A 54,427-nucleotide genomic window follows, 5' to 3' on the forward strand; every position below is an offset into this window, starting at 1 on the left:
CGCACCGGGCCCTGCCAGGCATGCGCCAGCGCAGCGGTGCCGGACGCTAGCGCCGCTGCAGCGGCAACGCCCTGCAGCCCGCGCGCCAGATCCAGCCACAGCAGCGTGGGCGCAAGGCAGACGACGGCAGTGGCGATGCTGAAGCCCGCCGTACCCAGCAGGAACAGCCGCCGCCGACCATAGCGGTCGGCCAGGCCACCGGCAGCGAGCAACAGGCTGCCGAAGGTGAGCATGAACGCATTGGTCACCCAGGCCAGCGCGGTGGGCGACGACGCCGCGGAACGGGCCAGCGCCGGCACCGCGACGGCACCGGCCGAGAAGGACAACGGCAGCGCCAGCGCGGCCAGGCAGACGGCAAGCAGCGCCCAGCGCTGCTGCGTGTGGGAAGGTACGGGAAGCATCGAAACCGGGGCCATGCGGGCCTCCATCCATCAGGGGCATTGATGATGGACAGGCCGCTATTCCTGAAAAACAGGCTCGATGGACGTTGATTACGGCCCATCGTTCCGTAATCATGCCCCGCATGGATTCCATCTCTACCCTGCTGGCCTTCGTCCGTACCGCCGAAGCAGGCAGCATCGTCGGCGCCGCTCGCGTCCTCGGCCTCTCCGCGTCGGCCGTGGGCAAGCGCATCGCCCGCCTTGAACAGGAACTCGGCACGCGCCTGTTCCAGCGCACCACCCGCCGCGTGCACCTCACCGACGAAGGCGAACTGCTGCTGCAGCGCTGCCGGCGTGCACTGGACGAGCTTTCCGAAGCGCAGGCGGATCTGGCGCAGCGCCAGCACGCCCCGAGTGGACTGCTGCGCATCGGCCTGCCCACCATCGGCTACCGCTTCCTGTTGCCGGTACTGCCGGGGTTCCAGCAGCGCTACCCTCAGGTGCAGCTGGAACTGGACTTCAACGACCGCATCGTCGATGTGGTCAGCGAAGGCCTCGACGCGGTGATACGCAGCGGTGAACTGGCCGATTCCAGCCTGACCGCACGGCGGCTGGGCGGCTTCCGTTTCATCCTCAGTGCGGCGCCGGGCTATCTGCAGGCCCATGGCACGCCCGGTGATGTGAGCGAGCTGCGCCTGCATACCGCGCTGCGCTTCCGTTACCCCACCACCGGAAAGCTGCACCCGTGGCAGCTGCCGGGCATCGAAGGTGATGCTGGAGCGCGCCTTCCCACCGCGATGACCTGCAACAACATGGAAGCCGTGCTGGCCGCTGCGATCGGTTGCATGGGCCTGGCCTGGATGCCTGACTTCCTCGCAGCCGACGCGCTGGCCGATGGCCGCCTGCAACGGGTACTGCCTGCACTGCCCACGCACCAGGGGCAGTTCTCGTTGCTATGGCCCGGTGGGCGCCATCCCAGTGCACGCCTGCGGGTGTTCATCGACTATGCCGTTGCGCATCTGTTCCGCGGCCACCCGGAAAAGGGGACGGAGGGGATTAAGTCGTTTCAGGCACAGTAGGGCTAATTACGACTTAATCCCCTCCGTCCCCTTTTTCGCTCAGCGGCTGAAGCGGCGCGCGCCTGCCACGCAGATCACCGCGACCACGGTCACCAGCACCATGCTGAGGCTGACCGACTCGTGCAGCAGCAGCGCAGCCAGGGCCAGGCCGAAGAACGGTTGCAACAGCTGCAGCTGGCCAACTGCGGCAATCCCGCCCTGGGCCAGCCCGCGATACCAGAACAGGAAACCGATCAGCATGCTGAACACAGCGACATAGCCCAGCGCCCACCACGCGGATGCCCCGACCGCCGCGAATGACGCCGGCCGCATCAGCACCGCCAACGGCAACATCACTGGCAGCGCCAACAGCAGCGCCCAGCTGATCACCTGCCAACCGCCGAGATGGCGGGCAAGTCGACCACCTTCGGCATAGCCCAGCCCACACACCACGATCGCCGCCAGCATCAGCAGGTCAGCCTGAAGCGAGGCCTCGATGCCGTTGCGTACCGCATAGCCGACCACGCAGGCACTGCCCAGCAGCGAGAACAACCAGAACGCCGGGCGCGGCCGATCGCCACCGCGCAGTACACCGAACACAGCAGTACTCAGCGGCAGCAGGCCGAGGAACACGATGGTGTGTGCCGATGAAGCGTGGCGAAGGGCCAGCGCGGTCAGCAGTGGAAAGCCGACCACCACGCCGAGACTGACCACGGCCAGGCCCGCCAGATCGGTGCGCTGCGGACGCGGCTGGCGCAGCAGCAACAACAGGCTGACGCCCAGCACGGCGGCAATGGTGGCACGCGCAGCGGTGACGAATCCGGCGTCCAGCTGCAGCACTGCCAGGCGGGTAGCCGGCAACGAGCCCGCGAAAATCACCACGCCGATGAAGCCATTGATCCAACCACTCGCCGACCGTTCCACGCCTGTACTCCTGAAGGTGCCGGACGATGCCCGGCTGGACCTGTATGGAAGCATCCAGCGCGGAACGACCCCAGCTACAATCCAGTACAGTCGCAAGTAACTGTACTGCCCACACTTCCACTACGGTTCCGCCATGCCACGTTCGCTCACCCGCATCGAATCGGTCATCCAGACCGTCCGCACCCGCATCGGTGCGCGAGTGGATGGCCCCGGCTCCCGCCTGCCCTCGGTACGTGCGCAGGCGGCGGCGATGGGGGTTTCGGTCTCCACCGTGGTCGAGGCCTACGAGCGCCTGGCCGCCGAAGGCCTGATCAGCGCTCGCGCAGGTTCGGGCTTCTACGTCAGTGGCCCGGCGGCACCGCTGGCGCTGGCCGAGATGGAGCCGCGGCTGGACCGCGCGGTGGATCCGCTGTGGGTATCACGGCAATCGCTGGAAACACCGGCCGGTCACCTCAAACCGGGCTGTGGCTGGATGCCCAGCGATTGGCTGTACCACGACGGCATGCGTCGTGGCCTGCGCCGGCTGGCGCGCGCCGATGCATCACAACTGGTCGACTACGCCGGGCCGCTCGGCCTGCCTGCGCTGCGCCAGTTGCTGCAACGGCGTTCGGCCGCAGTGGGCATCGATGCGCCGATGGAACAGATCCTGCTGACCGAATCGGGCACGCATTCGGTCGAGCTGATCTGCCGTTTCCTGCTCAAGCCCGGCGACTGCGTGCTGGTCGATGACCCCAGCTACTTCAACTACCACGCGTTGCTGAAGGCACACCAGGTGCAGGCCATCGGTGTGCCGTACACGCACAGCGGCCCGGACCTGGAAGCGTTCGCGCAGGCACTGCAGGCGCATTCGCCGCGGCTGTACATCACCAATTCCGGCCTGCACAACCCGACCGGCGCCATATTGTCGGCCAGCACTGCCCATCGCCTGCTGGGCCTGGCCGAACGCAGCGAACTGATCATCGTTGAGGATGACATCTTCGCCGACTTTGAACTGCAGCCTGCACCGCGACTGGCCGCGCTCGATGGACTGTCGCGGGTGATCCACGTCGGCAGCTTCTCCAAAACACTGTCGGCTGCATCGCGCTGCGGCTACATCGCTGCCCGCCACGAATGGATCGAGGCGCTGACCGACCTGAAGCTGGCCACCAGCTTCGGTGGCGGTCACCTGGCGATGCAGTTGATGCACATCGCGCTGACCGACAGCGGCTACCGCCGCCACATGCAGTCGGTGCGTTCGCGGCTGGCCGATGCGCGCCGGCACACGCTGCGGAAGCTGCAGGCGCTGGGCATCACGCCGTGGCTGCAGCCGGAAGCCGGGCTCTTCCTGTGGTGCCAGCTGCCCGATGGCCGCGATGCCGCCGCACTGGCCCGGCAATGCCTGCGCGAGGGCATCGTGCTGGCACCGGGCAACGCGTTCAGTCAGTCGCAGCGCGCGGCCGACTATGTACGTTTCAACGTTTCGCAGTGCCAGGACCCGAGGATCTGGCAGGTACTGGCGCGGGAACTGCGCTGAGCTGGTTGCGAACCGGCCAGCGCAGGCGGCAGTATCCTGCCTCCAAGGCGCTTGCACGGCGCGCTACAGTGGTATGTCCCCGCCGCAGGAATCCGCGCATGTCCACGTTCTCCGATCCGCAGGCGGTGGCCCGCTATGCCGAAGCGCCGCTGCGCCAGGTGCCCGGCTTCTTCGCGTTGCAGCAGATGAGCCGCCTGCTGCTGGCCGAACGTGTCCCTGCGCAGGGCCGCGTGCTGGTGCTGGGTGCCGGTGGCGGGCTGGAACTGAAGGCCTTCGCCGAGGCGCAACCGGGCTGGCAGTTGCTGGGCGTGGACCCGGCCGCGCCGATGCTGGCCCTGGCCGAGCAGACACTGGGCACATTGAACGCACGCGTTGAGCTGCTGGAAGGCTACATCGACGATGCCCCGGATGTGCGCTTCGATGGTGCCAGCTGCCTGCTGACCCTGCACTTCCTCGACGCCACGCAACGCCTGCATACGTTGCGTGAACTACACAAGCGACTGCGCCAGGGTGCCCCTCTGGTTGTCGCCCACCACAGCGTGCCGCAGGATCCGGTCGGCAAGCTGCGCTGGTTGCAGCGCTACGCGGCGTTCGCCGAAGCCTCGGGGGTTGCCCACGCCGAGGCGCAGCGCGCGATCGAAGCAATTGCGGAGCGGCTGCCGCTGCTGGCGCCCGAGCAGGAAGTCGCGCTGCTGCAGGAGGCCGGCTTCAACGACGTGGAGCTGTTCTATGCCGGCTTCAGCTTCAAGGGCTGGGTGGCGTACGCCGGATGATGTCTACGGCACCACGGTAATGCCGATGCGCTGCATCAACAGCGCCACCTGCTGCACATCCAGCGTGGCGCCGCGCAGATTGGTGCTGGGCAGGTCCAGCTCGCCCAGCTCCGAGTTGGTCAGGTTGCAGTCGGTGAAGTTGGCGCTGTTCCAGTCGATACCCTCGAACTGGCCCCCGGACAGATCCGATCCTGCGAAACTGGCACCGCTCACGTTGGCGCCGTCCCAGCGGTTCTCCCACAGTTCGCACTTCTCCAGCGTCACCCGCGAGAAGTTCGCGTAGCGCAGGTTCGACTTCTTGATGAAGGCGCTGCAGAACCAGCTGCGCGTGGTGATCTGGTTCATGAAGCTGGCGTTGCTGAAGTCCGCGCCCTGCGCACGGCACTCGCTGATCTCCAGGCCCAGCGCCTTGATGAAACTGAAGTGGCACATGCTGATGTCGCAACTACGGAAGCTGGCTTCCTTCAATGTGGCGCCGTTGAAACGGCAACCGGCGCGGTTTTCAGCGTCATAGAAGCTGCAGTTGATGAACTCGGTGGCGGTGAGGTCAGCGCCGGAAAAGTCGCATTCGTGGAACTGCTGGTCGACCACTTTCTGGCCGGTGTACTGGTCCACGCCGATGCGCAGCTTTCGGTGAACGGTGGGGGACATCGGGGATTCCATGCCATGTGCCCCGCCATGATGCCGGGCCACGAAGGTGATCCATAGACCCGGACGCGGGCAGGTTCACCGGCAGTCCAGCCGTTCTGTGTCCACCCGGCCGAATGCACGTTGTTGCACGTTAATGCACGAACATGCAGACTTGCAGCATGAGCTCCGATCCCAGCCCCCTCCCCGCCCAGCGCACCCAGCTGATCCTCGACGAACTGCGCCAACAGGGCCGTGTGGTGGCCGCTGAACTGGCGCACCGCTATGCGGTTTCCGAGGATTCGATCCGGCGCGATCTGCGCGAGCTGGCCGCCCAAGGCCTGTGCCAGCGTGTCTACGGGGGCGCCGTGCTGCCGCCGCCAAAGGAACGCCCGCTACGCGAGCGACTGACCCGCGACCGTGGCGACAAGGCCGAACTGGCCACCCGCGTCTGCGCGCTGCTGCAGCCCGGCCAGGTCGTACTGCTCGATGCCGGCTCGACCAACCTGGCCATCGCCCAGCAGCTGCCGGCCGCCCTCGGTCTGACGGTGATCACCAACGCGCCGCAGATCGCCACCGCTGCCAGCATGCTCGAAGGCACTTCGGTGCAGCTGATCGGCGGCCGCCTCGCCAGCGGCGGCGGTGCAGTCGGTGCCGAAGCACTGGCCCAGGTGCAGCGCCTGCGCGCCGACGTGTACCTGCCCGGCCCCTGCGCGGTGGATGGCGACACCGGCGTGTGGGCGATGGATGCGGAAGAAGCCACGCTCAAGCGCGCGATGGTGGCCTGCAGCAGCCGCGTCATCGTCGCTGCCACCACAGAAAAACTCGGTGCCCGCGGCAACTGGCAGATCGCCAGCCTGGACGAGATCGACGACCTGGTGCTGACCACCACCGCACCGCCCGCACTGGCCGCGCGCTTCCGCGCCGCCGGTATCGCGGTACACCCCACCCCGCCCTGACCGTACCGCTCATGTCCCTCGCCAACCGCGCGCGTGCCGAACAGCACGCGACCCGCGCTGCATTCTTCATTCCCGGTTTCGCCACGGCGTTGTGGGCAACACTGGTGCCGTTCGCCAAGGCGCGCACCGACATCAACGACGCTACGCTGGGCCTGGTGCTGCTCTGCCTCGGTGCCGGTTCGCTGCTGGCCATGCCGCTGTCCGGTGTACTGGCCGCACGCCTGGGCTGCCGGCGGGTGATGGTGGCCAGCAGCCTGCTGATCTGCCTGACCGTACCCGGCCTGGCGCTGGCCGGTTCGGCCTGGACGCTGGGGCTGGTGCTGTTCGTGTTCGGCGCCGCCGTGGGCGCGATGGACTGCACGATGAACGTGCAGGCCGTCATCGTTGAGCGCGAATCACGACGCGTGATGATGTCCGGCTTCCATGCCTTCTTCAGCATCGGTGGTTTCCTCGGCGCGGCAACCATGACCGTGCTGCTGTCCGCACAGCTGCCGCCACTGGCATCGGTGCTGATCGGCGTGGGCGCCATGCTGCTGGTGATGCTGTTGTCGGCGGCCTACTGGCACAGCGAGCGCATGCCGCACGACACACCGATGCTGGCCATTCCGCACGGCATCGTGCTGTTCATCGGCGTGCTGGCGTTCGTCGCTTTCCTCGGCGAAGGCGCGATGCTGGACTGGAGCGCGGTCTTCCTCAGCGATGTGCGTCGCGTCGATGCCAGCATTGCCGGTATCGGCTATGTGACCTTCACCCTGACCATGACCGTCGCACGCCTGTTCGGCGATGCGCTGGTAGCGTGTGTGGGCCGTGAGCGCGCGATCGTATTTGGCGCCCTGCTCGCCGCCGCGGGCGTGCTGGTGTTGACCCTGGTCACGCCGTGGCAGGCGTCGCTGATCGGCTATGTGCTGGTCGGCCTCGGCTGCGCCAACATCGCACCGGCGCTGTTCTCACTGGCCGGCCACCAGACCCGCATGCCCGGCGCGCTGGCGATCACTGCAGTATCCACGCTGGGCTTTGCCGGCATCCTCGCCGGGCCTGCCTTGATCGGCTTCGCCGCCAATCATTTCGGCCTGATCGCTGCGTTCATCGGCGTGGCCGTGGCCTTGTTGCTGGTGGCTGTGTCCACACGTTGGCTACGGGTCTAACCAGCTGCATCAGCGCCGCCGCACCTTCATCCGCAACCGGCGATAGCCGATCACCGTGGCCGTCGCGCACAACGCCGTGCCAGCAGCGCTCAGCAGCAGCAACACAGCCAGCCGGGCACCTTCCTGGCGCAACATCGCCGGTAGGTCCCAGCTGTGCAGGAAGTAGAACAGCCAGCGCCCCACCCGTTCCCGATGCCCCATCGTCAGCAACGGGTCGCCGGTGGCCAGATCGAGATAGACACGCGTCGCCTCGGCATCGTCGAAGTCCACCACTGCCACCGGGAAGCGGCGCACCGCCGCACCATTCATGGCCTCCGGTGCACGCGGATAGAAGTACGCATCCGGCGCTTGCTGGACTGCGAAACCCTGCATCGGCACGTCGGACATCGCCCCTGCCTTCTGCTGCAGCCACTCTGCGGGCAACACGCGCGCAACCTGCAACCGCCCTTCAACCTGGGACACGATGCGGGTATCGCCTTGTCCATCCAGCAGCACCGCAAACAGTTCACCACCGATGCGCCGCCACTGGATCTCCACCGGCTTGAACCGCGTAGCGTCGGCCACCGCCAGTAGCGCCGCTGGTGCACCCAATGCGCCATCCACCGCCACCGCACCACCGCGATAGCGTCCGCTGTCGATCGCCTCGCGCGTGCTGCTGAAGACCCCCAATGGATTCATCGACATCAGCCCGCTGAAGATCCAGGTAAAAACGAAGGCGGCCGCCACCAGTCCGATCAGATGGTGCCAGCGCATCCACGGCTCGACATACGGTGTCTTCGCACCCGAGCGATAGTGCCCACGGAAACGCCAGCGCCATACCCCCACCACGATCCCGCTGACCGCCGCCACCGTGCACAGCGCGGACAGCACGATCACCACCCACGTCCACACCGGATCCACCGACTGCATGCGCAGGAAATACAGCCAGTGCAGCCAGGCCCCCACATAGTTCCAGCGCTGCTGCACATGCGGTGCGTCCAGCACCACTTCACCGGTGCGCGAGGACACATACAGGTCACCGGGCTGTGCGCCCCCCACCTCCACCCGGTACAGCGGCCGGTGCGCGTCCAGCGCGCGCGAATGCGTCCAGCGATCCTCGTCCACCCGCATCGCACCAACGAAGGCCGGACCGCCGGCGAACTGTGCCGCCGATGCTTCGGCGCGCTGTGCCGACACCGGCAGCAGGGCCTGGCCAGTGACGGCTGACCACGCCCCCACGTTGCTTCCCGCGCGCACCACATACGCCGGCTCGCCGCGCAGCGTGGTCAGTGCCACGGCCTCCGGCTCGGCCTGCACGGCGGCAGGCAGCACCGACAGCCCGTGCAGATCGTGGGCCTCCGGCAGCACCGGCAATGCCGCCAGACGTTCACCGGGCGTCAGCTTCGGGTAGCCGATGAACAACATCACCAACCCGCTGACGAACCACAACAGCATCAGCAGGCATCCGCCGATGCCCAGCCAGCGGTGCACCAGGTAGGTCCAGCGCTTGGCGGTGGATCGCAGCGACATGGTGCGCGTCCTCAGAAGCGATGATCGACGGTGAACTCGACGCGGCGATCCGCGCCCAGCAGCCACTGTGTACTGGTGTAGTACGCCGTGGCGTAGTACGCCTTGTCGAACAAGTTGAACAGGCGAGCGGTCAGCCGCGTGCGCGGTGCTGCCTGCCAGGTCAGCGCCAGATCGGTGGTGCTGTAGCCGGGCAATTCCAGCGTATTGGCATTGTCGGCGTAGCGCTTGCCGACATAGCGAACGCCACCCGCCGCGCTCCAGTCCGGCGCGAACCGCCAGCTCAACCACACATTGGCCAGGCGTTCGGCCACGTTCGGCGGCACGTTGCCATCGCGCGACACCAGCATCGGCGGCGAACCGGCCGTCTCCAGGAAGTCCTCGAACTCGGCCTTCAGCACCGTGGCGTTGGCATCCAACGTCCAGTGCGGCGCGAAGTTCCAGTTCAACGACGCCTCGATACCGCGTGAGGTCTGCGCGCCCACCTGCACCCGGCGATCTGGCACCAGCGGATCGCGGCTGAGCAGCCCGGTCTTGCGGATGCGATACGCCGCCAGCGTCCACTCGCCGCCATCGAACGCCTGCTTCAGGCCCACTTCGATCTGCCTGCCCTTGGCCAGATCGAAGGCACCGTTGGCCGGGCTGATCATCAGCAGTCCACTGACAGGGTCCGCCGCCTGCGAGTACTGCGCATATAGGCTCAGCGTCGGCTGCAGCGCGAACACCGTGCCTGCACGCCAGCCGGTGCTGCTGTAGGTCTTCGAGAACGCGTTCTGGCCGCTGATCAGATCGGTACGGTCGATGCGCGCGCGGTCGTGGCGCAGCCCTCCCAGCACCGACCAGCGCTCGCTCAGCGCCAAGCGGTCTTCCACGAACAACGCGTACTGTTCGGCACGGTTGCGGTAGCGCGGCAGGTTCGGCGCATCGCTGACGAACTGGCCCGGCACCGGATCGAACGGATCGACCGGGCCCGAACTGCCAGCATAGGTGTTGTTGGTGTGCTTGAAGTGGGCGCGGTTGGCATCCAGGCCCACCGCGAAGCTGTTCTGCAGGCCACCCGCCGTTCCCTGCACACGCAGCGTCGAGGTCAGCCCGGTCTGGTCCTGGTTGTGGGTGATCTCGGTGTTGCCCGATCGATCGATCAAGCCGGTGGCGCGGTTGTAAACATAGGCCTCGGCATTGCGCCAATCGCGTTGGCTGTCGATCTGGTAGAGGCGCGTGCGCCATTCCACGTTCGCGGTCGGCGTCCACAGCGCATCGAGCTGGGTCCAGCGGTCACGGTAGCGGATCTCGCTGTCATCCACGTTGTAGTTGCGGTGGCGCAGCGCCTCCAGCTGGCGGCCCTCGACCAGCGGCGTGCCGAAGTAACGCATCGGCTGCTGGTAGCCCTGCGCATGGGTGAGGGTCAGCTGCAGGTCGGTGCGCGGCTGCCACAGCAGCGCGCCGGAGAACGTCGCATCGTTGTTGCGGCCACGGTCCACCCAACCGCCGCTGTAGTTGCCACTCACATCCAGCCGGTAGGCCAGCTCGGGCGTCAGCGCGCCACCGCTGCCGAAGCCCAGGCGCGCGGTGTCCTCGCTGCCCACGGTCACGCTGATCTCGTTTTCGATGGCACCGCGCGAGGGCTTCTTCGGCACGATGTTGATCACGCCGCCGATCGCGCCATCACCGTGGATCACCGAGGCCGGCCCGCGCAGCACTTCGATGCGCTCGATCGACCAGGTATCGAACGGGAACGTGATGCCCACGCCGCCGTACTGGCGCAGCCCGTCGTACAGGCGCATCACCGAGGCGCCATCGGTGAAGCCGCGGCTGGACAGCGCGCTCAGGCCGTTGCCGGGGTGCGGCATCGCACTGATCGCGCCTGCCCGGCTGATTGCATCGTTGAGGTTGCTGTCGCCACGCTGTTCCAGCTGTTCGCGCGAAATCACCGTCAGGCTGGCCGGTGTCTGCAGCACGCTCAGGCCCAGTGCGGATCCGGCGTTGGCGGTGGACGAGAGTTCGCCGCTGCGGGTATCGACCACCCGCACGGTATCCAGCGTGGTCGGTGGTGCCGCATCAGCGGCAAGCAGGGGCGCGGCGTGCAGGAGCAACGCGCACAGGACAGGCAGCGTCGCCCGGCGCAGGTGCGCGGAGTTGGAGTTCGTTTTCATTTGTTCACGGCATGCAAGGCCACCCCGCAATGGCAGGGCAGCAATCAGAAAGGGACAAACACGCGCGTGCGGGCACCGGCCGTGGCCGGCAACCTCATGGAAGGCAGATCAGTGCAACGCGCGTGCGGCTCAGGCGGCCATGAAGGCCGGCGGCCCACGCGCTCCCAATGTGCCGCTGATCCGTTGCGGCAGCGCCCGCACCGCACCGCGCAGCGCGCGGCACACCGGTGCCATCGGCGTCAACAGCAACAATGCCGCCACCAACAGGGTGATCAGCCGTGCAGCGATCAGGCAGTAATCGCAGTCCACACCCATCTCATGATCGGCGTGTGGATCGGCAGGTGGCTTCTTTGCGGCCTCGCCGTGCGGCATCGCCATCGCGTGGTGGTCGTGATGGCCTTCCATCGCGTGCTGCGCATGCTCTGCGTGCATCGCGTGGTCCATCGCCGCCACGGGCACTGCAGCAGCCACGTGACCGTGCGCCAGCCAGCGGCTCACCAGCGGAGCGAGCAGCACCAGCAGCATGGCGAGCCATGCCAGGGCCTGGAACCGGCGGTGGAGGACAGAACGGCGCACGTGGCCATTCTACGGGGCCGCAGCCAACCTTGGACCACGTTCAGGGTTGCTTCGCAGGTGGTGCGACGTTATGACGCAGCCTCGCTCACGTGGCGCACTGATCACCCCGGAGGGGACGGAAGGGCGCCCAGCCTGGCCGGCCCCTTCCGCCCCCGATCGGCAACGCTAGAACCGCGCCGGCTGCTGCACCGCGCGCTCCAGGAACATGACCCCCGCCTGCAGGCTGTTGCGGGCGTTCTCCAACCAGCGCTCCGGGTCGGCCACCGCGAATCGCTCCTGTGCATCCACGTCCCCCGCATCCGCCAGATCGGCCAGCTGCAGATGGATGTGGTTCTCCACCAGGCTCACCAGCATGGCGAGCTCGGCCGACAATCCGGCGATGCGTTCGGTGAAGTCAGCGTCGTTGCTGTTCAGAGACATGTCCCCTGTTCCTATGCGTTGCGGTGTTGATGGATGGCTTCGAAACGCTCGGCACAGGCAGGCCCACAGAAAAGCCTGGCCGGATCGTTGTCGAAGTCTTCGCTGCAGTCCGGGTTCTGGCATTCCCCAATGGGCGTGAGAGGGGCAACGCTGCTGGCCCGCGTTGCGTGCTGGGCCAATGCGCGTTGCAGGTGGCGCGCTTCCAGTTCCTGCGCTTCGCCGATGGTGTCCGTCATGCCAGTCGTATTTTATCGAGGGGTGGTCGCACCGATTGAGAACGTCGCAACGACCGTCAATGACGCGGATTCCGCGGCGGATCGGTGTTCGTGGTTGCAGTGGATTTCAGGCATGCAGGCTCCTTGTGCACGGGCGCCCGAAGGCGCGATGGAGAGAAACAAAGGGCCGTCGCTGACGGCGATCGCATCATGCGAAAACCGGTTCTCGCCAACTGCGACGCGTCGGCGCGACCACAGCGATCTGCAAACGCCATCGCAGATCCAACGAGTACCGGGCGATCCGATCGCGATCAGGGATGCAAGGTGCCGGAAGGTGTTGCAAATGAAGCCCCATTCCGACACCATGACCGTCACCACCTCCCATCACATCCTGACCACACTGCGTCGGTCGGCCGCTGCGTGGCCTGCGCACGCCAGGTACTGCACAGCACGTTGGCCGCCATCAGCCGCCGTGGACCGATCCACGTTCCCAGGGGCTCCGTCGAATGCACACACCGCATCCCACGCAGGACATCGTTCCCGCGTTCCTGCAGGCCATGCACGCGCACGGCATCGTGCCGGACGCGCGCGGCCGCGACGCGCTCAACGCCGATGGCACGCTGGTGCGCTTCCATGTGGAAGGCGACCGTCGTGGCACGCGCAATGGTTGGGCGGTGTTGTTTGGCGACAACGTGCCGGCCGGCGAGTTCGGCAGCTGGCGGACCGGCATCCGCCATGCCTGGTGCGCGAAATCGCCGACCACGTTGAGCGCCGCCGAGCAGCGTGCCATCCGGCAACGCCAGGAGGCGGCCCGCAGCGCGCGCGAACGGGATCAGCGCGAGCGCGAGGACGCCGCCGCCAAGGTGGCCAACGTGCTGTGGAACCGAGCCATTCCCGCGGATGCCCACCACCCCTATCTCGTACGCAAGGGCATCCACGCACATGGCCTGCGTGTGGCGCCATGGCCGGTGCGCAACAGCGATGGCCTGGTCTTCCGCCACATCGACAATGCCCTGCTGGTACCGGTGATGAACAGTGCGGGCCGGATTGTCTCGTTGCAGGCGATCTTTCCACGCATGGATCCGGCACTCGGACGCGACAAGGACTTCCTTTCCGGCGGCCGCAAGCAGGGCTGCTTCCATGTCATCGGCAAGCCGGTTCCCGGCCAGCCGATCGCCATTGCAGAAGGTTACGCCACGGCCGAATCCATCCACCAGGCCACCGGCTGGTGCGCGGTAGTGGCTTGGGATGCCGGCAACCTCGGCCCGGTCGGCCAGGCCTGGCGCGGCGCCATGCCGGACGCGTCGTTCGTGCTATGTGCCGACAACGATCAGTGGACGCGGCAGCCGCTGGACAACCCTGGCGTCACCCTGGCCACGCAGACTGCCGCAGACATCGATGCCCGCGTGGCCTGGCCCGAGTTCGCCGCGCTTCATGGCGACGATGACCGTCCAACCGACTTCAACGACCTTCATCTGCGTGAAGGGCTGGACGCCGTGCGTACCCAGCTGTTGCCCCCCGTGCCGCCCGCAGCAGGCGACGACGTGGCGCAGGACGATGCACCGTCATCGGGCAGCGCGCGCTACCAGGTGCCAGGCAACCTGTCCGCATTCGATGCCTTCACCCCGTTTCCCGACACCAGCGCGCGCGGGCGGCCGTTGCCAACGGCCCGCAACCTGGCCGAGCTGTGCCGCCGCACCGGTGTGACCGTGCGCTACAACGTCATCCGCAAGGATCTGGAGATTCTGGTCCCTGGGCTGCAGACGACCGTGGACAACGCCAAGGAAGTCGCGGCTGGCGAAGTGATGGATTGCATGCACCGCGCCGGCATGGCCACCGCCAGCTTCGAGACCAACCTGTGCCAGGTGGCCGAAGCCAATCCCTACAACCCGGTCGCCAGCTGGATCACCTCACGGCCGTGGGATGGTCAGCGCCGCCTGCAGGCGTTCTTCGACACCGTGCAGGAAGCCCAGCCCACGCGCATGGCCGACGGACGCGTGCTGAAGGAGGTTCTGATGCGGCGCTGGCTGATCTCCGGCGTGGCGGCCGCCTTTGAACCCGATGGCGTGGTCGCGCGCGGCGTGCTGACGTTCGTCTCGAAACAGAACCTGGGCAAGACGCGCTGGGCACGGCAGCTGGCGCCGGCGGAGCTGCAACTGATCGCCGATGGCGTGGTGCTCGATCCGGCCAACAAGGACAGCGTCAAGCAGGTCATCTCCAAATGGATCGTCGAGCTGGGCGAAGTCGATGCCACCTTCCGCCGTACTGATATCGCGGCGCTGAAATCATTCATCTCGCGCAGCCATGACGAGATCCGCCGCCCCTACGCGCGCACCGAATCCCGCTACGCGCGGCGCACCATCCTGTTTGCCAGTGTCAACGACGAACGCTTCCTGCGCGATGCCACCGGCAATACCCGCTGGTGGACCGTGCACGCCGTGGCATTGGGCGAACCGGCGCGGATCGACATGCAGCAGGTGTGGGCAGAGGCCCATGCGTTGTACAGCAGCGGCGAGACCTGGCACTTGAGTGCCGAGGAACTGGATGCACTGAATGCCACCAACAGCGAACACGAACCCATCTCGCCCATCGCCGAACTGATCGATCGCCATTTCGACTGGTCGCTCCCTGCCGAACACTGGAGCGCGCATTACCGCGCCACCGAAATCGTCATCGCGGTGGGCATCGACAAGCCCAACCGTCGCGAGGTGAACGAGGCCGCCGCCTACGTGGTGAAGCGGCATGGCGTACGCACCCGCGTGGTGGGCAAGGAGCGGGCCAAGGTCTGGCTGATGCCACAGCGCCGACGCAGTCTCGCCGAGCACGCGGCAGGGCCGTTCTAGATGCCACGCCTGCATGATGGTCGCGACGTTGACAGCAGCAGCGACGACTGGCGTCTGCACTGCGAAGCACGTCTCGTGTTGCAACTGGACGGCTACCGCCGCATGGGCAGCGACGGGCGCTGGACGGCGGTCAGTTCGCGCCGGCACCGCCAGCAGTATCTCGAGGGTGTCCTGGCCGCACGCGGCCCGGTTGAGCGTGAGCGCCTGGCAGCAGCGGCATTGCGGCTGTGGACCGCCAGCCCGCCCGTCCAACTGCACCATGACGTAAGTAGATGAAAGGTGTTGACTAGGGGCATCTACAGAGGCAAGATGGCTGTATCGGCCCGCCACCTTTCAGGAGCGCTTCCGCCATGCCTCATCCCCGACTGCATGCCTTCGAAGGTGAGCAGCTGACCGTGCAGCAGATCCACCAGCGGGTACCGGTGCTGTCCGAGCGGACCATCCGCGACCACCTCGCTGCCGGCCGACGTACCCGCACCGCCATGCTGTGCTTTGACCCGATCGCCGCGGCGGCCCGGGGCGGTCGCATCACCCAGCGCATCCTCCGCGCCCGCAGCCTCGCCGGTCGCGATTCCTGATCCTCCGGCACCTGCCGCATTTCTCCAGGAGTAGATTCCGCATGATTCCCGCCTCCCTCGACAGCGGTCATCGCATGATTGCCGACACACTGGCCGCGTTCCGTGCCGGCCCTGCACTGGGCAGCATCGCCCTGCGGCCGGCGCCGCGCGCACGTGTGCCGCTCTACATCGGCATCGCCGGCAGCAAGCGCTCGGGCAAGGACACACTCGCCAATGGACTGGCGTCGGCGTTGTCACTGCCACGCGACAGCTTCGCGGCCCCACTGCGGCAGTTCGTCGCCTCCCTCCTCGGTCTTTCCCTGCACGAACTGGACAGGCGCAAGGAGGATGCCATCGACTGGCTGGCCGAACTCACCCCGCGCCACCTGATGCAGACCGGCGGTACCGAATGGGGGCGTGACCGCGTCCATCCCGAGCTGTGGGTACGCTCGCTGTTCGCACGCCTGCCCGAGGGCGGGCTGGTACCCGACGTCCGCTTCGCCAATGAGGCCCGCGCGATCCGGCGTCGTGGTGGTGTCGTGATCCGCGTCAACCGCCCGGGCCATTGCAGCAGCGACCCTCATGCCAGCGAGCAGCCGCTGCCACATGAACTGGTCGACATCGAAGTCGACAACGACGGCACCCCGGCCGATCTGGTCCGCAGATCCCTGGACCAGCTGCTTTCACGCGGTGTGATCTGATCCGGAATCAGGACCCGCTACCCGCCCCATCCGCTGAACCCACCGCAGGCCCCGACCCATCATCGACGAGAATGATGTAAGGTCATCCCCCATCACCGACGACACCTGTCGTCACTCTGCATCCCCAACCCATTTCGCAAAGAGGAAACGCCATGGAGGTCGAACAGTTCACGTCGACGCGCCTGAAGGCCATCGAGTTGTTCAAGTCCCAGCCCAAGGGCAGCAAGGACAACGTGAGCCTGGATGCGATCTTCATCTCGCTGTGCACGCTGGCCACTGCCCGGACAGGCGCTGGCAGCGCCCAGCAGGCGCGTACCGTGGCCCGCCCCGGCAACCAGCAGCCGCCCGCACCGTGGTTCGTCGAAACCCTCGCTGCCTTGAAGGGCAAGGGCGAGTCGATCACCGTGGCGCGTTTCCTGATGTTCGCCAACCGCTTCCCGGTCAAGCGTATGGACCAGGTCAACGCAGCACGCTGGCTGCGCGACGCCGGTTACATCCCCCGCAAGACCGGCGGCAACCTGGTATTCGATCTTTGATCCAGCGCCTCCTGCAGTCCTGAAGCCCCGGCATCGTCCGGGGCTTTTTCGTTTCAGGCCCGTACACGGCGCATGAGGCTGTGTGGCGGGTGGCCGTCCTCACCCTGTACCTGCCCGATCCCCTTGATCTGCCTCTGTTCCTGCCAGATGAGGACAACGAGTACGGATGTACAGGAGAACATCAGCGGTCGGTGCAAGCGGATGCGGCGCACTGCAAGCAGGCGAGTCGTGCTCCTCACCCTTCCTCGCGCACGACTGAACGTCTTCAGCGCGCAGATATAAAAGTAGATGAAAGGTGTTGACTGGACGAGCGGGATGGCAACAGTGGAGATCAATGCCACTGAAGACATCCTCCATGAACGCCCTGCCCGACAGCATCCAGACCCTGGCCGAGGTCATCGGCGAATCCGCAGCCCTCACGCTGGTGCGTGCGTGGCCGCCGACCACCTCCAGCACCACCGGCCGTCACCGCGTCATCGTCTACGTCCCCTCCACCCTGCCCGACCAGCACCGGCTGATCGACATCCTTGGCCACGACGTCGCCCAGCGGCTGGTCGCGCACTTCGGCGGCGAACTGTTGTTCCTGGCGTCCTGCTTCGCTGCCGGCGCGCACGAACGCCGTGAGCAGATCGCCCGCGCGGTCGCCAGCGGCATGCCGCGCGAGCATGTCGCGCGTGAGTTCGGCGTCTCACAGACAACCATCAAGCGCGCCCTGCGCGGCGCGCGTTCCGCGCCGCCACCGGCCGTCCACCCGGCCCTGCTCAAGGGATACGCACGCGCATGAACGAGAGCGAGCTGCTGGCCGGCGTGCCAGATTGGGCCAAGTACCTGGGCGGGACCTCGGGCGTGCTGATTGCAGTGTCGTTGTGGCTGCGCCAGTGGCTGTCGTCGGCCAAGGTCGACCGCACCGCCGATGAAGCCACCAACAACACCCTGCGCACCCTGCAGGAACAACTCGCGGCCGAACGTACTCGCGCCGATGGACTGATGCACGAACGCGAGGCAATGGCCCAGGAAATCGGGCAGCTGCGCGGTGAAGTCAGCGCCCTGCGTGCACAGATCGCCCAGCAGAGCGTACAGATAGACGCCCTGCTGGCCCTGGTGCGCAAGCAACCGGGAGCGGCCGCATGACCGTCGCCGCCGCCAGTGCCCTCGGTGGCACCAACGTCGCTGCGTTCCTGGACATGCTGGCCGTGTCCGAAGGCACCGACATTCCGGGCCAGCGCTCACGTGGCCGCGGCTACGACGTCATCGTCGGCGGCCAGCTGTTCAGCGACTACCGCGACCATCCCCGCGTGCTGGTGTCGCTGCCGCGCTACGGCATCAAATCCAGCGCCGCCGGCCGCTACCAGTTCCTGCGCAGCACCTGGGACGACCTGCGCGCACGCCTGGGCCTGCCTGACTTCGGGCCAGTCTCGCAGGACCGTGCGGCGGTCGCCCTGCTGAAACAGTGCGGTGCCTACGAGCTGATCCGGTTGGGACGCTTCGATGCCGCTGTCACCGCGGCACGGCGCATCTGGGCGTCGCTGCCAGGCGCCGGCTACGGCCAGAAGGAGCACGCACTGGAAACGCTACGCGCGGCGTACCGTGCCGCCGGCGGAGCCCTGCAGTGACGCCCGGGGCACTGAGGTTGGGCATCGGACTGCTGGTCCTTGCCGGTAGTCACGCGAGCTGCGCCTGGCTGGGATGGACCTTGCGCGACCGCAGCGCGGACCTTGCCGTTGCCACCACCCGGGCAGCGCAGCAGGCGGCCCGCGCCGATGCAGCCCAGCGCGCGCACCAGCAGGCCCTCGCCAACAGCGCCGCAGGCGCGCAGGCCGAATCACAGCGCCTGGCCCACCAGGTCCGGCGCACCGAACAGTTCAACATCCTGCAACGGGACATCGAGACCCATGCCAAGACTCCTGGTCGTGATCGCGGCGACGCTGACGCTGAGTTCGTGCGCATCTGGCGCGAGGCCAACGCCGGCCACGCCCTGCCGCGCTGATCTCAGCATCGCACCCGCCCAGCTGCTGCCCCCTTCCCGCCTGCCGGACCTGCACGCGGGCAGCGATGACGCGCTGCTGCGCAATCACGTTGCCGTCGCACAGCAGTACCACGCGCTGGCCGAACAGCTGAGTGCGCTGCTGTGCAGCCTCGGCAACCAGCGCGGCATCACCATCAATGGCGGCGCGCCGGCAGCACCTGCCGACTGCGGCAGCAGCGCCACTTCCGCGCACTGAGCCTGCCGGATACGGCCACGCCTGCAATGCCACCCCACTGCGGTGATGGCAACACTGGCTGCAGACCGCGCGCGCCGCACAGGCCACGTCCTTCTTCCCTTCCTTGCATGAGCTGACATGGCGAACGATCCCTTCCCTCCCACGCTCGATCCGCTGATTGCCGCGATCGAAGCCGCAATCCGCGCACGCTTTCCGGGGTTTGCAAGCGTCGAGTTCCATCGCGACGCCAACGCTGAGGGGATGCCCCTGCCGGCCTGCCTGCTGGCGATGACCCGCTGTGACCGCAGCAGGGACAACAATGATGGCACTGGCCTTCTGCAGGCCACGCTGCGCTTCGAAGCACGCATTGTGCTGCCGGCAACCGATGCAACCACAGCGCTGCAGCTGCGCAACGCGGCCCTCGCCCTCGCGACCTGGTTGCACCAGCTCGGCCGCTTTCCCGGTGTTGCCAGCGGCGCGATCGATGTGATCGCAGCATTGCCCGAAGTCCCAGCGGCGGCACAGCCGGGCCTGCACACCTGGATCGTCGAGTGGTCGCTGCCGGTCGCGTTGGGCGACAACCCGTGGGATGACGCCGGTGGCGCGGTGCCGCAGGCGTCCTACAGCTTCGCGCCGGAGATCGGCCGTGCCCATGAGTCCCGCTACCAGCCGTTGCCGGAGCGCGCACGATGAGCGCCGAACACGCGCGGTTGATCGGCAACCTGCTGATGATCGGTGTGGTACGCGAGCTGGACGAGGCGAACGGGCGTGTTCGCGTCGATGCCGACGGCATGCTCACCGACTGGATTCCCTGGCTGGAACGCCGCGCGGGCCCGGGCGTACGCAGCTGGTGCGCCCCCGAACCCGGCGAGCAGGTCGTACTGGCCTGCCCCTATGGCGATCCCGGCCAGGCGCTGGTACTCGGCAGCCTGTACCAGGACCGCTTTCCGCCGCCGGCCGACTCGCGCCTGCGGCAACGCACCGAGTTCGCCGACGGCAGCACCGTCGAGTACGACCAGGAAACCACCACGCTCAACGTCCATGTCGGCAGCGGCAAGGTCATCGTCACCTGCGCGAATGCACAGGTGATCGCCAGCGAATCGATCGTGCTCGATACGCCCTCGATCAAGGCGACCGGCGATCTGGATGTCAGCGGCGCGATCAGCGCTGGCAAGGACATCAGCACACCGGGCGAGATCAAGGCTGGCGCCATCGGCCTGAAGGCACACAAGCACACCGCACAGGGCCCAACCGCCCCGACCACGCCGGCCCAGGCTTGAGCGGCCACGCCTGCAATGCCCTGAAAACCAGTACTCCACGACGATAGAGGCCATGCGAGGAATCGACGCCAACACCGGCAAATCACTGGATGGGCTCGCCCATCTTCACCAGTCCGTGCGTGACATTCTCACCACGCCCCTTGGCTCCCGCGTACTGCGCCGCGAATACGGTTCACGCGTGTTTGAACTGATCGATGCGCCGACCAACCGCTCGCTGCGCATGGACCTGATCGCGGCCACCGTCGACGCGCTCGCGCGATGGGAACCGCGTCTCCACGTCGAGAACGTCGACGTTTCCCTCCCCGCCCCCGGCGTGATGATCCTGGCAGTGACCGGGATCCACCTGCCGGACGGCGAGGCCATCACCATCGAAGGAATCGAGGTTCGCTAACCGTGGCATCCGGCTCGTTCACCAGTGTCAATCTGTCCCAGCTGCCCGCCCCGGCGGTCATCGAAGTGCTCGATTTCGAAGCCATGTTCGATGAATCGCTGACCGCGCTGCAGGCCCTGGACCCCACCTTCGACGCGCTGCTGCCGTCGGACCCGGCCTTCAAGATCCTGGAGGTCTGCACCTACCTGCGCCTGCTCGATCGCCAGCGCGTCAACGACGCCGCGCGTGGCGTGATGCTGGCCTATGCGGTCGGCAGCGATCTGGATCACCTCGCTGCGATCTTCGGCATCGCCCGCCAGGTACTGGACCCGGGCAAGCCGCAGCAGGGCATCGCGCCCCGCTACGAGAATGACGAGGACTTCCGCCGCCGCATCCAGCTGGGGCCGGAAGGATTCAGCGTGGCCGGGCCGGAAGGTGCCTATGTATTCCATGCGCTGAGCGCCGACCCGCGGGTGCTGGATGCGAGTGCCACCAGCCCCGCACCGGGCGAGGTGGTGGTGTCGGTGCTGTCGCGCGAGGCGGATGGAACCGCGACCCAGGGCCTGCTCGACGTCGTAGAAGCAAAACTGAGTGCGGATGACGTGCGACCGTTGACCGATCATGTCCTGGTGCGCACCGCGGCAATCGTCAACTACTCGGTCAGCGCCGCGCTGTTTACCTTTGCCGGTCCAGACTCGCAGGTGGTGCTTGCCGAAGCACGTACCCGCCTGGACCGTTACATCAGCGAGTCGCACCGGCTCGGCCGCGACGTTACCCGTTCGGGGCTTTTCGCCGCACTGCACGCCGAAGGTGTTCAACGTGTGGAAATCACCAGCCCGGCGACAGACATCGTGGTCGATCGCACCCAGGCCACGCACTGCAGCAACATCACGCTGACCCATGGCGGCAATGATGAGTGACGACACCACCCGCCTGATCAGCGCGCGCCTCCGCGGCGCCATTGATGGGCAGAACCGCACCTTCCGCCACCCGGGCGGTGCACTGGCAACGGAGCTGTCGGTCTACCGCACCGATTGGCAGGGTCGGCAGCGCCTTTTCAACCAACCACGCCGCAATCTTCAGCGCCAATCGCAGGATTTCCGCGCCACAAGCTGGTTGGGCTTTTACAGGAAGCCTGCCAGCCTGGTGGGTGGCGAGTCCGCGCCCGATGGAACCCGCACGGCATTCTCGTTCGCAGCCTCCGACGCCATCGGTGGCCCCAACCAGAACTTCACCGGCCTGGTGGACGACGATGGCTCCGCGTACTCCGACGGAGCGCCTTCGACCATCAGTGTCTGGTTGCGCGCCAGTCAGCCCTGCGCTGTCGATTTCGGCCTGCGTACACTCGGCGCAGGCCGGACGCGCCTGGCTGTAGGCACGGAATGGCAGCGCCACGCCTTCACCTACACGCCAAGCCCCAGCGACCCCGGTCGCGGGCTGGGCATCGTGTTTGATCGTTTGGCGGCCCCGAACTCCGGGCTCGCGCCAGACGCCCGCATCCACGTGTGGGGTGCCCAGGCAGAAGCCGGTAGTCGTGCAACAGGTTACATCGCCACCACCGCCTCCATCCCCGTCATCACCGACTACGTCCATACCGGCGCAGTGGTCACGCTCGGCACCGCGCCGATGCCGGGGATGGTGATAGATGGCGAGGCCAGGGTAAATGTCCCGGTCGCCGCCAACCTGCTGCCGCCCAATGCTACCCACGCCGAACGTGGCCTGGCAGGCTCCATCGTCGCTCGATCATTGCCGGTGGATATCACCGCACTGTGGGATGCCGACCGCTGTCCGGCTGCACTGCTGCCCTGGCTGGCCTGGGCGCTGTCGGTCGACGAATGGAAAGCCTACTGGCCCGAAGCTGTGAAGCGCGCCCGGGTGCGTACGGCCATCGCCATCCAGCGACGCAAGGGTACCGCCGGCAGCGTGCGTGACGTGGTGGCCGCCTTCGGTGGCTCGGTGCTGATCCGCGAGTGGTGGCAGCTGCAGCCCAAGGGCGCACCGCACACCTTCGAAGCGGTGATGACCATCGCCAACCAGGATGGCCAGTCCGCCACGGCGATGTTCGTCGAGGACGTCATCGGCGAAATCACCCGGACCAAGCCGGTGCGCTCGCATTTCACCTTTACCCAGGGCATGCAGGCCGACGCCGCCATCGGTGCACTTGCAGCCGCCCACGCCACGGCCTTCCGCCGCCTTCAACTGATCGGAGAGTAACCCCCGCATGCGCTTGAAAATCACCGATGCCGGCTTCGCCAAGCTGGTCAATCCGCCGAATACCGGCACCAACGCCGTCCTGATCACCCAGATCGGCCTGACCTCGACCGCCTTCGTGCCTTCGGCGGGGCTCACCCTGCTGCCAGGCGAGATCAAGCGTGTGGCCAGCTTCGGCGGCCAGGCAGTGGGCGATGACACCGTGCACGTCACGATCCGCGACGACAGCGCAACAGCCTACACGCTGCGCGGGTTCGGCCTGTACCTGGCTGACGGCACTCTGTTCGCCAGCTACGGCCAGGCCGATCCGATCATGGAGAAGTCGGCCGCATCGATGCTGCTGCTTGCCACCGACACCCGATTCACCGAGGTGGACACCACGCTGATCCAGTTCGGTGACGCCGGCTTCATCTATCCGCCTGCAACCACCGAGGTCGTGGGTGTGGTCGAGCTCGCCACCACAACCGAGGCGGAAGACGCAGCAGACACCCAGCGCGCAGTGACACCACGCGGCCTGCGTGCGTTCACCGACAAGCGCTTCGGCGGCCCTGCCCCTACTGCACTGGCGAAGACGCTGCTGGCTGCGTCCAGCACCGCAGCAGCCCGCACGGCTCTGGAACTGAAGAGCGCCGCGCTGAAGGACACCGGCCATGGCAATGGCCTGGACGCTGACACCCTGGATGGCAAGCACGCCTCTGCATTTGCGCTGGCCGGTGATTTCGCCACGGTGGGCCACAAGCATGTGATCGCCGACGTGACCGGGCTGCAGTCAGCGCTGGATGGCAAGGCGTCCAAGGCAGGTAATACCTTCACCGACCAGCAGTTCATCAGTGGACCCTATCCATTGCTGGGCTTTGGTGTTTCCGGTTCCGAGCAGTCCTTCATCGGTGGCTGGGGCAACTCCAGCCTGTGGCGTGTGTGGAGCTCAGACCGCAGTGCCAGCAGCGAAATCACCATCAAGCATGGGGACGCTCCTCGCTGGAACGGCTCGACGATGTGGCATGCGGGGAACTTCGTGCCCGATGCAAAGATGGACAAAACTGGTGGAATCTTCAGCGGCCATGTTGCGGTAAACGGCAACTCACTTCGCTCCTACGGCTGGAACAATGTTGCCAACGATGGTGTCTTGGTCCTGGGTGATACCAGCTCATACATCTTCAAGAATGGGCCCAATTTCACCTTCTCCAACTCCGCTGGTGGCTATGGCGCGACGCTGAACGCAGGCGGCACGATCTGGACCAGCGGAAACTTCGATCCTGCCGCCAAGGTCAACAAGGCCGGAGACGTCATGAGTGGCACGCTGAACATGTACGTGGGACAGGGCAGCACCCAGGTCGTGCACCAGCGATTTGGTTGGGCCAACAACGTGACCCGTTGGGCAACTGCGATGGAAGCTGACGCGACGTTGTCGCTCTACTCCTACGATTTCAATGGTGGATCGCCGACTCAGCGTGCGAATTTCAGCAATATCCAGTACAGGGAGAACACCTTCGTAGGGGGCATTAATTCCACTGGCGCAAGCGCAGCGTTTGTCATCAAGGATCGCGGGAACGCAAACCGAGAATTCCATATCTACAACACGGATAACGTACTCCGGATATGGTCTTCCACCGCCCAAGGCGTTGATCGACTAACGTTGACCAGTGCCGGTGCTCTGGCAACGAGTGGTGGCTACGACTTCGGATCTTCCCGCAAGCTGAAGAACATCGAGGGGGCGCTGCCCTACGGCCTGGCCGCTGTCGAGCAGATGGAACTGGCGGCCGGCCACTACAAGCCCGAGTACAACGACGACGGGCGTCGCCGCCTGTTCTTCGTCGCCGAGCAGTTGGCCGAAGTGGTCCCGGAAGCTGTCGACCTGGAAGGTGTCGAGTTCCAGGGCGAGCGCGTGGCATCGGTCAAGCTCGACCAGCTGCTGCCGGTCATGGCCAAGGCCATCCAGGAACTGGCCGCCGAAGTGCGCGCGCTGAAAGCGGAGCGCTGACATGCCCAGTGGATACCGCTCCGCAGGCGCCGATTTCGACGATCTGTTCGATCCCTACGTGGAAGGCCCCATCGCACAGGATTGCGGTCGGCGTGTAGGCGGCACCGACCTCAGTCGTCGCTATGCCCACATCCAGTACGGCAGCAAGCGTGCTGACGTAGGCCATCGCATCAATGGCATGGACGTGTCCAACCTGTGGGCGGCTCGCGGCAGCGCCACCTACAGGCTGCCGTTCCATGGCAAGGGCTACTCGGCAAGCAACGGTGCCAAGACCAACTCCACCGGCTCCGTGTCGGCAACCGTCTCAATCCTGATATACGCCGACGGTACCTATGCCATCCGCACTGGCGTTGCCGGTGGCGGCAATGGAGGCAGCTCAGTAGCAGCGTCGGGCCGGTGGCTTCCGGCAGGTGCAAGCGTTTCCGAGTACGAAGTGCAGATCACCGGCTCCTCGCCTGCTAAAGCCTCTTTCAGCACGAGTGCTCCCTCGTTCGTGCAGGCATCGGCGGCTCCGTCGGCAGGCGTGTCGATCAGCGTCCCTGCCAGGTCCGCCAGCTACGAATCGGACAGCGTCAGCATTTCCGTCGCGCTGCGCCGTGCCGGCGGGAACGCACAGGTTTCCACCTTCAGCGCCAGCGTCAGCGCCTCCGGCTGGGTCTGATCAATCAGCGGACCACCGCTGCAATTATCGCGATAACCACATTTTCCGAAGATATACCCGTCGCCTGCATCTGCAGGCACACCACCACACCGAGGAACCTCTCCGAATGACCGAATTTCTCCACGGCGTACAGGTCGTCAACATCGACACCGGTGCGCGCTCGATCGCTGTTGCATCCACCAGCGTGATCGGCATCGTCGGCACCGCACCGCTGGCTGATACCGAAGCGTTCCCCATCAACACTCCCGTCCTGGTGACCTCACCGTCGCAGGCCGCCAAGCTGTCGGCCAAGGCCGGCGCCGAAGCCGGCACCCTGCCAGGCGCACTCGATGCGATCTTCGATCAGTCCAGTGCTGTCGTCGTCGTCATCCGCGTCGAGAACGGCGCCAACGAAAGTGCCACCCTGGCCAACGTGCTCGGCGGCGTGGACGCACAGACCGGTGACTACAAGGGCGTGCATGCCCTGCTGGCGGCCAAGTCCATCGTTGGCGTCAAGCCGCGCATCCTGGTCGCACCGGGCTTCACCCATGTGCACCCCACCGATCCGGCCAAGCCGGACGCCGTACTGGCTAACCCGGTTGTGGCCGAACTGCTCGGCATCGCCGACAAACTGCGCGCGGTGATCATCAAGGACGGCCCGAACAGCACCGACGACGCTGCCAAGAGCACCACCGCCCTGACCGGTTCCAAGCGCGTCTACGTGGTCGACCCGGCGCTGCTGGTGCAGTCCGGTGAGGCCATCGTCACCCGCTACGCCTCCGGTGCCGTGGCCGGCGCCATCGCCCGCAGCGACAACGAACGCGGCTGGTGGGCGTCGCCGTCGAACCTGGAACTCAACGGCGTGGTCGGTACCGCGCGTGCCATCGACTTCGGACTGTCCGACGCGACCAGCCGCGCCAACCTGCTCAACCAGTCGAACGTGGCCACGGTCATCCGCGAAGGAGGCTTCCGCCTTTGGGGCAACCGCACCACCAGCATCGACCAGAAGTGGCAGTTCCTGTGCGTGGTCCGCACTGCCGACATCATTGCCGACAGTCTCGAGGCTGCCCATCTGTGGGCCGTCGATCGCGGCATCAGCAAGACCTACGTCGATGACGTGCGCGAGGGTGTCAACGCCTTCCTGCGCGGCCTGAAGACCCAGGGCGCGATCCTCGGCGGCAACTGCTGGATCGACCCGGAACTGAACGCAGCGGACAGCGTGGCACAGGGCCGTTTCTACTGGGACTTCGACTTCACCCCGACCTACCCGGGTGAGCAGCTGACCTTCCGCATGCACATGAACAACAACTACGTCTCGGAGATCTTCTAAGCATGGCGCGCAAGATCCGCAAAAACTTCAACTTCTACGTCGACGGCAAGGGCTATGCCGGCAGCGTGATGTCCTTCACCGCACCGAAGCTGTCGCTGAAGACCGAGGACTTCCAGGCCGGCGGCATGCTCGCCCCGACCGAGATCGTGCTCGGCCATGAAAAGCTGACCGCCGAGGTCGAGTTCGCCTCCGACGACGCGGAGATCATGAGCAAGTTCCACGTCGTTGAAAGCAAGGAATACGGCTTCACCGCCCGCGAGGCGCTGGAAGGCGATGACGGCGAAGTGACCCAGGTCGTGCACAACATGCGCGGCAAGCTGAAGCTGCTGGACCGTGGTGAAACCAAGGTCGGCGAGAAGGGCACGATCAAGGTCAGCCTGGCGCTGAGCTACTACAAGCTGACCCATGGCGCCCAGGTCGTGCAGGAGATCGACGTGGTCAACATGATCGCCCGCCAAGGTGGCGTCGACGTCCTGGCCGGCATCCGCGGCGCGCTGGGCATCTGAGCCCACGCCGCACCGAAGAACCCGGGGGCGCCTCGCGCCCCCGCATCCATCGCACTGCATCGAATTCCAGGAACGCCTCCATGTCCAGCAAGACCAAGACCCCCACCGACACCGTCATCGAGCGCGATGGCTTTGCCGAGATCACCCTCACCCGCCCGCGCCAGGTCAACGGCATGGAGACCGCCGTGCTGCGCATGCGTGAACCGACCGTGGAAGACATGGAGCGCTACCAGGACGACAAGGGCAGCGACGCCCAGCGTGAGGTGCGGATGATCGCCAACCTGTGCGAGATCTCGCCGGACGACGTGCGCAAGATGCCGCTGCGCGACTACGCCCGACTGCAGGCAGGCGTGGCACTTTTTACCACCTGACCCTGCCGCAGATCAGGCAGGGAGTGCTTGCCCTGGCCGGACATACCGGCTGGGGCCTGCGCGAGATCATGACGCTGCGGGTGTCGAAGTTCATCTGGTGGATTCAGGGGTTGCCGGTACATGGCCAATAACGTTCAAACGACAACGATCACGATCGGCGGCTCGGTGTCCAAATCGCTGAAGGACGCATTGTCCTTCGCCAACGATGGCATCAAGCGCATCGGCACCGAGTTGACACTGCTGGACCGCAGGCTTGCCCGTCTGAGCACGACGAGCAAGGAATACGCTCGCATGCGTACACAGGTCGACGCGCTGCGTGCCTCGCAGGAGGCACTGGAGAGCATCGAGGCAAAGCGTACCGCCAATCTGGAGAAGCGCGAGAAGCTCGGCTCGGCATTCGGCGAGGCACGTGGTGCGCTTGGCACGGCCGTTACCGCGCTGGCCAAGCCGGTAGAGAACGCCTCCGGCTTCGCTCGCCAGAACCAGCAGATCGGCGTGGCGGCCAACCTCAGCCGGGCCCAGGTGAGCGCACTGGGGCAGGCCATCCTGGAACAGTCGCGTGCAACCAACCAAGGCGCCGACACGCTGCAGCGCTCGATCAGGCTGATGATCGACGCCGGCATGGATGCGCAATCAGCCCAGGCCAGCCTGGGCGCGATCGGGCGGACCACCACCGTCACCGGCGCCAGCATCGATGATGTGGCCCAGGCCGCGGCCGCCCTGCAGCAGTCGTTCAATATCGATCCCTCGCGCATGCAGAGCGCGCTGGATGTGCTGGTCGTCAACAGCCGGCAGGGCGGCCTGGGCCTGAAGGACATGGCCGAAGTGCTGCCCACCCTGGGTTCGTCGTTCGAAGCGATGAAGCTGCAGGGCACCTCGGCGGCCGCCACCCTCGGCGCCGCCCTGCAGGCCACGCTGGATTCGGCCGGCGGCGCCGACAAGGCCGCCAGCAACATGAAGAACTTCATGTCGTCCGTCCTGTCGCCGGAGCTGCAGAACAAGGCGAAGAAGAGCCTCAACCTGGATCTGCGCAAGATCATCGGTGACGCACAGACCGACGGTGGCAATCCCTTCGATGCGGCCATGCAGGGAATCATCCAGGCCACCGCAGGCGACCAGAAGAAGATCGGCACCCTGTTCAGCGATGCACAGGCGAAGAACTTCGTCCAGCCGATGATCGAGAACTGGGATACCTACATCCGCGTCCGCGACAAGGCCTTGAATGGATCGGCGGGTACCACCGATGCGGCGTATGCCGATGCGATGCAGACCGATCCGCAGAAAATCGAAGGCGCCAAGATCGCTGTGGACAACCTGTCCAAGGCCTTCGGTGCGGCGCTGCTGCCGGCGGTGGGCGAGGCTGCGGTCAAACTGACCGAACTGTTGAACGGGGTCACCTCGTTCGTGCAGGAAAACCCGAAGCTGATCGCCAACGCCACGCAGATCGTGGTCGGCATGCTGGGCATGCGCACGGCGGTGCTCGGCGCACGCTACGCCTGGACGTTCCTGCAGGGCCCGATCCTGGGCGTACAGAAGGCCTTCCAGCTGTTCCGGGGTGGCAGCCTGCTGGCACAGATGGGGCGCTTCGGGCCGATGGCCATGCGCCTGGCGTCGGGCTTCCGTGTGGTTGCCACTGCGGTGGCGGCCATCGGTGGCGGGCCGATCACGATCGCCATCGCAGCGATCACCGCAGGCGCCATCCTGGTGCGCAAGTACTGGGAGCCGATCAAGGCATTCCTGGGCGGCGTCTGGGACGGCCTGAGCGGTGCAGGCACCGCGGCGATGGGTGAACTGATGCGCGCGGTTGAACCACTGCGCCCCGCCTGGGAAGTCATGAGCGGGCTGATCGGCCAGGCGTGGGACTGGCTGTCGAAGATGCTTGCACCTGCACAGTACACCGGCAACGAACTGTCACGCGTTGCCCAGATCGGCAGCTTCCTCGGTACCGTTCTGATGGAAGGCCTGAGAATGAACATCCAGCTCATCAGCGGCTTGGTGCAGTACGTCGTCTGGATGGGCAACGTGTACACGACCGTCGCGAGCGGGATCGGCAGCGTAATGAGCATGATGTGGACCGCGATCAAGTCCGGTGCCGAATCCCTGTTCAACTGGCTCGTTCCGAAGCTGGATTTCCTCATGCCCTACGTCGAGAAGCTGATGGGGTTCGTCGAAGGAGGCATTGGCAAGGTCAGTGCGCTGGTCGGCAAGGGCCTGGACTTCGGGAAGGAGGTGCTTGCCGGTGGTGCGGAAGCGATCGGCAACGGCATGGTGGGTTACACCAACATGCGGGCGGGCGGCCGAGGTGGCCTGGATGACGCCGTGGGCCTGGTCGGCGACGTCGCCACGTTGGACGCGCCGGGGGCGCGCAAGCGATGGGGAGGCATCAGCGAGGCCGCTCGGGGTCGTACCGCACCCGACATGCCATCGCCCTCCCCGCGCGGTGTCACCACCGTGCAGCAACAACAGACCAACAACATCACCATCCACCAGCAACCCGGTGAATCCAGCGAATCGGTGGCACGTCGCACGGCCGACGAACTGCAGCGCCGCAACGCGGTTGCTGCCCGTGGCGGCCTGGCAGACAGGAACTAAGCATGAAGCGCGAGTTCGTAACCGCATCCATCGACAAGCTGTTGTCCAGTTTCCAGAGCAACGACTCCGGCAACGCCCCGGTGCTGCTGATGCTGGGCGGCTTCAAGTTCAGCCTCAACACCGCCGTGTTCCAGGAGATCCAGCAGAGCAACGAATATGGCTGGGCAGCCCAGGAGCGCATCGGGCAGATGGCCGCCCTGCAGTACACCGGCCCTGGCAAGGCCAGCATGACGCTGCCCGGCATCATCCACTATCAGTTCCGGGGTGCCGGCAATGAGCTCTCGCAGCTGCGCAAGCTGGCGGCACAGGGCAAGCCCCAGCGGCTGCTGACCGGCAAGGGCGGAAACCTGGGCCTGTGGGTCATCGACAAGATCGATGCCACCGCCTCCGGATTCACCGTCGATGCGGGAATCCAGCGGCAAGAATTCACCCTCTCCCTGCGGAAGCACAGCGATGGCACGAACGTATAACACCCGCGACGGCGACGTCGTTGACCGCATCGCGTATGCGCACTATGGCGAACAATCACCGGCCATCCTGCGCGCGGTGTTCGACGCCAACCCGGGGCTTGCCGCACGCGGCGCGGTACTACCCGCGGGCATGGCGATCACCCTGCCGGATGTGCAGCGCCCAGCAAGCGAGCGCAAGGGGGTGGCCCTGTGGGACTGAACATCACACCTACCTTCCGCGTGGTGGCCAACAACCAGGACATCACCGACATCATCAGATCGCGCTTCAAGTCGCTGCGGATCACCGACGAGACCGACAACAACTCGGACATGCTGGAACTGCAACTGGCCGACCATGATCCTTCCGATCCGATCCAGCTGCCGCCGGCAGGCGCGGAGCTGGAAGCCTTCATCGGCTACGACGGTGAAGTGCGGCGCATGGGCCTGTACATCTGCGACGAAGTGGAGATTTCCGGCTACCCGGGCAGCATGACCCTGCGCGCGCGCGCCGCGCCGTTCGAGGCCAGCAAGGGTGGCAAGAATGAGCTGCAGACACAGAAGACGCGCACCTGGAAGAAGGGCACGACGATCGGTGGCATGGTGCAGCGCATGGCCGCCGAGCACGGACTGAGCGCCGCCGTGAGTGGATCGCTTGCGTCCATCGTGCTTCCGCTGACGGTGCAGTCGCAGGAATCGGACATGAACCTGCTGCTGCGCATGGCCAAGCAGCACGATGCCATCGCCAAGCCGGGCGGCGGCCGCCTGATGTTCGTCAAACGGGGCGACTCCACCAGTGCCAGCGGTGAGCGCATTCCCGACGTCACCCTGACCCCCGCCGATGGCAGCAGCTACAAAGTGAGCATCGTCTCACGCGAGAAAACCGGCACCACCATTGCCTACTACCGCGATGTACGTGGTGCCACGCGCCAGGAGGTGAAGTTGGGCAGCGGTGAACCGATCGTGCGCCTGCGCATGGCCTACGCCGACCGCGAAGCCGCCGAAGCCGCAGCGCGCGCCAAGCATCAGGAACAAGCCCGGCAGACGCGTACGCTCAGCTACACCCTGCCCGGCCGCGAGACGCTGATGGCCGAAGCCACGGTGGTGATGCAGGGCTTCCGCGATGGCGTGGATGGGCAGTGGCTGGTCAAGCGCGCCGAGCACAACATCAGCCACGATGGCTACGTGACCAGCATCGAGTGCGAACAACCCAACAGTGCCGATGCAGTGAAGGCGGCCCGCAGTGCCGCAGCCACCGAAGGCGAGCAGGTCGGCAGCGAGGTGTAGATCCACGCCATGCGTGGATGCGCTTCGCGCATCAACTCACGTACTGCGCCTGCCCATTGCCGAACGACCAGTTCTCCTTCTTCACTTCCACCAGGTTGATGAACACATCCTCGCGGCGAATGCCCACCGCCGCGTGCAGGCCATCGGCGATGCCGGCGTACAGCGCCTTCTTCTGCTCCAGCGTGCGCCCTTCGTTCCAGGTGATCTGGATGCAGATGAAGTCGTCGGTGCGGTCCACGCCCAGGTAGCCGGGATCGTAGATCAGCGTGCCCGGCGCGTGCTCCTGGAAGATCTGGAAGCGATCGTTCTCCGGCACGCCCACCGCGCGCAGGGCCTGGTAGATGGTTTCGCCGACGCGCTGCAGGTAGTCGGCGGATTTACCTTTGCGAACATCGATGCGGGCGAGCGGCATGGTGGCACTCCAGCGTGGATGGGTACGGCGACAGGCTGAGACTACGCCTGCCCGGGGCGGCGGAACAGCGCATGGATGGAACCCTCTGCCCGCATCGGTGAAGTGCGTCCCAGAGCGCGCCGCGCGGTTGCGGGAGATGGTGGATCGCGCCGTCAACGATGGCGCTGCACGGTGCCTGCTGCAGGAAAGCCGCACTGATGTCCAGGCAACAAAAAAGCCCCCATTGCTGGAGGCTTCTTTCGTTCTGCAACATGGTGGGCGGTACAGGGATCGAACCTGTGACCCTTGCCGTGTGAAGGCAATGCTCTACCGCTGAGCTAACCGCCCGGTGTTGCTGAGCCGCTCATTATAGGGGATTTTCAGGGGCCGTCAACCGTTTTTCACATTCGTGTTCACGGGTGTTTTCGAGGGCCGCAGTCGAGCATGGCTCGACTCTACAGAAGGGCGGGGTCACGGGTGTTTCGGGGCATGCAGCCGGGCATGGCCCAGCGCCACCTCACATCGTATGCGTCGGCTTGTCCGAGCTGGTCAGGCCGGCCAGCAGCGTCTCGATCTTGTGGCGCACGCCCTCGCCTTCGGCACCGTCGGCCAGCTGCACGCCGATGCCAGCGGTGCGGTTGCCCTGCGCGCCGGCCGGGGTCACCCAGATCACCTTGCCGGCCACCGGCAGGCGCTCGCTGGAATCAGGCAGGGTCAGCAGCAGGAACACCTCGTCGCCCAGGAAGTAGCGCTTGGGCGTGGGCACGAAGATGCCGCCATTCTTCACGAACGGCATGTACGCGCTGTACAGCGCGGCTTTGTCCTTCACAGCCAGGGACAGGATGCCCTGGCGGGCGTTGCTGGCACTCATCGATTTCCCCTTGCGGCAGGCCGCTCGTTCACCTTGTTCCAGGCCAGCAGCAACTCGACCACCGCAAGGTCTGCACGCACCGTGGTGCGCAGCAGGTCGCGGGTGCGGTTAGCCGCATCGAACCAGGCTGCAAGCTTGTGCAATCGCTCCGGCGTGGTCAAGGCATCGGTGCTGGCCTGGGCCAGCGCCAGGTCGGCGGCAAAGCGCAGGCGCAGCGCCGCGTTGTCATCACCGCACCACTTCTGCGCCAGCTCCACCGCGCCGGTCTTGCCGGCGGCCAGCTGCTCCAGTTCGCGGCCCACCTCACGGCGCAGGCTCAGGCCGTCTTCGCGCAGCCAGTTGTCGGCCTGGCCGGGATGGCCGCGCGCGGCGTCCAGGGCTTCGCGCGCGGATGCTTCGCTGTGCCCTTGGTGCTGCAGCCACGCCAGCGCTTCCTCACGCGGCGGCAGCTTGAATTCCAGGCGCTGGCAGCGACTGCGGATGGTCTGCGGCAGGCGCGCCGGGTCGCTGCTTATCAGCCACAGGTAGCGACCGGGCTGCGGCTCTTCCAGTGTTTTCAGCAGCGCGTTGGCCGCCGAACGGTTGATGGCATCGGCCGGGTCGACGATCACCACCTGCGCCACGCCGTACTGCGGGGTCAACGCCAGTTTGTTGGTGATCTCGCGCACCTGCTCGATGACGATCTCGGTGCGCAGCTTGTCGCCACTCTTGTTCGGAATGAAGCTGACCAGCTGCAGGTCCGGATGGGTGCCGGCGGCGATCAGCTGGCGCGTGCGCGTGGCATGCGCGGCATCGCCGCGCGCCAGCACATGGTCGGCAAGGGCCAACGCCACCTCGCGCTTACCCAGTCCGGCCGGGCCACAGATCAGCAGGCCATGGCCGAGCCGATCAGCATCGAGCGCGGCGACCGTCTGTTCGAACGCGCGCTGCTGCCACGGCGAGAACGTGCTCATGCGCCCTCCCCGTCCTGCAGCCAGCGCTCGACGCATGCGACCACATCGGCCGCCACGCGTTCCTGCACCTGTCCGGCATCGATCAACGCAAAGCGCTGCGGATCCTGCTGCGCACGACTGCGGAACACCTCGCGCACGCGCTGGAAGAAGTCGTCCTGCTCGCTTTCGATGCGGTCAGGCCACAGGTCGCGACCATTGGCACGCGCGCGGCCCACAGCAACCTCCACATCCAGCAGCAGGGTCAGGCCCGGCAGCAGGCCCACGGCGCGACGCTCCAGGTCGGCAATCCACTGCGGGTCGAGGCCACGGCCACCGCCCTGGTAGGCGTAGCTGGAATCGGTGAAGCGATCACTCAGCACATAGGCGCCGCGCTGCAGGGCCGGCTGGATCACCTGGCGCACATGCTGCGCGCGTGCAGCGAACACCAGCAGCAACTCGGCTTCGGCGCTGAGCGGCTCGGCGGCGATTTCGGCATCGGGTTTCAGCACCAGGCCGCGGATGCGCTCGGCCAACGGTGTACCACCCGGCTCGCGGGTCAGCACCACTTCGTGGCCGTGGCTGCGCAGGCAATCGCGGATGGCGTTGATGGCGGTGGTCTTGCCCGCGCCCTCGCCACCTTCCAGGCTGACGAAACGGGGATGGCGAAGCAGCGCGGGACTCATTGCGCCGGGGTCTCCTTGGTGCGTTGCTGGCGCAGCTGCTGCAGGTAGCGGGCCACTGCGGCGTTGTGCTGGTCCAGGCTGGGCGAGAACACATGCGCGCCACTGCCATCGCCGACCGCGACGAAGTACAGCGCGTCGCCCGCAGCCGGCTGTGCGGCCGCCATCAGCGCGTCGCGGCTGGGCATGGCGATCGGGGTCGGGGTCAGGCCCGCACGCGTATAGGTGTTGTAGGGCGTATCGGTGGTCAGGTCGCGGCGGCGGATGTTGCCGTCATACGCCGCGCCGATGCCGTAGATCACGGTCGGGTCGGTCTGCAGGCGCATGCCGATCTTCAGGCGGCGCATGAACACCCCGGCAATCTGCGGGCGCTCGCTGGCCAGCGCGGTTTCCTTTTCGATGATCGACGCCATCGTCAGCAGCTCGTAGGGCGTATTGATCGGCAGGTCCGGCGCACGACTTTCCCACGCCTCGTCCAGTGCCTTCTCCATCGCACCGTGGGCGCGCTTGAGCACGTCCAGGTCACTGTCGCCGCGCTGGTAGACATAGGTCTCCGGCAGGAAACGACCTTCCGGATGCTGGCCACCGAAGCCGAGGCGCTGCATCAACGCGGCGTCATCGAGGTTGTCGGTGGTGTGCAGCAGCGGCTCGGCGCGCTTGAGCGCGGCACGCAACTGGCGGATGTTCCAGCCTTCAATGATCGTGACGCGGTGCTGCAGCACCTTGCCGGCGCGCATGCGCAGCAGCAGATCACGCGGGGTCAGGTCGTTGCTGAGCGCGTACTCACCCACCTTCAGTTTGCCGGCCGCATCGAGCTGGCGCGCCAGCAGCTGCCACTGCGCGTCCTGGCCCTCGTCCACGCCGGCGTCGCGCAGCTTGCGCAGCACCGTGTTCATGCCGTCGCCACTGGCGATGACCACGCTTTCGGCGGACGGGGTGATCGGAGCGTCGGCGAACCGGGTCTGCTGGTAGAAGAACCACGCGCCCGCGCCGGCCACGACGGCGGCCAGCACCACCACCAGCGTTACCACGAACAGACACCCGCGCTTGGCTCCCGCCATGGACTACCTCTGAACTCGATTCCGTCGTGCAGGATACCGTGCCGGTGGTGTGGGGTCATGACCGGGGTGGCGCCTGCGTGCCGACCAACGGTCGGCACCCACCCAAACAATGGCTCCCACTGGTACCGGTAGTGCCGGCCGCTGGCCGGCGATCGCGCGGATCATGGGTGCATGAGGTTGCCGGCCAGCGGCCGGAACTACCCCTGCTGGCCGAGCGCGCGCAGCAGGCCGCGGGCCTTGGCGCGGGTCTCGTCCAGTTCCTTGTCCGGGTCCGAGTCGACCACGATGCCGGCGCCGGTGCGGAAGCTCACCTCGTGGCCGTCCACTTCGGCGGTGCGGATCAGGATGTTCAGGTCCAGGTCGCCATCGCGGTTCAGCCAACCGAAGGCGCCGGTGTAGGCACCGCGCGGCACCTGCTCCAGTTCGCTGATGATCTGCATACAGCGCACCTTCGGGCAGCCGGTGATGGTGCCGCCGGGGAAGGTGGCGGCGATCACTTCACCCGGGGTCACGTCTGGACGCAGATGGCCACTGACATTGCTGACGATGTGGTGCACGTGGGCGTAACTTTCCACGGTCATCAGTTCATCGACCACCACGGTACCAGGCAGGCAGATGCGGCCCAGGTCGTTGCGCTCCAGGTCGATCAGCATCACGTGCTCGGCACGCTCCTTCGGGTGGCCGACCAGCTCCTGGATGCGCGCGGCATCGTCATCGCCTTCGAAGCGCGGGCGGGTGCCGGCAATCGGCCGGGTCTGCGCATGGCCGGCGTGCACCGACACCAGCCGTTCCGGCGAGGAACTGACCACGTGGCGGCCGTGCGCGGTGAACAGGCCGGCGAACGGGGCCGGGTTGGCGCGGCGCAGCTGCGCGTACAGCGCCTGGGGACTGACCGGCGCGGCGAACTGTGCGCTCCAGCGCCGCGACAGGTTCACCTGGAACACGTCGCCGGCGCGCAGGTACTCGATCACCCGGCGCACGCCGTCGGTGAAGCGCTGCGGCGCGTCCTCGCCGACCGACTGCGGCGGCAACCAGCCCTGCCCTGCTTCGGGCAGCACGGCCGAGGCCAGTGCCACCAACGCATCCAGCAGCGCATGCTCACCGGCTTCGGCGATGACGAAGCTGGCGTCGTTGTGGTGATCGTGCAGCACCGCCGCCGGGCAGCGCAGCGCCAGCGCGGTCGGGCGACCGTCATCGCGCGCACGCGACGGCAGCACGGTTTCGATCTGGCTGGCCACTTCGTAATCCAGCATCAACGCCCAACCGCCGCGGAACGGCAGGCTGTGGCTGCCGTCATGCGGCAGGCGTTCGCGCTGCCAGGCACGGTCCAGCACCTGCAGGAAGCTGCCGGCCTGCACCACGTCGCGCTGGTCACGCACCCGGCCATCGGCATCCAGCCGCAGGCAATCGCCCTGCGCGGCCAGCAGCAGGCTCCAGCGGCCCTGGGCGGTGCCCGAGGCAGTGGATTCCATCAGCAGCGGGAAGCGCGCCGGGTCGTGCTGCTGCAGGGCCAGCAGGTCGATCGGGTGCGGCAGCGGGTGGATCAGCGGGGCGTGGGTCATGGCGGCCAGTTCGGGGTTCAGATGCACGGAAGCCGCCTTGCGGCGGCTTCTTCGTATGTAAAGTCGAGCATGGCTCGACTCTACAACGTCGGTCAGACGCGCTTGAAGATCAGCGTGCCGTTGGTGCCGCCGAAGCCGAAACCATTCGACATCACCACGTCGACCTTGGCCCGGCGTGCTTCGTTGGGCACGTAGTCCAGGTCGCAGCCTTCGCCCGGCTGCTGCAGGTTGATGGTCGGCGGGATGACGTTGTCCTGCAGCGCCATCACCGAGAAGATCGCTTCCACGCCGCCGGCAGCACCCAGCAGGTGGCCGGTCATCGACTTGGTGGAGCTGACCATCATCTTGTAGGCGTGGTCGCCGAAGGCGGTCTTCATCGCCATGGTTTCGCCCAGGTCACCCAGCGGCGTGGAGGTGCCATGCGCGTTGAGGTAACCGACCTGTTCCGGGGTCACGCCGGCGTCCTTCATGGCCATGACCATGCAGCGCGCGGCGCCTTCGCCGTTCTCGCTCGGGGCGGTCATGTGGTACGCGTCGGAGCTGGCGCCGAAGCCGGCCAGTTCGCAGTAGATCTTCGCGCCACGTGCCTTGGCGTGCTCGTACTCTTCCAGGATCAGGATGCCGGCGCCGTCGCCCAGCACGAAGCCGTCGCGGTCCTTGTCCCACGGGCGCGAGGCCTGTTCCGGAGCGTCATTGCGGGTGCTCATGGCCTTCATCGCGCAGAAGCCGCCCACTGCGGTCGGCGAGGAGCCGCGCTCGGCACCACCGACCACCATCACGTCGGCATCGCCGTACTGGATCATGCGCATCGCGGTACCGATCGAATGGTTCGAGGTCGCGCACGCCGACACCGCCGAGAACGACGGGCCCTTCAGGCCGGTGATGATGCTCAGCTGGCCCGGCAGCATGTTGATGATGGTCTTGGGCACGTAGAAGGGCGAGATCTTCTTGCCCTCGTGGAACTCGATGGTCTGCTCTTCAATGCCGAGCAGGCCGCCGATGCCGGCGCCAACGATGGCGCCCATGCGATCGGCATTGGCTTCGGTGATCTCCAGGCCCGAATCATGCAGGGCCATGAACGAGGCACCGAGGCCGTAATGGATGAACGGGTCCATCTTCTTGGCATCCTTGCCGCTGACCCGGAATTTGCCGAACAGTTCGTTGTCGGCGGTGATGTCGAATCCCTTGACTTCACCTGCAATCTTGGTGGTGAACCGATCCAGATAGGCATCAGAAACGTTGGTCAGCGGACCGATGCCCGAACGGCCATGGGTGATGCCTTCCCAGCTGCTGGCCAGATCATTGCCCAACGGCGAGACGATACCCAGGCCGGTTACGACGACGCGACGCTTCATTGCTGTTTCTCCTGACCCGGATGGTTTCTACGGGTAACTCGGTTTGCTTCGATGTGATGCTCAAACACACGGGGCCGCAACAGCGGCCCCATGGGGTGCGGTGCGCGGCGAGCGTGAGCCCGCGCGCGCACTGCCGTCTGACATCAGGCCTTGACGTGGGCCTTGACGTAGTCGATGGCGGCCTGGACGGTGCTGATCTTCTCGGCTTCTTCGTCCGGGATCTCGCACTCGAATTCTTCTTCCAGGGCCATCACCAGCTCGACGGTGTCCAGCGAGTCAGCGCCCAGGTCATCGACGAACGATGCGCTGGTGGTGACTTCTTCTTCCTTGACGCCAAGCTGTTCGACGACGATTTTCTTGACGCGTTCTTCGATGGTGCTCATGGGATCTCGCTCCAGATGGAGTTGTGGTTCAAAAGTGGTCGCCATCAAAGGCGATGGCCGTGGGATAGTGTAGTGGAAACCAGCGCGGCCTTGCATCGCAGCAAAAACCTCAGCAGATCAACCACTTGCGGCGCAATCCCTGCGCCCCTTGCTTACGGCATGTACATGCCACCGTTCACATGGAGGGTTTCGCCGGTGATGTAACCGGCAGCCGGGCCGGCCAGGAAGGCCACCGCATGGGCGATGTCCTCCGGCGAACCCAGGCGTTCGAGAGCGATGTCGTTGATCAGCGCGGTACGCGCTTCCTCCGGCAACGCCTTGGTCATGTCGGTGTCGATGAAGCCGGGAGCGACCACATTGACGGTGACACCGCGCGAACCGATTTCCTTGGCCAGCGACTTGCTGAAGCCGATGATGCCGGCCTTGGCCGCCGCGTAGTTGGCCTGGCCGGCGTTGCCGGTCACGCCCACCACCGATGCGATGTTGATGATGCGGCCCTTGCGTGCCTTCATCATGCCGCGCATGACCGCCTTGCTGGTGCGGAACACGCTGGTCAGGTTGGTGTCGATGATCGACGCCCAGTCCTCGTCCTTCATGCGCATCAGCAGGTTGTCGCGGGTGATGCCGGCATTGTTGACCAGGATCGAGATCGGGCCGAATTCCTTGGCGATGCCGTCCAGCACGCTGTCCAGCGCGGCAGCGTCGGTCACGTTCAAGGCACGGCCATGACCACCGTGGGCAGCCAGGCGCTCACCGATCGCGGCAGCGCCGGACTCTGTGGTGGCGGTACCGATGACGGTGGCGCCCTGGGCGGCCAGCAGATCGGCGATGGCGGCACCAATGCCGCGGCTGGCACCGGTGACCAGTGCGATTTCACCCTGCAGGGGCTTGCTCATGATGTTTTCCTCAGGCTGGGACGGCCGCCGCGCCCATGCCGCTTGCAGCGGCGACCGGCACGGTCGGCAGGAACAGGGGCAATCAGGCCGACCACGCCTCGTGGGCGCCTTCGAAGTCGCCCGGAGTGGCCAGCGAGCGGCCGTCAATGGCCTTGTCGATGCGCTTGACCAGGCCAGTCAGCACCTTGCCGGGGCCGCATTCGGCGATCCGGGTGACGCCGCGGCCAGCCAGCGCCTGCACGCACCCGGTCCACTGCACCGGCTGGTACAACTGCTGCACCAGCGCGGTGCGGATCGCGTCGATACCGTCATGGACCTTGGCATCGACGTTCTGCACCACCGGCAGCTGCGGTGCCTGCCAGGACAGGCCGGCCATCACTTCGGCCAGGCGGTTGGCGGCTTCACGCATCAGCGGCGTATGCGACGGCACGCTGACCGCCAGCTTGACCGCCTTGCGCACGCCCTTCTCGGCCAGCAGCGCCAGCGCACGGTCGACCGCATCGGCGTCGCCGCCGATCACGATCTGGCCGGGTGAATTGAAGTTGGCCGGCACTACCACCTGGCTGCCCGCAGCTTCGGCACAGACGTCCAGCACCAGCTGGTCCTCGGCGCCGAGCACGGCGGCCATGGCACCGACGCCCGCCGGCGCGGCTTCCTGCATCAGCTGGCCGCGCAGGCGCACCAGGTGCGCACCGTCGTGCAGGCTCAGCGCGCCAGCGGCGACAAGCGCGCTGTACTCGCCCAGGCTGTGACCGGCCAGCACCGACGGGCGCGGACCGCCCACGGCATTCCAGACGCGCCACACGCCGATGCTTGCGGCCAGCAGGGCCGGCTGGGTGTATTCGGTACGGTTGAGCATTTCCTCCGGGCCGCCCTGGGACAGCGCCCACAGGTCGACGCCGGCACCATCGGATGCCTCGGTGAAGGCTTCACGCACCTGCGGGTGCAGTTCGGCCAGCTCGGCCAGCATGCCCACAGACTGCGAGCCCTGGCCGGGGAAGACAAAAGCGAGGGTGGATACGGTCACGCGGTCATCCGCTTGTTGCAATCGAAGCGGGCCATGATAAGGGGGAACATGCCGTGTCGTCTGTACGTGCGCGTATGCACGCGTATGGTCAATGGGGGTCGCAGGGCGCTGGAGATCCGGGGGCAGATCCCTTTTCGATGGGAAAAGGGATCTGACTCCAGCCGATGATCAGCAGAACAGCTGCAGGACGTCCAGATCACCGTCGGCGAGGAAATCCACGCACAGGCCGACCAGCATCAGCACGCCGGCGGTACTGGCGCCATGGGCGATGAAGATCGAATGCGCCAGCGCGCGCGCTGAACGGCCCAGCTTCATGCAGACCCGGGCCAGATTGCGAAGGCGGCCACTGACCGCATGCACATGCTCGCGCACCGGTGCCTGAACATCGCCCATCGCCTCGGCCATCATCGCCTGCAGGTGCTCGGGGCGGTCGGCGTAGTACTTGGCGACGCCGTAGCCGAACATCAGCCAGTCGCGGGCCTGCGCTTCAGCCAGGTCCATCACTTCCAGCGGATCTTCCTCGAAGTCGATGAAGCCTACTTTCTGGCCGTCCCAGGTGAGATTGCGCGGCAGCGGCTGGCCGAAATAGGCGCCACGCGCATGCGCTTCGGCGATGGCCAGCATCGCTGCCATCACCAACCGGTCGCGACCGGCCTCGTCGGCTTCGCGCAGGCAGGTATTGAACGAACTGCCGTTGTCGCCGATCACCAGCGCGGCATGACCGGTACCCAGCACATCGGGCACGTTCACCCCCTGCGCCTGCAGTTCAGCCAGGCGACGGGCTTCGGTTTCGCGTGCAGCGTCACCGCCGCGATGCGGTGGCGGGCGCAGGGCATCGAGATGGAAACGGCGGGCAACAAAATTGAGCAGGCCCAGGGCCAGCGCCCGGCTTCCCTTGCCGTACTGCTTCAGCCAGGCACGTTGCCCTTCGATGACGATGGGCTCAACCATGACAGGTCCTCCTTAAACGCGTTACGGCCCCAGAGGGGCCGTAACGACAGACTTCACGTTGTCGTAACTTGCACTATCAATAGCGCAGCAGGGCCGAACCCCAGGTGAAGCCGCCGCCGAAGGCTTCCAGCAACAGCAGCTGGCCGCGCTCGACCTTGCCCGATCGCACTGCAGCGTCCAGCGCCAGCGGCACCGAGCCGGACGAGGTGTTGCCGTGCTGATCAACCGTGACCACGACCTGTTCCATCGACATGTCCAGGCGCTTGGCCGTGGCTTCGATGATGCGTAGGTTGGCCTGGTGCGGAATCAGCCAATCCAGGTCGGACTTGTCCAGGCCGTTCGCAGCCAAGGTCTCGTCCACGACCGAGTCCAGCGCCTTGACGGCGTACTTGAACACATCGTTGCCCTTCATGTTGATAGTGCCACCACCGTTGGCGCCGCCCTTGAAACCGGTCGAGACACCCACCGGGTTCCACAACAGCTCCTTCTTGCTGCCATCGGAATGCAGGTGGGTGCTGAGGATGCCGGTCTCTTCGTCGGCCTTGAGCACGACGGCGCCGGCACCATCACCGAACAGCACGCAGGTGGTGCGATCGTTCCAGTCAACCATGCGGGTCAGCGTTTCGGCGCCGATCACCAGCACGTACCGGCAGTCGCCGGAACGGATGAATTTGTCGGCCACGCCCAGCGCGAACACGAAACCCGAACAGGCCGCGTTGACGTCGAAGGCGGGGCATCCGGCCACACCGAGCTTGGCCTGGATCAGGCACGCGGTGGACGGGAAAATAAGGTCAGGGGTGGTCGTACCGACCACGATCATGTCGAGCTGCGAAGCGTCGATGCCGGCCGCTTCAAGTGCGCGCAGCGCGGCGTTGTAGCCGAGATCGCTGGTGGTTTCGCCTTCGGCCGCGATGTGCCGTTCACGAATGCCGGTGCGCGACTGGATCCACTCATCCGAGGTTTCGACCATTTTTTCCAGGTCGGCGTTGGTCAGGACTTTTTCCGGCAAATAGCTACCGGTGCCCGCGATCCTCGAATAGATCCGCTTGCTCATCATGTTTCCTGTTGCGCAGGCCGCCGATCACCGGCAAGCCCGGGAAAGAAGGCAAAGGCCGCTGCCCTGAGGCAGCGGCCTTCCCGGCACATCAATCTTCTTCGACGGCCGAGGTCTTGGTCTGGATGACCTTCTTGCCGCGGTAGAAACCATCGGCAGTGATGTGGTGACGCAGATGCACTTCGCCGGTGGTCGGGTCGGTCGACAGCTGCTTGGCGCTCAGGGCGTCATGCGCACGGCGCATACCGCGGCGGGACGGGGTGACACGGGATTTCTGGACAGCCATGGGATTGCTCCAAACTCGGTTCGTTTTTGCTTCGTCGTATCGTCGCGCAGGACGCCAGCGCCCAGCACACTTTCGCTTTCGCCGCAGCCGCCGACGACAATCCGGCTGCTATTGTTTCTTCAAGGCCGCCAACGCCGCAAACGGGTTGGCCTTCTTTGTTTCTTCTTCGCTCGGTGCCCAGTCCTTGTCGACTGCTTCACCGTCGGGCGACAGCGGTACCACCGGCACCGCCAGCACCAACTCGTCTTCGACCAGGTCCAGGGGACGCAGCTGGCCATCTTCCGGCACCAGCAACGCCTCGTATTCCTCCGGCAGGGACGATTCCTCGTCCTCGTCGCGGATCAGGCCAAGCCTCTGGGTCACCTTCACCGGCAACAGGAATCGCTGCATGCTGCGCTGACAGGTCAGCGGCAACGCGGTGTCGATGGTCAGTTCCACATAGGATACCCGCAAGATGTCGTCGCGACCGAATTCAAGCGAGTAGACACACTCACCGTCGGTATCGGCGACCAACCCCTGCAGGCGGGTCAATTCAGCCAGGGAGACCTGACCGTCGAAGCGCCTTCGCGCTACAACCATCCGCCAGGCATCCAGCGTTTCGGGCACGTTCGCGGACATAAGCCGCTGAATACTAAGGATCGGGGCGGCGGCTGTCAAATGCCCGCCATACAGGACTTGCCGCTGGCGTCGCGGACGGGCCAGACTGCCGCGCCCTGCCCCGGTATTGTCGCATGCCGCTGATCCTGGCCTCCACCTCCCGCTACCGCCGTGAACTGCTGCAACGGCTGGGCCTGCCCTTCGACTGCACACGCCCGGACGTGGATGAAACCCCGCTGGACGGCGAGGCCCCGCTGGCCCTGGCCACGCGCCTGGCAGCCGCCAAGGCCGCCGAGGTGGCTGCCCGTCATCCCGACGCCTGGGTGATCGGCTCCGACCAGGTGGCCGACCTGAACGGCCAGCCGCTGGGCAAGCCCGGCACGGTCGAGGCGGCCCGCGCGCAGCTGAAGGCGATGTCCGGGCACACCGTGCGCTTCCATACCGCCATCAGTCTCACAGGTAACGGAGAATCCTTCACGGCGATCGACCTGACCGAAGTGCGTTTCCGCGCGCTGGGCGAGGACGAGATCGCCCGCTACGTGGCCGCAGAACAGCCACTGGACTGTGCCGGCAGTTTCAAGTGCGAGGGCCTGGGCATCAGCCTGTTCGAGGCCATCGACAACCGCGACCCGACAGCACTGGTCGGACTGCCGCTGATCGCGCTGTGCGGGCTGCTGCGCAAGGCGGGATACGCGGTGCCCTGAGGGCTTCCGCCAACCTGTAGAGCCGAGCCCATGCTCGGCTGCTTTTCCCTGGCCACCTGCCCTATGGAGCAGAAGCAGTCGAGCATGGCTCGACCCTACAAAAGCAGGACTCAACGAACTTCGAACGGCTGCTCCTGCCACTCTTCCACGCTGCCATCGTTGCCATGCAGGCGCAGGCCCAGCCAATGCCGGCCCGGTGCCAGAGTGGCGGTATCCAGCGACGCATCGAAGCCCACCGCCGGATGCCGCGGGTCGGTGCTGTCCGGCCAGGTGTGGCGCACGTCGAACACACGCCCGTACTGCGCGTCACCGATAGAGCGGCCATCGACCAGCACCTCGACACGCGCCAGGCCGACGCCATCCTTGAACGCCCAGCCCTTGACGGCAAGCGTGCCCGAAACCTTTTCACCGTTGGATGGCGCATCCAGCCACGCCATCGCCGGGGTCACGCACGGACCCGCCGCCCGCTGTGCCGGCAGGCGGAACAGCAGGAAACGCTGGAACCCATGGTCGCTGCTGACCACCCGCGGCGCGGGCAACGGCCCGACCTGTTCACAGATGGCGTGATAGCGCGCCAGCAGATCGCGGTAACGCTGGTCACTGGGCGACAGCACCAACAGCATCGGCGCCGCACGCTCGCCCTCGTGCAGCAACCCCCACTGCGCCAGCTGCGCGGTACGGCCATGCTTGTCGTTGAGCGGATGCGGCAGCACCTCGATATCACCATTGCCCAGCTGGAAGCCCAATTCGGCCCCGACCTTGAAGTTGCCGGCCAGCACGCGCGTGCCGGCCGGCATCTGCTGCAGCTCATCGCGCACCGCCACCGCCAGCGACTGCCAGCCGGCGAAGTTGCGCGGGTAGTACTTGCTGCCCGCCAGCTGCTCACGCAGCGAAGGCGTGGATGCCATCAGGTAATAGCCGAATGCCAGCACCATGCCGGTGCCGGCCAGCCACCAGCCGGTACGGCGCAGCCAGCGCGGCCAGCCGTTGAGCACCACCGGCACCGCCACCAGCAGCGCCAGATAGCCCGGCAACGGCCAGTGGAAGCTGATCCGCTCGACGTCGGTGAAGAACCCCAGCAGGAAGATGCCAAGCGTTGAAACACCACCGACCAGGCCGAAGTAACGCCACTGCACCCGCGCGCCGCCACCACTGCGGGTGCCCGCCAACGCCACCTTCCACATCGCGATGCACAGGATCGGCGTGACCAGCATCGGCTGGATCAGCAGGAACCACAGCCCAGCCCATTCGAAAGTCCAGGGATGGCGCTCGACCACCTGGAACTTCAGGCCGGCATCGTGATTGTCCGCATTCCACGCCAGCAGCGGCAGCCAGGCCAGCACGCCCACTGCGAGCGCCACCCATACGCGTGGATCAGCCAGCATGCGCCGCCCCTGCGGCAACGCCAGCAACGCAATGAAGCCAACACCGATGACGCCGATGAAGCGGTAGTGGCTGAGCGCACCGATCATCAGGCCCAGCGCCAGCTTCATCGCCGAAGACGCATCGACGCTGTGCAGCAGGCGCGCGCCGGCGTGCAGGCAGATCAACGCCGCCAGTGCCATCGGCACGTCCGGCACCGCCAGCAGCCCCAGCGTGGCCGACAACGGCATCAACAGTGTCAGGCTGCCGGCCTGCCATCCGGCCACGTTGCCGAACCAGCGCGTGGCGATGCGCGCCACCAGCAGCGGCAGCAATGCACCCATGGCCAGGAACGGCAGGCGCAGCGCCAGGACGTGGTGGCCGCCGATCTCCACGCCGAGCCGTGCCAGCCATGCGGTCAACCCGGGCAGATCGGAATAGGCAGCCGCCAGATGCTGGCCTTCCTGCCAGTAGAACGCCTCATCGACAAACAGTGGCAGGCGCGCGGCCACCACCAGCTTGGCCGCTGTGACCAGCGTCCATAACCAGAGAAATATCGTTCGTGCGCGCTGTTCGCCTTGCATCGCTCTATGGATAATCAAGTGGATTCCAGAACTGAGACGATCATGCCAGCTTCGTCCCCCAACCCCAGCATGCTAACCGATCAATTGCGACAGGCCCTGCGGGAGGCACAGGATCAGGTGAACGCACTGGTGCTGGGCAAGGTGCCGGAAGTCAGGCTGGCTTTCGTCGCGCTGCTGTCCGCTGGGCACCTGCTGATCGAGGATCTGCCCGGCCTGGGCAAGACCACGCTGGCACATGCACTGGCCAGCAGCCTCGGCCTCAGCTTCCAGCGCGTGCAGTTCACCTCCGACCTGTTGCCCGCCGATGTACTGGGCGTCTCGGTGTATGAAGCGGGCAGTCGCCAGTTCCAGTTCCATCCCGGCCCGGTGTTCACCCACGTACTGCTGGCCGACGAGATCAACCGCGCACCACCGCGCACGCAGAGCGCACTGCTGGAGGCAATGGCCGAGCAACAGGTCACCCTGGATGGACAGACCCATCCGCTGCCCGATCCGTTCTTCGTGATCGCCACGCAGAATCCGGTGGACCTGTCCGGCACCTTCCCGCTGCCGGATTCGCAGCTGGATCGCTTCCTGCTGCGGCTGGCGATGGGCTACCCCAGTGCCCAGGCCGAACGCGAGCTGCTGCGTGGCAGTGATCGCCGCGACCTGATCGCACGCGCGGTACCGAAGCTGGACGATACCCAGGTGCGTGAACTGCGCGATGCGGTTGGCCAGGTGCATGCCAGCGACGCACTCATCGACTACGTGCAGGCGCTGCTGACCCGCAGCCGCCAGCACGCCGGCGTGCGCGTCGGCCTGTCACCGCGTGCAGGCCTGGCCCTGCTGCGTGCGGCCAAGGCACATGCGCTGCTGCTGGGCCGCGGCCATGTAGTGCCCGAAGACGTGCAGACCCTGTTCGTGGCAGTGGCCGGCCACCGGCTGGTGGCGGAGGCGGAATCCAGCTCGGGGCCGGCACTGGCGCGTGCGATCCTGCAGACCGTCGCGGTGGACTGAGCGTGACCACACGCTGGGCACGCATGCAGCTGCTGGCTCGGCCACGCAGGCCCGAAGCCTTGCCGCAGCGACTGGACCGTCATCGCATCTACGTGCTGCCGACCCGCTTCGGCCTGTTCGTCGCCACTCTGTTGGCGGCGATGCTGCTGGGCGCTCTGAACTACAACAACAACCCGGCGCTGCTGCTGGCCCTGCTGCTGGCGGCCGCCGCGATCGCCAGCGCCATCGCCGCTCACCTGCAGCTGTCCGGCGTGCAGATCGATGCGATCGCCGCCGAGCCGGTACCGGCCGGGCAACCGTTGCGCCTGCGCGTGGACCTGTCGCTGCGCGATCCGCGCGCGCGCCATGGCCTGCACCTGCAGCTGGGCGACAGCGAAGCCTGGACCTCACTGCCGGCACACGGTCGCGGTGAGGTGGAACTGGAGGTACCGAGCGAACGCCGCGGCTGGCTGGAGCTGCCGCGCATCCGCCTGTCCACCACCCAGCCACTGGGACTGGTGCGGGCGTGGTCGTGGGTGTGGCCGGAACAACCGCTGCTGGTCTATCCACTGGCCGAGACAACCGCACCTGCACTTCCGGAGAGTGGCAACGACCCCCTGCACACGCGTGCCCATGCCAGTGGCGAGGAACTGCATCAGCTGCGCCCCTACCGCGCCGGCGACGCGCCACGCAGCATTTCCTGGAAGCACTCCGCGCGCCGCGACAGCCTGCTGGTGCGCGAGTATGAAAAGCCGATCGGCATCGAAGTGGTGCTGGATTGGCGCATGCTGGCACCGCTGGACCACGAAGCACGCATCGCGCGGCTGGCGCGCTGGGTCGGCATGGCCGAACGCGAGGGGCGACGCTACACCCTGCTGCTGCCGGCGCATCCACCGTTCGGCCCCGGCCAGGGTGCCAACCATCACCACCTGTGCCTGCGCGCGCTGGCGCTGATGCCCCATGGCTGATCCCCTCGATCAACTGGACCGCAGCACGCGTGCCTGGACGTTGGCCTGTGCGGCGCTGGCCCTGCTGCCACTGCTGCTGCAGTTGCCACCGCTGCTGGCGGTAGTGATCGCGATCGCTGCGATGTTGACCGCTGCGCTGTCCTGGCGACGCGTGCTGCCGATGCCGGTGCGCCTGCTGCTGGTGCTGGGCATGCTCGCCGCCATTGTCTGGCAGATGGGCATGGTGCGCCCCGGTCGCGATACCGGCTGCGCTCTGCTGGCGGCGATGCTGGCGATCAAATCCAGCGAACTGCGCAGCCTGCGCGACGCGCGCAGCCTGCTCGGCTTTGCGCTGTTTGCTCCGTTCGCCGCATTCCTGCTCGACCAGGGACCACTGACCACAACCCTGGCCGCGCTCGCCGGTGTCGGCACGCTGCTTGCGCTGCAACGCCTGGCACATGATGAGGGCCGTGCCGGCCGCCTGCCGTTGCGCGGACAGCTGCGCAGTGTCGGCCGCCTGCTGGCGATCGGCCTGCCGCTGGCTCTGGCCAGCTTCTGGCTGTTCCCGCGCCTGGCCACGCCGCTGTGGGGTGTTCCCGAACGCGCGGTGGGCACGCCGGGGCTGTCCGACAGCATGGAGCCCGACCAGTGGCTGGACCTGATGGCCGACGACACCCCGGCGCTGCGCGTGCAGTTCTTCGGCGCGGTGCCGGAACCGGCGCAGCGCTACTGGCGAGGCCCGGTGCTGACCGCCTTCGATGGCCGCCGCTGGTCGCGCGATCGCGCCAGCGCGCGAAGGCCGGCCGCCACGGTCGAAGCCAGCGCGCAGGGCTGGGATTACCAGATCGACTACGAGCCGACCGATCGCCGCCAGCTGGTGGCGCTGGACCTGCCCAGCCGCGCCCCCGAGGGCAGCACGCTGGACGCGGACATGAGCCTGAGCAGCGAGCGTCCGCTGGCGTCGCTGAGCCGATGGCGCCTGCACTCGGCCCCGCCCGCACGGTTCGACAGCACCCTGTCACCCTACCTGCGTCGTGCGGCACTGCAGCTGCCCGGCGGCTTCAACCCGCGCACCGCCACCCTGGCCCAGCAATGGCGGCAGGAGGCCGGCGCCGACGACGAGGCCATCGTCCGCCGCGCGCTGCAATGGATCACCCGCGACTTCTCCTACACGCTGGCCACGCCCCCGGCAGGGCGTGATCCGGTCGACGAGTTCCTGTTCGGCTACAAAGCCGGCTTCTGCCAGCACTTCAGCTCGGCCTTCGTGGTGCTGATGCGCAATGCCGGCATTCCGGCACGCGTGGTGACCGGCTTCGCGGGAGGTACCCGCAACCGCATCGGCGACTACTGGGTGCTGCGGCGGATGGACGCCCATGCCTGGGCCGAGGTATGGCTGCCGCAACGCGGCTGGGTGCGGGTCGACCCGACCGCTGCCGTCGCCCCCGAACGTATTCTCGACACCCTCGACGATCGCCTGCAGGCCGGCACCGACACGCCGATGCAACAGCGCTGGCTGCAACTGGGGCAGATGGGCGACTGGCTGCGCCGCGGCTGGAATGACCTGGTGCTGTCCTTCGATGCGCGCCGCCAGCAGCAGCTGCTCAAGCCGCTTGGGCTGGACGACCTGGGGCCGGCACAGCTGATAGCCGGCTTCGTGACGGCCGCGTTGATGGCGCTGGCGTGGATGGCCTGGCTGCTGGCCCGCGGCGAACGCGAACGTGATCCGCTGCTGCGCGGCTGGCACCGGCTGGGTCGCCGCTACGCCCCCCTCGGCCTGGCCCGCGAACCGCATGAAACCGCACAGGACTGGGCGCGTCGGGTACATGCCCGCCGCCCCGATCCGGCACTGCTGGCACTCAGCCAGCGTTTCGCCGACGCGCGTTACGCTGGAACTTGCACCGAGCTCGCTTCATTATTGCGGGACCTGCGCAGGCATCGCCCGACTTCCGGAGCCTCCCCATGAACACCAAGTTCCTCCTCACCGCTGTGGCCACGCTGGCCCTGTCGGCCTGCGCCACGGCCCCCAAGCCGCTGCAGGGACAGTTCAGCCTGGTCTCCCCGCGCGACTCGGTCGCCACCCAGCAGGTCGGCACGCCCGTCCGTTGGGGCGGCCGCATCATCGAAACCAAGCCCGGCCAGGGCGAGACCTGCTTCCAGATGATCTCGCGCCCGCTCAACGCCAGTGGCCGCCCGAACACCACCTCGTCCGACGCCAGCGACGGCCGCTTCATCGCCTGCCGCGCCGGCTTCTACGACCCGGCCGTGTTCGAAGCCGGCCGTGACGTGACCTTCATCGGCAAGATCGACGGCTACCAGAACACCCGCATCGGCGACTATGACTACCGCCTGCCGAAGCTGTCGGCCGATGTGATCTACCTGTGGCCGGAACAGCGCCAGGTCGATGTGGTGCCCTACCCCTATGGCCCGTGGGGCCCGAGCCCGTATGGCCCGTACTGGGGCGGCTATGGTCGCTGGGGCTGGTGGTGATCGTCACCGTACAGGCATGACGGAAAAGGCCGCCCTCGGGCGGCCTTTTTTCATCCACGCATGGCATGGATGCCGTGCGCTCAACGCCCCGGCGTACCGAAATGCCCCAGCTGCCCACCGGCCAGCAGGTGCATGTGGATATGGAACACGGTCTGCCCGGCGTCCTCGCGGCAGTTCATCACGATGCGATAGCCATCCTGCGCAAAACCCTCGCGGCGCGCGTACTCGGCAGCGGCCAGTGCCAGTTTGCCGATCAGGTGCGCCTGCGACGGCTGCAGATCGTCCAGGGTCGGAATGATTTCGTTCTTCGGAATGAACAGCACGTGCACCGGCGCCTGCGGTGCGATGTCCTTGAAGCCCAGCACCTCGTCATCCTCGTAGACGATGGTGGCCGGGATCTCGCGACGGATGATCTTGCTGAAGAGGGTTTCGTTGCTCATGGTCGGCCTCGGCGGGGATGTCTCCCGCATTGTAGGCCGGCCGCGCCGGACGATGCCCGGCCAGCGCTCAATCGCGGAATTCGCTGCGCGTCCCGAACGCGTGCGACAGCGTGCCGCGATCAACGTATTCAAGTTCGCCGCCGAGAGGCAGGCCCTGCGCAAGGCGGCTGGGCTGCACCTTGCGTGCGCGCGCCAGCTGCGCCAGGTAGTGCGCGGTGGCTTCGCCCTCGACAGTGGCGCTGGTGGCGATGATCAGCTCCTGCACCTCGCCTTCGGCCAGCCGCCGCTCCAGCTGCTCCAGGCCCAGCTCGCGCGGGCCGATGCCATCGAGCGGCGACAGCCGCCCCTGCAGCACGAAGTAGACACCGCGGAAACCGGTGGCGTTTTCGATGGCCAGGCGGTCGGCCGGCGATTCGACCACGCACAGCTGGCTGCGTTCGCGGCTGCTGTTGGCGCAGGTCGGGCACAACTCGGTTTCGCTGAAGTCGCGGCACTGCGCGCAGTGGCCAATGCGTTCCACCGCCAGCGACAGCGCTTCAGCCAGGCGCTGGCCACCTTCGCGCTCGCGCTCGAGCAGGTGGTAGGCCATGCGCTGCGCGGTCTTCTGGCCCACGCCAGGCAGCACCCGCAGTGCGTCGATCAATTGTTCAAGCAGGGGTGCGGACACGGCGGCATGCTTTGATGGCGTCGAGCGAGCTCGACGGCTACGTGTAGAGTCGAGCCATGCTCGACTGAGGGTTGCAGCGGGCGCCTGCAGCAACAGGCGCCCCGCCAAGCATCAGAACGGCAGCTTCATGCCCGGCGGCAGCTGCATGCCGGCGGTGGCCGAGCCCATCTTCGACTTCGACTCGGCATCGATCTTGTTCGAGGCATCGTTGAATGCGGCAGCGATCAGGTCTTCCAGCATCTCCGGGTCGCTGGCCAGCGACGGGTCGATGCGTACCTTGCGGCATTCCTTGGCGCCGGTCAGGGTCACGCTGACCATGCCGCCACCGGCGCTGCCGGTCACTTCGATCTTGGCGATTTCTTCCTGGGCCTTCTGCAGGTTTTCCTGCATCTTCTGGGCCTGCTGCATCAGTTGGGCGATGTTGCCGCGCATAGTGTCTTACTCGTCAAAAGAACGGATGGAATCGGAAACAACCCGGGCACCGTGCTGTTGGATCAGCACCTGCACTTCCGGATCGTCCATGAAAACAGCCTCTGCCACCTGCTGCCGTTCGCCACGCTGGCGATCGGCACGCTGATGCAGGGTCTCGGCCGGAACGTGTTCGGTTTCCACGGTCTCGACCACGATCTTCGGCGCCTGGCCGAGGGCCTTCTCCAGCATTTCGCCCAGCGCAGCCAGCGCGCGCTCCGAGCGCAGGTATTCAAATCCGGGCGAAAGGCCCAGTTTCAAGGTCCCGCGCTGGCAACTGATGAAGGCGGCGTTGGCGGCCAACTGCCGCGACGGGCCGCTCAGGCCACTGTTGGCGACCAGGTCCAGCCAGTCCTCGGCGCTGGCCAGTTCGCTGACACCGTCCTGCGGCGCGGGATCACGCACCGCAGCGGGCTCGGCCGGCGCGATGGCGATGCCCTCGGCACGGAACGGGCGCTCCAGCTCGGCAGGCTTCGCTTCGACCGGTGCTGGCACCGGGGCCGGTGGCTCATGCCAGGGCGCGACCATCGCCGCATCCGGACCCGCCAGTTCGGCGGCCAGCGCCTCGTCACGGGCCTCGGCTTCGTCGGTGGCCCACGGCGGCAGGTCGTCGGTCGCCGCTGCATCTGTGGCCGGCGTCGGCGTTGGAGCCTCCGCGGCGGCCTTCACCGGCGGCGGCGATTCGGGTTCCTGCACTGGAACCGGCTCGGGTTCCGGCGTCGGATCCGGCTCCGGTTGCGGGGCCGGCTCAGGTTCGGGTTCAGGCTCGCGTGGTGCGGCCTGCACGGGCACTGCGACGGCGACCGGACTGGCCGAAGCAGCAGCGGCGGCAGGCGCGGACGATGCCTCCTGGCTGCCAACGCCACCACCGGCCGTGTTGCCACCCGGTGTACCGCCGGCCGCACTTTCAACTGTCTTCGGCACCGACGGCACCGCCGCGGCCGGGCGGAACGCCAGCATCCGCAGCACGGCCATTTCGAAGCCGGCGCGCGGACTCGGCGCCAGCGGCAGGTCACGACGGCCGTTCAAGGCCATCTGGTACCAGAGCTGGACCACCTCCGGACGCAGGCGCTCGGCGAACACCGTGGCGTCCAGGCCTTCGGCGGCAGCCGCAGCGCCCGGCACCAGCTGCTGCACCTGGATGCGGTGCAGGCCTTCGGCCAATGCTTCCAGCACGCCACTCCAGTCCGGCGAGAACTCGGCCAGCGCGGCCACCACCTGCAACAGGCGCGGGCCATCGCCCTCGGCCAGTGCGTCGAGCATTGCCGCCACCTGGGTACGGTCGACGGTGCCCAGCATGGTGCGCACCACATCCTCGCGCAGCGCGCCGCCGGCATAGGCAATCGCCTGGTCCAGCAGCGACAGGCCGTCGCGCAGGCTGCCATCGGCGGCCTTGGCCAGCTGCACGAGGGCGCTGCCGTCGGCCTCGATTTCCTCAGCCGCCAGAATGCGGGTCATCTGGCCCTGGATCTGATCCTCGTCCAGGCGCTTGAGGTTGAACTGCAGGCAGCGGCTGAGCACGGTGACCGGCAGCTTCTGCGGGTCGGTGGTGGCCAGCAGGAACTTCACGTGCTCCGGCGGCTCTTCCAGCGTCTTCAGCAGCGCGTTGAACGCCGCCTTGGACAGCATGTGCACTTCGTCGATCA

General features: G+C 66.6%; 61 protein-coding genes, 1 tRNA gene and 1 pseudogene (2 of these 63 running past the window's edge). 35 read left to right on the top strand and 28 right to left on the bottom strand.

Annotation, left to right across the window (positions count from 1 at the left end; genetic code table 11):
* Positions 1-416: the 5' portion of an MFS transporter gene (locus tag AC0Z6F_RS17365; RefSeq protein ID WP_485617976.1), read on the bottom strand. It extends 1,102 nt beyond the left edge of the window; 416 of the gene's 1,518 nt are visible here — the first part of the coding sequence; the start codon lies at positions 414-416; the stop codon falls past the left edge of the window.
* Positions 417-523: 107 nt separating this feature from the next.
* Between AC0Z6F_RS17365 and AC0Z6F_RS17370 the strand changes: the two genes are divergently transcribed.
* Positions 524-1,459: a LysR family transcriptional regulator gene (locus tag AC0Z6F_RS17370; RefSeq protein ID WP_041864480.1), complete on the top strand. Its 936-nt coding sequence runs from the start codon at positions 524-526 to the stop codon at positions 1,457-1,459.
* Between the two features lie 39 nt (positions 1,460-1,498).
* Here the strand turns inward: AC0Z6F_RS17370 and AC0Z6F_RS17375 are convergent, their stop codons facing one another.
* Positions 1,499-2,362 carry a DMT family transporter gene (locus AC0Z6F_RS17375; RefSeq protein ID WP_012510256.1) on the bottom strand — a complete coding sequence of 288 codons (864 nt, stop codon included), beginning with the start codon at positions 2,360-2,362 and terminating at the stop codon, positions 1,499-1,501.
* A 133-nt stretch (positions 2,363-2,495) separates the two neighbouring features.
* Here AC0Z6F_RS17375 and AC0Z6F_RS17380 point away from each other — a divergent pair, with 133 nt between their 5' ends.
* On the top strand, positions 2,496-3,875 hold the full coding sequence (locus AC0Z6F_RS17380; protein WP_012510255.1) for an aminotransferase-like domain-containing protein: 1,380 nt from the start codon (positions 2,496-2,498) through the stop codon (positions 3,873-3,875).
* Between the two features lie 98 nt (positions 3,876-3,973).
* Positions 3,974-4,648 (top strand): class I SAM-dependent methyltransferase, encoded by a 675-nt coding sequence (locus AC0Z6F_RS17385; protein WP_012510254.1) that lies wholly within the window; start codon positions 3,974-3,976, stop codon positions 4,646-4,648.
* A 3-nt stretch (positions 4,649-4,651) separates the two neighbouring features.
* On the opposite strand, the gene smqnr is transcribed toward AC0Z6F_RS17385, so the two are convergent.
* The gene (smqnr, locus tag AC0Z6F_RS17390; protein WP_485617979.1) at positions 4,652-5,299 is read right to left on the bottom strand and encodes a SmQnr family pentapeptide repeat protein; all 648 of its coding nucleotides are present in this window, start codon (positions 5,297-5,299) and stop codon (positions 4,652-4,654) included.
* A gap of 158 nt (positions 5,300-5,457) precedes the next feature.
* On the opposite strand from smqnr, the gene AC0Z6F_RS17395 reads away from it, so the two are divergent.
* Both AC0Z6F_RS17395 and AC0Z6F_RS17400 read left to right on the top strand, forming a co-directional pair.
* Positions 5,458-6,234: a DeoR/GlpR family DNA-binding transcription regulator gene (locus AC0Z6F_RS17395; RefSeq protein ID WP_012510252.1), complete on the top strand. Its 777-nt coding sequence runs from the start codon at positions 5,458-5,460 to the stop codon at positions 6,232-6,234.
* Between the two features lie 11 nt (positions 6,235-6,245).
* The gene (locus AC0Z6F_RS17400) at positions 6,246-7,379 is read left to right on the top strand and encodes an MFS transporter (RefSeq protein WP_012510251.1); all 1,134 of its coding nucleotides are present in this window, start codon (positions 6,246-6,248) and stop codon (positions 7,377-7,379) included.
* Positions 7,380-7,388: 9 nt separating this feature from the next.
* Here AC0Z6F_RS17400 and AC0Z6F_RS17405 read toward each other — a convergent pair whose 3' ends face one another.
* The 5 genes from AC0Z6F_RS17405 to AC0Z6F_RS17425 all read right to left on the bottom strand — a co-directional run bounded on the left by AC0Z6F_RS17405 (position 7,389) and on the right by AC0Z6F_RS17425 (position 12,270).
* The gene (locus AC0Z6F_RS17405) at positions 7,389-8,888 is read right to left on the bottom strand and encodes a PepSY domain-containing protein (protein WP_012510250.1); all 1,500 of its coding nucleotides are present in this window, start codon (positions 8,886-8,888) and stop codon (positions 7,389-7,391) included.
* An 11-nt stretch (positions 8,889-8,899) separates the two neighbouring features.
* Positions 8,900-11,038: a TonB-dependent receptor gene (locus AC0Z6F_RS17410; RefSeq protein ID WP_485617981.1), complete on the bottom strand. Its 2,139-nt coding sequence runs from the start codon at positions 11,036-11,038 to the stop codon at positions 8,900-8,902.
* A 129-nt stretch (positions 11,039-11,167) separates the two neighbouring features.
* Positions 11,168-11,563 (bottom strand): DUF2946 family protein, encoded by a 396-nt coding sequence (locus AC0Z6F_RS17415; RefSeq protein WP_012510248.1) that lies wholly within the window; start codon positions 11,561-11,563, stop codon positions 11,168-11,170.
* A gap of 216 nt (positions 11,564-11,779) precedes the next feature.
* Positions 11,780-12,034, bottom strand: a complete 255-nt coding sequence (locus AC0Z6F_RS17420) for a hypothetical protein (RefSeq protein ID WP_012510247.1) — start codon at positions 12,032-12,034, stop codon at positions 11,780-11,782.
* Positions 12,035-12,045: 11 nt separating this feature from the next.
* The gene (locus tag AC0Z6F_RS17425; protein ID WP_012510246.1) at positions 12,046-12,270 is read right to left on the bottom strand and encodes a hypothetical protein; all 225 of its coding nucleotides are present in this window, start codon (positions 12,268-12,270) and stop codon (positions 12,046-12,048) included.
* 485 nt (positions 12,271-12,755) lie between these two features.
* Here AC0Z6F_RS17425 and AC0Z6F_RS17430 point away from each other — a divergent pair, with 485 nt between their 5' ends.
* From AC0Z6F_RS17430 to AC0Z6F_RS17550, 25 genes and pseudogenes are all read left to right on the top strand, one after another.
* The gene (locus tag AC0Z6F_RS17430) at positions 12,756-15,092 is read left to right on the top strand and encodes a VapE domain-containing protein (RefSeq protein WP_012510245.1); all 2,337 of its coding nucleotides are present in this window, start codon (positions 12,756-12,758) and stop codon (positions 15,090-15,092) included.
* The gene (locus AC0Z6F_RS17435; protein WP_012510244.1) at positions 15,093-15,368 is read left to right on the top strand and encodes a DUF7696 family protein; all 276 of its coding nucleotides are present in this window, start codon (positions 15,093-15,095) and stop codon (positions 15,366-15,368) included.
* Positions 15,369-15,442: 74 nt separating this feature from the next.
* Positions 15,443-15,670, top strand: coding sequence for a hypothetical protein (locus tag AC0Z6F_RS17440; RefSeq protein WP_012510243.1), 228 nt, complete (start codon positions 15,443-15,445; stop codon positions 15,668-15,670).
* 41 nt (positions 15,671-15,711) lie between these two features.
* The gene (locus AC0Z6F_RS17445; protein WP_012510242.1) at positions 15,712-16,350 is read left to right on the top strand and encodes a deoxynucleotide monophosphate kinase family protein; all 639 of its coding nucleotides are present in this window, start codon (positions 15,712-15,714) and stop codon (positions 16,348-16,350) included.
* 152 nt (positions 16,351-16,502) lie between these two features.
* On the top strand, positions 16,503-16,886 hold the full coding sequence (locus tag AC0Z6F_RS17450; RefSeq protein ID WP_012510241.1) for a hypothetical protein: 384 nt from the start codon (positions 16,503-16,505) through the stop codon (positions 16,884-16,886).
* 355 nt (positions 16,887-17,241) lie between these two features.
* Positions 17,242-17,670: a Mor transcription activator family protein gene (locus AC0Z6F_RS17455; RefSeq protein WP_232274011.1), complete on the top strand. Its 429-nt coding sequence runs from the start codon at positions 17,242-17,244 to the stop codon at positions 17,668-17,670.
* Positions 17,667-18,017 carry a hypothetical protein gene (locus AC0Z6F_RS17460; protein ID WP_012510239.1) on the top strand — a complete coding sequence of 117 codons (351 nt, stop codon included), beginning with the start codon at positions 17,667-17,669 and terminating at the stop codon, positions 18,015-18,017. Before AC0Z6F_RS17455 ends, AC0Z6F_RS17460 begins: the two co-directional genes overlap by 4 nt.
* Complete coding sequence (locus tag AC0Z6F_RS17465; protein ID WP_012510238.1) at positions 18,014-18,499, top strand: glycoside hydrolase family 24 protein; 486 nt, start codon at positions 18,014-18,016, stop codon at positions 18,497-18,499. The genes AC0Z6F_RS17460 and AC0Z6F_RS17465 overlap by 4 nt, the downstream gene beginning before the upstream one ends.
* Positions 18,500-18,579: 80 nt before the next feature.
* A complete protein-coding gene (locus AC0Z6F_RS17470; protein WP_232274010.1) occupies positions 18,580-18,873 on the top strand; it encodes a hypothetical protein in 294 nt (97 codons plus the stop codon).
* Entirely contained in the window at positions 18,779-19,108 is a 330-nt protein-coding gene (locus AC0Z6F_RS17475) for a hypothetical protein (protein ID WP_157628458.1), read from the top strand. The genes AC0Z6F_RS17470 and AC0Z6F_RS17475 overlap by 95 nt, the downstream gene beginning before the upstream one ends.
* 117 nt (positions 19,109-19,225) lie before the next feature.
* Positions 19,226-19,780, top strand: coding sequence for a hypothetical protein (locus AC0Z6F_RS17480; RefSeq protein ID WP_012510236.1), 555 nt, complete (start codon positions 19,226-19,228; stop codon positions 19,778-19,780).
* Positions 19,777-20,367, top strand: coding sequence for a phage baseplate assembly protein V (locus AC0Z6F_RS17485; RefSeq protein ID WP_012510235.1), 591 nt, complete (start codon positions 19,777-19,779; stop codon positions 20,365-20,367). Before AC0Z6F_RS17480 ends, AC0Z6F_RS17485 begins: the two co-directional genes overlap by 4 nt.
* A gap of 52 nt (positions 20,368-20,419) precedes the next feature.
* Complete coding sequence (locus tag AC0Z6F_RS17490) at positions 20,420-20,758, top strand: GPW/gp25 family protein (RefSeq protein ID WP_005408332.1); 339 nt, start codon at positions 20,420-20,422, stop codon at positions 20,756-20,758.
* Positions 20,759-20,760: 2 nt separating this feature from the next.
* On the top strand, positions 20,761-21,657 hold the full coding sequence (locus AC0Z6F_RS17495; RefSeq protein ID WP_012510234.1) for a baseplate assembly protein: 897 nt from the start codon (positions 20,761-20,763) through the stop codon (positions 21,655-21,657).
* Positions 21,650-22,291, top strand: a pseudogene (locus AC0Z6F_RS17500) (phage head spike fiber domain-containing protein); the annotation flags it as partial. The gene AC0Z6F_RS17495 and the pseudogene AC0Z6F_RS17500, both read left to right, overlap by 8 nt.
* Before the next feature lie 81 nt (positions 22,292-22,372).
* A complete protein-coding gene (locus AC0Z6F_RS17505; RefSeq protein ID WP_198283154.1) occupies positions 22,373-22,951 on the top strand; it encodes a phage tail protein I in 579 nt (192 codons plus the stop codon).
* A gap of 7 nt (positions 22,952-22,958) precedes the next feature.
* Positions 22,959-24,929 (top strand): tail fiber domain-containing protein, encoded by a 1,971-nt coding sequence (locus AC0Z6F_RS17510; RefSeq protein ID WP_012510232.1) that lies wholly within the window; start codon positions 22,959-22,961, stop codon positions 24,927-24,929.
* Position 24,930: 1 nt separating this feature from the next.
* Positions 24,931-25,590, top strand: coding sequence for a hypothetical protein (locus tag AC0Z6F_RS17515; protein ID WP_012510231.1), 660 nt, complete (start codon positions 24,931-24,933; stop codon positions 25,588-25,590).
* 106 nt (positions 25,591-25,696) lie between these two features.
* Positions 25,697-26,899 (top strand): phage tail sheath C-terminal domain-containing protein, encoded by a 1,203-nt coding sequence (locus AC0Z6F_RS17520; RefSeq protein ID WP_012510230.1) that lies wholly within the window; start codon positions 25,697-25,699, stop codon positions 26,897-26,899.
* A gap of 2 nt (positions 26,900-26,901) precedes the next feature.
* Positions 26,902-27,405 carry a phage major tail tube protein gene (locus AC0Z6F_RS17525; RefSeq protein ID WP_012510229.1) on the top strand — a complete coding sequence of 168 codons (504 nt, stop codon included), beginning with the start codon at positions 26,902-26,904 and terminating at the stop codon, positions 27,403-27,405.
* A gap of 80 nt (positions 27,406-27,485) precedes the next feature.
* Positions 27,486-27,776 (top strand): phage tail assembly protein, encoded by a 291-nt coding sequence (locus AC0Z6F_RS17530; protein WP_005412456.1) that lies wholly within the window; start codon positions 27,486-27,488, stop codon positions 27,774-27,776.
* 120 nt (positions 27,777-27,896) lie between these two features.
* Complete coding sequence (locus AC0Z6F_RS17535) at positions 27,897-30,368, top strand: phage tail tape measure protein (protein WP_012510228.1); 2,472 nt, start codon at positions 27,897-27,899, stop codon at positions 30,366-30,368.
* A 2-nt stretch (positions 30,369-30,370) separates the two neighbouring features.
* Positions 30,371-30,838, top strand: a complete 468-nt coding sequence (locus AC0Z6F_RS17540) for a phage tail protein (RefSeq protein WP_012510227.1) — start codon at positions 30,371-30,373, stop codon at positions 30,836-30,838.
* On the top strand, positions 30,822-31,037 hold the full coding sequence (locus tag AC0Z6F_RS17545; RefSeq protein WP_012510226.1) for a tail protein X: 216 nt from the start codon (positions 30,822-30,824) through the stop codon (positions 31,035-31,037). Before AC0Z6F_RS17540 ends, AC0Z6F_RS17545 begins: the two co-directional genes overlap by 17 nt.
* Positions 31,028-32,101 carry a phage late control D family protein gene (locus tag AC0Z6F_RS17550; protein WP_012510225.1) on the top strand — a complete coding sequence of 358 codons (1,074 nt, stop codon included), beginning with the start codon at positions 31,028-31,030 and terminating at the stop codon, positions 32,099-32,101. The genes AC0Z6F_RS17545 and AC0Z6F_RS17550 overlap by 10 nt, the downstream gene beginning before the upstream one ends.
* Positions 32,102-32,132: 31 nt before the next feature.
* Here AC0Z6F_RS17550 and AC0Z6F_RS17555 read toward each other — a convergent pair whose 3' ends face one another.
* The 15 genes from AC0Z6F_RS17555 to AC0Z6F_RS17625 form a co-directional block, all read right to left on the bottom strand.
* A complete protein-coding gene (locus tag AC0Z6F_RS17555) occupies positions 32,133-32,513 on the bottom strand; it encodes a tautomerase family protein (RefSeq protein WP_012510224.1) in 381 nt (126 codons plus the stop codon).
* 252 nt (positions 32,514-32,765) lie between these two features.
* Positions 32,766-32,840, bottom strand: a tRNA-Val gene (locus AC0Z6F_RS17560).
* 169 nt (positions 32,841-33,009) lie between these two features.
* Entirely contained in the window at positions 33,010-33,363 is a 354-nt protein-coding gene (locus AC0Z6F_RS17565) for a PilZ domain-containing protein (protein WP_004146965.1), read from the bottom strand.
* Entirely contained in the window at positions 33,360-34,316 is a 957-nt protein-coding gene (locus AC0Z6F_RS17570; protein WP_012510223.1) for a DNA polymerase III subunit delta', read from the bottom strand. The genes AC0Z6F_RS17565 and AC0Z6F_RS17570 overlap by 4 nt, the downstream gene beginning before the upstream one ends.
* Positions 34,313-34,978: a dTMP kinase gene (gene tmk / locus AC0Z6F_RS17575; protein ID WP_004146930.1), complete on the bottom strand. Its 666-nt coding sequence runs from the start codon at positions 34,976-34,978 to the stop codon at positions 34,313-34,315. Before tmk ends, AC0Z6F_RS17570 begins: the two co-directional genes overlap by 4 nt.
* A complete protein-coding gene (gene mltG, locus AC0Z6F_RS17580; protein WP_012510221.1) occupies positions 34,975-36,036 on the bottom strand; it encodes an endolytic transglycosylase MltG in 1,062 nt (353 codons plus the stop codon). Before mltG ends, tmk begins: the two co-directional genes overlap by 4 nt.
* 197 nt (positions 36,037-36,233) lie before the next feature.
* The gene (locus AC0Z6F_RS17585) at positions 36,234-37,598 is read right to left on the bottom strand and encodes an aminodeoxychorismate synthase component I (RefSeq protein ID WP_012510220.1); all 1,365 of its coding nucleotides are present in this window, start codon (positions 37,596-37,598) and stop codon (positions 36,234-36,236) included.
* A 92-nt stretch (positions 37,599-37,690) separates the two neighbouring features.
* Complete coding sequence (gene fabF, locus AC0Z6F_RS17590; RefSeq protein ID WP_012510219.1) at positions 37,691-38,953, bottom strand: beta-ketoacyl-ACP synthase II; 1,263 nt, start codon at positions 38,951-38,953, stop codon at positions 37,691-37,693.
* 143 nt (positions 38,954-39,096) lie between these two features.
* A complete protein-coding gene (gene acpP / locus AC0Z6F_RS17595; protein ID WP_012510218.1) occupies positions 39,097-39,336 on the bottom strand; it encodes an acyl carrier protein in 240 nt (79 codons plus the stop codon).
* A gap of 152 nt (positions 39,337-39,488) precedes the next feature.
* Positions 39,489-40,232 carry a 3-oxoacyl-ACP reductase FabG gene (fabG, locus tag AC0Z6F_RS17600; RefSeq protein ID WP_004146899.1) on the bottom strand — a complete coding sequence of 248 codons (744 nt, stop codon included), beginning with the start codon at positions 40,230-40,232 and terminating at the stop codon, positions 39,489-39,491.
* A gap of 82 nt (positions 40,233-40,314) precedes the next feature.
* The gene (gene fabD, locus AC0Z6F_RS17605) at positions 40,315-41,259 is read right to left on the bottom strand and encodes an ACP S-malonyltransferase (RefSeq protein ID WP_012510217.1); all 945 of its coding nucleotides are present in this window, start codon (positions 41,257-41,259) and stop codon (positions 40,315-40,317) included.
* Positions 41,260-41,427: 168 nt separating this feature from the next.
* Positions 41,428-42,210, bottom strand: a complete 783-nt coding sequence (locus tag AC0Z6F_RS17610) for a BUD32 family EKC/KEOPS complex subunit (protein ID WP_012510216.1) — start codon at positions 42,208-42,210, stop codon at positions 41,428-41,430.
* Between the two features lie 76 nt (positions 42,211-42,286).
* A complete protein-coding gene (locus AC0Z6F_RS17615; RefSeq protein ID WP_004146896.1) occupies positions 42,287-43,264 on the bottom strand; it encodes a beta-ketoacyl-ACP synthase III in 978 nt (325 codons plus the stop codon).
* A gap of 91 nt (positions 43,265-43,355) precedes the next feature.
* Complete coding sequence (rpmF, locus tag AC0Z6F_RS17620) at positions 43,356-43,550, bottom strand: 50S ribosomal protein L32 (RefSeq protein ID WP_004154640.1); 195 nt, start codon at positions 43,548-43,550, stop codon at positions 43,356-43,358.
* Between the two features lie 108 nt (positions 43,551-43,658).
* Positions 43,659-44,168, bottom strand: a complete 510-nt coding sequence (locus AC0Z6F_RS17625; RefSeq protein WP_004146886.1) for a YceD family protein — start codon at positions 44,166-44,168, stop codon at positions 43,659-43,661.
* Between the two features lie 113 nt (positions 44,169-44,281).
* Here AC0Z6F_RS17625 and AC0Z6F_RS17630 point away from each other — a divergent pair, with 113 nt between their 5' ends.
* Positions 44,282-44,851 carry a Maf family protein gene (locus AC0Z6F_RS17630; RefSeq protein WP_100467910.1) on the top strand — a complete coding sequence of 190 codons (570 nt, stop codon included), beginning with the start codon at positions 44,282-44,284 and terminating at the stop codon, positions 44,849-44,851.
* A gap of 110 nt (positions 44,852-44,961) precedes the next feature.
* On the opposite strand, the gene AC0Z6F_RS17635 is transcribed toward AC0Z6F_RS17630, so the two are convergent.
* Positions 44,962-46,797 (bottom strand): glycosyltransferase family 39 protein, encoded by a 1,836-nt coding sequence (locus tag AC0Z6F_RS17635; protein ID WP_485618007.1) that lies wholly within the window; start codon positions 46,795-46,797, stop codon positions 44,962-44,964.
* A gap of 42 nt (positions 46,798-46,839) precedes the next feature.
* Here AC0Z6F_RS17635 and AC0Z6F_RS17640 point away from each other — a divergent pair, with 42 nt between their 5' ends.
* From AC0Z6F_RS17640 to AC0Z6F_RS17655, 4 genes are read left to right on the top strand one after another with little or no spacing between them, the layout of a single operon-like run.
* Positions 46,840-47,793, top strand: a complete 954-nt coding sequence (locus AC0Z6F_RS17640; RefSeq protein WP_012510214.1) for an AAA family ATPase — start codon at positions 46,840-46,842, stop codon at positions 47,791-47,793.
* A 23-nt stretch (positions 47,794-47,816) separates the two neighbouring features.
* A complete protein-coding gene (locus AC0Z6F_RS17645) occupies positions 47,817-48,740 on the top strand; it encodes a DUF58 domain-containing protein (RefSeq protein ID WP_485618008.1) in 924 nt (307 codons plus the stop codon).
* Entirely contained in the window at positions 48,733-50,682 is a 1,950-nt protein-coding gene (locus tag AC0Z6F_RS17650) for a transglutaminase TgpA family protein (protein ID WP_012510212.1), read from the top strand. The genes AC0Z6F_RS17645 and AC0Z6F_RS17650 overlap by 8 nt, the downstream gene beginning before the upstream one ends.
* Positions 50,679-51,206 (top strand): Slp family lipoprotein, encoded by a 528-nt coding sequence (locus AC0Z6F_RS17655; RefSeq protein ID WP_012510211.1) that lies wholly within the window; start codon positions 50,679-50,681, stop codon positions 51,204-51,206. Before AC0Z6F_RS17650 ends, AC0Z6F_RS17655 begins: the two co-directional genes overlap by 4 nt.
* A gap of 80 nt (positions 51,207-51,286) precedes the next feature.
* Here AC0Z6F_RS17655 and AC0Z6F_RS17660 read toward each other — a convergent pair whose 3' ends face one another.
* The 4 genes from AC0Z6F_RS17660 to dnaX form a co-directional block, all read right to left on the bottom strand.
* Positions 51,287-51,646: a histidine triad nucleotide-binding protein gene (locus tag AC0Z6F_RS17660; RefSeq protein WP_004146872.1), complete on the bottom strand. Its 360-nt coding sequence runs from the start codon at positions 51,644-51,646 to the stop codon at positions 51,287-51,289.
* Positions 51,647-51,713: 67 nt separating this feature from the next.
* Positions 51,714-52,313 carry a recombination mediator RecR gene (gene recR, locus AC0Z6F_RS17665; RefSeq protein WP_012510210.1) on the bottom strand — a complete coding sequence of 200 codons (600 nt, stop codon included), beginning with the start codon at positions 52,311-52,313 and terminating at the stop codon, positions 51,714-51,716.
* 111 nt (positions 52,314-52,424) lie between these two features.
* Positions 52,425-52,745: a YbaB/EbfC family nucleoid-associated protein gene (locus AC0Z6F_RS17670; protein WP_004154630.1), complete on the bottom strand. Its 321-nt coding sequence runs from the start codon at positions 52,743-52,745 to the stop codon at positions 52,425-52,427.
* Between the two features lie 6 nt (positions 52,746-52,751).
* On the bottom strand, positions 52,752-54,427 hold the 3' portion of the coding sequence (gene dnaX, locus AC0Z6F_RS17675; RefSeq protein ID WP_485617998.1) for a DNA polymerase III subunit gamma/tau. Its footprint extends 388 nt past the window's final position; 1,676 of the gene's 2,064 nt are visible here — the last part of the coding sequence; the start codon falls outside the window, past its right edge — the gene reads right to left on this strand; the stop codon is at positions 52,752-52,754.

The organism is Stenotrophomonas sp. 1L-E-5-B-C3 (genome assembly GCF_057292075.1).

Coding starts and splice junctions, on each gene's coding strand:
- mltG (WP_012510221.1), bottom strand. CDS start 36,036: ATGGCGGGAGCCAAGCGCGGGTGTCTGTTCGTGGTAACGCTGGTGGTG.
- AC0Z6F_RS17635 (WP_485618007.1), bottom strand. CDS start 46,797: ATGCAAGGCGAACAGCGCGCACGAACGATATTTCTCTGGTTATGGACG.
- AC0Z6F_RS17380 (WP_012510255.1), top strand. CDS start 2,496: ATGCCACGTTCGCTCACCCGCATCGAATCGGTCATCCAGACCGTCCGC.
- AC0Z6F_RS17505 (WP_198283154.1), top strand. CDS start 22,373: ATGGTGATAGATGGCGAGGCCAGGGTAAATGTCCCGGTCGCCGCCAAC.
- AC0Z6F_RS17625 (WP_004146886.1), bottom strand. CDS start 44,168: ATGTCCGCGAACGTGCCCGAAACGCTGGATGCCTGGCGGATGGTTGTA.
- AC0Z6F_RS17645 (WP_485618008.1), top strand. CDS start 47,817: ATGCAGCTGCTGGCTCGGCCACGCAGGCCCGAAGCCTTGCCGCAGCGA.
- AC0Z6F_RS17370 (WP_041864480.1), top strand. CDS start 524: ATGGATTCCATCTCTACCCTGCTGGCCTTCGTCCGTACCGCCGAAGCA.
- AC0Z6F_RS17450 (WP_012510241.1), top strand. CDS start 16,503: ATGGAGGTCGAACAGTTCACGTCGACGCGCCTGAAGGCCATCGAGTTG.
- AC0Z6F_RS17525 (WP_012510229.1), top strand. CDS start 26,902: ATGGCGCGCAAGATCCGCAAAAACTTCAACTTCTACGTCGACGGCAAG.
- AC0Z6F_RS17405 (WP_012510250.1), bottom strand. CDS start 8,888: ATGTCGCTGCGATCCACCGCCAAGCGCTGGACCTACCTGGTGCACCGC.
- AC0Z6F_RS17415 (WP_012510248.1), bottom strand. CDS start 11,563: ATGCTGCTGGTGCTGCTCGCTCCGCTGGTGAGCCGCTGGCTGGCGCAC.
- rpmF (WP_004154640.1), bottom strand. CDS start 43,550: ATGGCTGTCCAGAAATCCCGTGTCACCCCGTCCCGCCGCGGTATGCGC.
- tmk (WP_004146930.1), bottom strand. CDS start 34,978: ATGAGTCCCGCGCTGCTTCGCCATCCCCGTTTCGTCAGCCTGGAAGGT.
- AC0Z6F_RS17530 (WP_005412456.1), top strand. CDS start 27,486: ATGTCCAGCAAGACCAAGACCCCCACCGACACCGTCATCGAGCGCGAT.
- AC0Z6F_RS17545 (WP_012510226.1), top strand. CDS start 30,822: ATGGCACGAACGTATAACACCCGCGACGGCGACGTCGTTGACCGCATC.
- AC0Z6F_RS17535 (WP_012510228.1), top strand. CDS start 27,897: ATGGCCAATAACGTTCAAACGACAACGATCACGATCGGCGGCTCGGTG.
- AC0Z6F_RS17570 (WP_012510223.1), bottom strand. CDS start 34,316: ATGAGCACGTTCTCGCCGTGGCAGCAGCGCGCGTTCGAACAGACGGTC.
- AC0Z6F_RS17465 (WP_012510238.1), top strand. CDS start 18,014: ATGACCGTCGCCGCCGCCAGTGCCCTCGGTGGCACCAACGTCGCTGCG.
- AC0Z6F_RS17640 (WP_012510214.1), top strand. CDS start 46,840: ATGCCAGCTTCGTCCCCCAACCCCAGCATGCTAACCGATCAATTGCGA.
- AC0Z6F_RS17630 (WP_100467910.1), top strand. CDS start 44,282: ATGCCGCTGATCCTGGCCTCCACCTCCCGCTACCGCCGTGAACTGCTG.
- AC0Z6F_RS17430 (WP_012510245.1), top strand. CDS start 12,756: ATGCACACACCGCATCCCACGCAGGACATCGTTCCCGCGTTCCTGCAG.
- smqnr (WP_485617979.1), bottom strand. CDS start 5,299: ATGTCCCCCACCGTTCACCGAAAGCTGCGCATCGGCGTGGACCAGTAC.
- AC0Z6F_RS17475 (WP_157628458.1), top strand. CDS start 18,779: ATGCCAAGACTCCTGGTCGTGATCGCGGCGACGCTGACGCTGAGTTCG.
- AC0Z6F_RS17435 (WP_012510244.1), top strand. CDS start 15,093: ATGCCACGCCTGCATGATGGTCGCGACGTTGACAGCAGCAGCGACGAC.
- AC0Z6F_RS17460 (WP_012510239.1), top strand. CDS start 17,667: ATGAACGAGAGCGAGCTGCTGGCCGGCGTGCCAGATTGGGCCAAGTAC.
- AC0Z6F_RS17440 (WP_012510243.1), top strand. CDS start 15,443: ATGCCTCATCCCCGACTGCATGCCTTCGAAGGTGAGCAGCTGACCGTG.
- AC0Z6F_RS17490 (WP_005408332.1), top strand. CDS start 20,420: ATGCGAGGAATCGACGCCAACACCGGCAAATCACTGGATGGGCTCGCC.
- AC0Z6F_RS17650 (WP_012510212.1), top strand. CDS start 48,733: ATGGCTGATCCCCTCGATCAACTGGACCGCAGCACGCGTGCCTGGACG.
- AC0Z6F_RS17615 (WP_004146896.1), bottom strand. CDS start 43,264: ATGAGCAAGCGGATCTATTCGAGGATCGCGGGCACCGGTAGCTATTTG.
- acpP (WP_012510218.1), bottom strand. CDS start 39,336: ATGAGCACCATCGAAGAACGCGTCAAGAAAATCGTCGTCGAACAGCTT.
- AC0Z6F_RS17565 (WP_004146965.1), bottom strand. CDS start 33,363: ATGAGTGCCAGCAACGCCCGCCAGGGCATCCTGTCCCTGGCTGTGAAG.
- AC0Z6F_RS17610 (WP_012510216.1), bottom strand. CDS start 42,210: ATGGTTGAGCCCATCGTCATCGAAGGGCAACGTGCCTGGCTGAAGCAG.
- AC0Z6F_RS17515 (WP_012510231.1), top strand. CDS start 24,931: ATGCCCAGTGGATACCGCTCCGCAGGCGCCGATTTCGACGATCTGTTC.
- AC0Z6F_RS17395 (WP_012510252.1), top strand. CDS start 5,458: ATGAGCTCCGATCCCAGCCCCCTCCCCGCCCAGCGCACCCAGCTGATC.
- AC0Z6F_RS17555 (WP_012510224.1), bottom strand. CDS start 32,513: ATGCCGCTCGCCCGCATCGATGTTCGCAAAGGTAAATCCGCCGACTAC.
- AC0Z6F_RS17655 (WP_012510211.1), top strand. CDS start 50,679: ATGAACACCAAGTTCCTCCTCACCGCTGTGGCCACGCTGGCCCTGTCG.
- AC0Z6F_RS17445 (WP_012510242.1), top strand. CDS start 15,712: ATGATTCCCGCCTCCCTCGACAGCGGTCATCGCATGATTGCCGACACA.
- AC0Z6F_RS17420 (WP_012510247.1), bottom strand. CDS start 12,034: ATGTCTCTGAACAGCAACGACGCTGACTTCACCGAACGCATCGCCGGA.
- AC0Z6F_RS17480 (WP_012510236.1), top strand. CDS start 19,226: ATGGCGAACGATCCCTTCCCTCCCACGCTCGATCCGCTGATTGCCGCG.
- AC0Z6F_RS17400 (WP_012510251.1), top strand. CDS start 6,246: ATGTCCCTCGCCAACCGCGCGCGTGCCGAACAGCACGCGACCCGCGCT.
- fabF (WP_012510219.1), bottom strand. CDS start 38,953: ATGAAGCGTCGCGTCGTCGTAACCGGCCTGGGTATCGTCTCGCCGTTG.
- AC0Z6F_RS17385 (WP_012510254.1), top strand. CDS start 3,974: ATGTCCACGTTCTCCGATCCGCAGGCGGTGGCCCGCTATGCCGAAGCG.
- AC0Z6F_RS17670 (WP_004154630.1), bottom strand. CDS start 52,745: ATGCGCGGCAACATCGCCCAACTGATGCAGCAGGCCCAGAAGATGCAG.
- AC0Z6F_RS17540 (WP_012510227.1), top strand. CDS start 30,371: ATGAAGCGCGAGTTCGTAACCGCATCCATCGACAAGCTGTTGTCCAGT.
- AC0Z6F_RS17585 (WP_012510220.1), bottom strand. CDS start 37,598: ATGACCCACGCCCCGCTGATCCACCCGCTGCCGCACCCGATCGACCTG.
- AC0Z6F_RS17485 (WP_012510235.1), top strand. CDS start 19,777: ATGAGCGCCGAACACGCGCGGTTGATCGGCAACCTGCTGATGATCGGT.
- AC0Z6F_RS17660 (WP_004146872.1), bottom strand. CDS start 51,646: ATGAGCAACGAAACCCTCTTCAGCAAGATCATCCGTCGCGAGATCCCG.
- AC0Z6F_RS17410 (WP_485617981.1), bottom strand. CDS start 11,038: ATGAAAACGAACTCCAACTCCGCGCACCTGCGCCGGGCGACGCTGCCT.
- AC0Z6F_RS17425 (WP_012510246.1), bottom strand. CDS start 12,270: ATGACGGACACCATCGGCGAAGCGCAGGAACTGGAAGCGCGCCACCTG.
- fabG (WP_004146899.1), bottom strand. CDS start 40,232: ATGAGCAAGCCCCTGCAGGGTGAAATCGCACTGGTCACCGGTGCCAGC.
- AC0Z6F_RS17520 (WP_012510230.1), top strand. CDS start 25,697: ATGACCGAATTTCTCCACGGCGTACAGGTCGTCAACATCGACACCGGT.
- AC0Z6F_RS17455 (WP_232274011.1), top strand. CDS start 17,242: ATGAACGCCCTGCCCGACAGCATCCAGACCCTGGCCGAGGTCATCGGC.
- AC0Z6F_RS17510 (WP_012510232.1), top strand. CDS start 22,959: ATGCGCTTGAAAATCACCGATGCCGGCTTCGCCAAGCTGGTCAATCCG.